61 protein-coding genes and 1 tRNA gene (1 of these 62 running past the window's edge) are annotated in these 56,587 nt (G+C 38.6%); 30 read left to right on the top strand and 32 right to left on the bottom strand.

Annotated features, from left to right (window positions below; translation table 11 throughout):
* Positions 1-536: the beginning of an ammonia-forming cytochrome c nitrite reductase subunit c552 gene (locus ACZ430_RS03285; protein ID WP_297212989.1), read on the bottom strand. It extends 931 nt beyond the left edge of the window; the window shows 536 of its 1,467 coding nt (coding positions 1-536); it begins with the start codon at positions 534-536; the stop codon falls past the left edge of the window.
* A gap of 11 nt (positions 537-547) precedes the next feature.
* The gene (gene nrfH, locus ACZ430_RS03290; RefSeq protein ID WP_297212991.1) at positions 548-982 is read right to left on the bottom strand and encodes a cytochrome c nitrite reductase small subunit; all 435 of its coding nucleotides are present in this window, start codon (positions 980-982) and stop codon (positions 548-550) included.
* A 145-nt stretch (positions 983-1,127) separates the two neighbouring features.
* On the opposite strand from nrfH, the gene rplI reads away from it, so the two are divergent.
* From rplI to ACZ430_RS03345, 11 genes are all read left to right on the top strand, one after another.
* Positions 1,128-1,571: a 50S ribosomal protein L9 gene (gene rplI, locus ACZ430_RS03295; RefSeq protein WP_297212993.1), complete on the top strand. Its 444-nt coding sequence runs from the start codon at positions 1,128-1,130 to the stop codon at positions 1,569-1,571.
* On the top strand, positions 1,571-2,953 hold the full coding sequence (dnaB, locus tag ACZ430_RS03300) for a replicative DNA helicase (RefSeq protein ID WP_297212994.1): 1,383 nt from the start codon (positions 1,571-1,573) through the stop codon (positions 2,951-2,953). Before rplI ends, dnaB begins: the two co-directional genes overlap by 1 nt.
* 1 nt (position 2,954) lies before the next feature.
* On the top strand, positions 2,955-3,761 hold the full coding sequence (gene amrB / locus ACZ430_RS03305; protein WP_297212996.1) for an AmmeMemoRadiSam system protein B: 807 nt from the start codon (positions 2,955-2,957) through the stop codon (positions 3,759-3,761).
* Positions 3,745-4,353 carry a molybdenum cofactor guanylyltransferase gene (gene mobA, locus ACZ430_RS03310; RefSeq protein WP_297212998.1) on the top strand — a complete coding sequence of 203 codons (609 nt, stop codon included), beginning with the start codon at positions 3,745-3,747 and terminating at the stop codon, positions 4,351-4,353. The genes amrB and mobA overlap by 17 nt, the downstream gene beginning before the upstream one ends.
* Positions 4,341-4,529, top strand: a complete 189-nt coding sequence (locus ACZ430_RS03315) for a twin-arginine translocase TatA/TatE family subunit (RefSeq protein WP_297212999.1) — start codon at positions 4,341-4,343, stop codon at positions 4,527-4,529. The genes mobA and ACZ430_RS03315 overlap by 13 nt, the downstream gene beginning before the upstream one ends.
* 2 nt (positions 4,530-4,531) lie before the next feature.
* Positions 4,532-5,620 (top strand): alanine racemase, encoded by a 1,089-nt coding sequence (alr, locus tag ACZ430_RS03320; RefSeq protein WP_339944819.1) that lies wholly within the window; start codon positions 4,532-4,534, stop codon positions 5,618-5,620.
* Positions 5,620-6,810, top strand: coding sequence for a pyridoxal phosphate-dependent aminotransferase (locus ACZ430_RS03325; RefSeq protein ID WP_464910693.1), 1,191 nt, complete (start codon positions 5,620-5,622; stop codon positions 6,808-6,810). The genes alr and ACZ430_RS03325 overlap by 1 nt, the downstream gene beginning before the upstream one ends.
* The gene (gene era / locus ACZ430_RS03330) at positions 6,807-7,685 is read left to right on the top strand and encodes a GTPase Era (RefSeq protein WP_297213006.1); all 879 of its coding nucleotides are present in this window, start codon (positions 6,807-6,809) and stop codon (positions 7,683-7,685) included. Before ACZ430_RS03325 ends, era begins: the two co-directional genes overlap by 4 nt.
* A 1-nt stretch (position 7,686) precedes the next feature.
* The gene (locus tag ACZ430_RS03335; protein WP_297213007.1) at positions 7,687-8,139 is read left to right on the top strand and encodes a bifunctional nuclease family protein; all 453 of its coding nucleotides are present in this window, start codon (positions 7,687-7,689) and stop codon (positions 8,137-8,139) included.
* A gap of 3 nt (positions 8,140-8,142) precedes the next feature.
* The gene (gene recO, locus ACZ430_RS03340; protein WP_297213009.1) at positions 8,143-8,853 is read left to right on the top strand and encodes a DNA repair protein RecO; all 711 of its coding nucleotides are present in this window, start codon (positions 8,143-8,145) and stop codon (positions 8,851-8,853) included.
* 94 nt (positions 8,854-8,947) lie between these two features.
* Positions 8,948-9,109: a hypothetical protein gene (locus ACZ430_RS03345; RefSeq protein WP_297213012.1), complete on the top strand. Its 162-nt coding sequence runs from the start codon at positions 8,948-8,950 to the stop codon at positions 9,107-9,109.
* A gap of 3 nt (positions 9,110-9,112) precedes the next feature.
* Here ACZ430_RS03345 and ACZ430_RS03350 read toward each other — a convergent pair.
* From ACZ430_RS03350 to mnmG, 13 genes are all read right to left on the bottom strand, one after another.
* Positions 9,113-9,200, bottom strand: a tRNA-Ser gene (locus ACZ430_RS03350).
* 87 nt (positions 9,201-9,287) lie between these two features.
* A complete protein-coding gene (locus ACZ430_RS03355) occupies positions 9,288-9,572 on the bottom strand; it encodes a hypothetical protein (protein ID WP_297213014.1) in 285 nt (94 codons plus the stop codon).
* Positions 9,563-10,279 carry an SIMPL domain-containing protein gene (locus tag ACZ430_RS03360; protein WP_297213016.1) on the bottom strand — a complete coding sequence of 239 codons (717 nt, stop codon included), beginning with the start codon at positions 10,277-10,279 and terminating at the stop codon, positions 9,563-9,565. The genes ACZ430_RS03355 and ACZ430_RS03360 overlap by 10 nt, the downstream gene beginning before the upstream one ends.
* A 95-nt stretch (positions 10,280-10,374) precedes the next feature.
* Positions 10,375-11,049, bottom strand: a complete 675-nt coding sequence (locus ACZ430_RS03365) for a Crp/Fnr family transcriptional regulator (protein ID WP_297213018.1) — start codon at positions 11,047-11,049, stop codon at positions 10,375-10,377.
* 35 nt (positions 11,050-11,084) lie between these two features.
* Positions 11,085-12,263, bottom strand: a complete 1,179-nt coding sequence (locus ACZ430_RS03370; protein ID WP_297213020.1) for a geranylgeranyl reductase family protein — start codon at positions 12,261-12,263, stop codon at positions 11,085-11,087.
* A gap of 5 nt (positions 12,264-12,268) precedes the next feature.
* Positions 12,269-12,709 carry a universal stress protein gene (locus ACZ430_RS03375; protein WP_297213022.1) on the bottom strand — a complete coding sequence of 147 codons (441 nt, stop codon included), beginning with the start codon at positions 12,707-12,709 and terminating at the stop codon, positions 12,269-12,271.
* Positions 12,706-13,461 (bottom strand): type III pantothenate kinase, encoded by a 756-nt coding sequence (locus tag ACZ430_RS03380; RefSeq protein ID WP_297213023.1) that lies wholly within the window; start codon positions 13,459-13,461, stop codon positions 12,706-12,708. Before ACZ430_RS03380 ends, ACZ430_RS03375 begins: the two co-directional genes overlap by 4 nt.
* Entirely contained in the window at positions 13,461-14,261 is an 801-nt protein-coding gene (locus ACZ430_RS03385; protein ID WP_297213025.1) for a biotin--[acetyl-CoA-carboxylase] ligase, read from the bottom strand. The genes ACZ430_RS03380 and ACZ430_RS03385 overlap by 1 nt, the downstream gene beginning before the upstream one ends.
* Positions 14,262-14,265: 4 nt before the next feature.
* Positions 14,266-14,886, bottom strand: coding sequence for an MBL fold metallo-hydrolase (locus ACZ430_RS03390; protein WP_297213028.1), 621 nt, complete (start codon positions 14,884-14,886; stop codon positions 14,266-14,268).
* Positions 14,887-14,940: 54 nt separating this feature from the next.
* The gene (gene rimI, locus ACZ430_RS03395; RefSeq protein WP_297213030.1) at positions 14,941-15,402 is read right to left on the bottom strand and encodes a ribosomal protein S18-alanine N-acetyltransferase; all 462 of its coding nucleotides are present in this window, start codon (positions 15,400-15,402) and stop codon (positions 14,941-14,943) included.
* The gene (gene tsaB / locus ACZ430_RS03400) at positions 15,399-16,079 is read right to left on the bottom strand and encodes a tRNA (adenosine(37)-N6)-threonylcarbamoyltransferase complex dimerization subunit type 1 TsaB (protein WP_297213032.1); all 681 of its coding nucleotides are present in this window, start codon (positions 16,077-16,079) and stop codon (positions 15,399-15,401) included. Before tsaB ends, rimI begins: the two co-directional genes overlap by 4 nt.
* On the bottom strand, positions 16,076-16,738 hold the full coding sequence (rsmG, locus tag ACZ430_RS03405; RefSeq protein ID WP_297213034.1) for a 16S rRNA (guanine(527)-N(7))-methyltransferase RsmG: 663 nt from the start codon (positions 16,736-16,738) through the stop codon (positions 16,076-16,078). Before rsmG ends, tsaB begins: the two co-directional genes overlap by 4 nt.
* Positions 16,726-18,600 carry a tRNA uridine-5-carboxymethylaminomethyl(34) synthesis enzyme MnmG gene (mnmG, locus tag ACZ430_RS03410; RefSeq protein ID WP_297213036.1) on the bottom strand — a complete coding sequence of 625 codons (1,875 nt, stop codon included), beginning with the start codon at positions 18,598-18,600 and terminating at the stop codon, positions 16,726-16,728. The genes rsmG and mnmG overlap by 13 nt, the downstream gene beginning before the upstream one ends.
* 143 nt (positions 18,601-18,743) lie before the next feature.
* Between mnmG and ACZ430_RS03415 the strand changes: the two genes are divergently transcribed.
* Positions 18,744-20,306 carry a sigma 54-interacting transcriptional regulator gene (locus tag ACZ430_RS03415; RefSeq protein ID WP_297213038.1) on the top strand — a complete coding sequence of 521 codons (1,563 nt, stop codon included), beginning with the start codon at positions 18,744-18,746 and terminating at the stop codon, positions 20,304-20,306.
* Here the strand turns inward: ACZ430_RS03415 and ACZ430_RS03420 are convergent.
* The 4 genes from ACZ430_RS03420 to ACZ430_RS03435 are packed head-to-tail and all read right to left on the bottom strand — an operon-like array spanning position 20,268 to position 24,143.
* Positions 20,268-21,158, bottom strand: a complete 891-nt coding sequence (locus tag ACZ430_RS03420; RefSeq protein ID WP_297213040.1) for a lysylphosphatidylglycerol synthase transmembrane domain-containing protein — start codon at positions 21,156-21,158, stop codon at positions 20,268-20,270. The two genes, ACZ430_RS03415 and ACZ430_RS03420, sit on opposite strands and share 39 nt — an antisense overlap.
* Entirely contained in the window at positions 21,155-22,099 is a 945-nt protein-coding gene (locus tag ACZ430_RS03425; RefSeq protein WP_297213042.1) for a glycosyltransferase family 2 protein, read from the bottom strand. The genes ACZ430_RS03420 and ACZ430_RS03425 overlap by 4 nt, the downstream gene beginning before the upstream one ends.
* A 10-nt stretch (positions 22,100-22,109) precedes the next feature.
* Positions 22,110-23,579, bottom strand: coding sequence for an ArnT family glycosyltransferase (locus tag ACZ430_RS03430; RefSeq protein ID WP_464910766.1), 1,470 nt, complete (start codon positions 23,577-23,579; stop codon positions 22,110-22,112).
* Positions 23,580-24,143, bottom strand: a complete 564-nt coding sequence (locus tag ACZ430_RS03435) for a phosphatase PAP2 family protein (protein WP_464910694.1) — start codon at positions 24,141-24,143, stop codon at positions 23,580-23,582.
* Between the two features lie 36 nt (positions 24,144-24,179).
* On the opposite strand from ACZ430_RS03435, the gene ACZ430_RS03440 reads away from it, so the two are divergent.
* From ACZ430_RS03440 to ACZ430_RS03475, 8 genes are read left to right on the top strand one after another with little or no spacing between them, the layout of a single operon-like run.
* A complete protein-coding gene (locus ACZ430_RS03440) occupies positions 24,180-24,575 on the top strand; it encodes a 4Fe-4S binding protein (RefSeq protein WP_297213046.1) in 396 nt (131 codons plus the stop codon).
* The gene (locus tag ACZ430_RS03445) at positions 24,572-26,332 is read left to right on the top strand and encodes an aldehyde ferredoxin oxidoreductase N-terminal domain-containing protein (RefSeq protein ID WP_297213047.1); all 1,761 of its coding nucleotides are present in this window, start codon (positions 24,572-24,574) and stop codon (positions 26,330-26,332) included. Before ACZ430_RS03440 ends, ACZ430_RS03445 begins: the two co-directional genes overlap by 4 nt.
* Before the next feature lie 6 nt (positions 26,333-26,338).
* Positions 26,339-27,619, top strand: coding sequence for an NfeD family protein (locus ACZ430_RS03450; RefSeq protein ID WP_297213049.1), 1,281 nt, complete (start codon positions 26,339-26,341; stop codon positions 27,617-27,619).
* Positions 27,616-28,578 carry an NAD-dependent epimerase/dehydratase family protein gene (locus tag ACZ430_RS03455; protein ID WP_297213052.1) on the top strand — a complete coding sequence of 321 codons (963 nt, stop codon included), beginning with the start codon at positions 27,616-27,618 and terminating at the stop codon, positions 28,576-28,578. Before ACZ430_RS03450 ends, ACZ430_RS03455 begins: the two co-directional genes overlap by 4 nt.
* Positions 28,539-29,759: an aminotransferase class I/II-fold pyridoxal phosphate-dependent enzyme gene (locus ACZ430_RS03460; RefSeq protein WP_297213053.1), complete on the top strand. Its 1,221-nt coding sequence runs from the start codon at positions 28,539-28,541 to the stop codon at positions 29,757-29,759. Before ACZ430_RS03455 ends, ACZ430_RS03460 begins: the two co-directional genes overlap by 40 nt.
* Positions 29,760-29,765: 6 nt before the next feature.
* Positions 29,766-30,017, top strand: coding sequence for a DUF4258 domain-containing protein (locus tag ACZ430_RS03465; protein WP_297213055.1), 252 nt, complete (start codon positions 29,766-29,768; stop codon positions 30,015-30,017).
* Entirely contained in the window at positions 30,010-30,216 is a 207-nt protein-coding gene (locus ACZ430_RS03470) for a DUF2283 domain-containing protein (RefSeq protein ID WP_297213057.1), read from the top strand. The genes ACZ430_RS03465 and ACZ430_RS03470 overlap by 8 nt, the downstream gene beginning before the upstream one ends.
* Before the next feature lie 11 nt (positions 30,217-30,227).
* The gene (locus ACZ430_RS03475; RefSeq protein WP_297213059.1) at positions 30,228-31,337 is read left to right on the top strand and encodes a hypothetical protein; all 1,110 of its coding nucleotides are present in this window, start codon (positions 30,228-30,230) and stop codon (positions 31,335-31,337) included.
* Between the two features lie 7 nt (positions 31,338-31,344).
* On the opposite strand, the gene ACZ430_RS03480 is transcribed toward ACZ430_RS03475, so the two are convergent.
* From ACZ430_RS03480 to ACZ430_RS03500, 5 genes are all read right to left on the bottom strand, one after another.
* Complete coding sequence (locus ACZ430_RS03480) at positions 31,345-31,557, bottom strand: amphi-Trp domain-containing protein (RefSeq protein WP_297213060.1); 213 nt, start codon at positions 31,555-31,557, stop codon at positions 31,345-31,347.
* A gap of 17 nt (positions 31,558-31,574) precedes the next feature.
* Positions 31,575-32,219, bottom strand: a complete 645-nt coding sequence (locus tag ACZ430_RS03485; RefSeq protein ID WP_464910695.1) for a hypothetical protein — start codon at positions 32,217-32,219, stop codon at positions 31,575-31,577.
* Between the two features lie 338 nt (positions 32,220-32,557).
* Complete coding sequence (locus ACZ430_RS03490) at positions 32,558-33,151, bottom strand: glycine zipper domain-containing protein (RefSeq protein ID WP_297213064.1); 594 nt, start codon at positions 33,149-33,151, stop codon at positions 32,558-32,560.
* A 19-nt stretch (positions 33,152-33,170) separates the two neighbouring features.
* Positions 33,171-33,926, bottom strand: coding sequence for a zinc ribbon domain-containing protein (locus ACZ430_RS03495; protein WP_464910696.1), 756 nt, complete (start codon positions 33,924-33,926; stop codon positions 33,171-33,173).
* Positions 33,927-33,946: 20 nt separating this feature from the next.
* Complete coding sequence (locus tag ACZ430_RS03500; RefSeq protein WP_297213066.1) at positions 33,947-34,339, bottom strand: DUF4282 domain-containing protein; 393 nt, start codon at positions 34,337-34,339, stop codon at positions 33,947-33,949.
* Positions 34,340-34,998: 659 nt separating this feature from the next.
* Between ACZ430_RS03500 and ACZ430_RS03505 the strand changes: the two genes are divergently transcribed.
* Together ACZ430_RS03505 and ACZ430_RS03510 are read left to right on the top strand one after the other, a co-directional pair.
* Entirely contained in the window at positions 34,999-35,244 is a 246-nt protein-coding gene (locus tag ACZ430_RS03505) for a hypothetical protein (protein ID WP_464910697.1), read from the top strand.
* Positions 35,241-35,462 (top strand): DUF2283 domain-containing protein, encoded by a 222-nt coding sequence (locus ACZ430_RS03510; RefSeq protein WP_464910698.1) that lies wholly within the window; start codon positions 35,241-35,243, stop codon positions 35,460-35,462. Before ACZ430_RS03505 ends, ACZ430_RS03510 begins: the two co-directional genes overlap by 4 nt.
* Positions 35,463-36,122: 660 nt before the next feature.
* Here the strand turns inward: ACZ430_RS03510 and ACZ430_RS03515 are convergent.
* Positions 36,123-37,628: an alginate export family protein gene (locus tag ACZ430_RS03515; protein ID WP_464910699.1), complete on the bottom strand. Its 1,506-nt coding sequence runs from the start codon at positions 37,626-37,628 to the stop codon at positions 36,123-36,125.
* Between the two features lie 951 nt (positions 37,629-38,579).
* Between ACZ430_RS03515 and ACZ430_RS03520 the strand changes: the two genes are divergently transcribed.
* The 5 genes from ACZ430_RS03520 to ACZ430_RS03540 all read left to right on the top strand — a co-directional run bounded on the left by ACZ430_RS03520 (position 38,580) and on the right by ACZ430_RS03540 (position 43,952).
* Positions 38,580-38,876, top strand: a complete 297-nt coding sequence (locus ACZ430_RS03520) for a GIY-YIG nuclease family protein (RefSeq protein ID WP_464910700.1) — start codon at positions 38,580-38,582, stop codon at positions 38,874-38,876.
* Between the two features lie 317 nt (positions 38,877-39,193).
* A complete protein-coding gene (locus tag ACZ430_RS03525) occupies positions 39,194-39,691 on the top strand; it encodes a phosphate-starvation-inducible PsiE family protein (RefSeq protein WP_464910701.1) in 498 nt (165 codons plus the stop codon).
* Positions 39,692-40,007: 316 nt separating this feature from the next.
* Positions 40,008-40,142: a hypothetical protein gene (locus tag ACZ430_RS03530; protein ID WP_297212017.1), complete on the top strand. Its 135-nt coding sequence runs from the start codon at positions 40,008-40,010 to the stop codon at positions 40,140-40,142.
* Between the two features lies 1 nt (position 40,143).
* Positions 40,144-42,819, top strand: coding sequence for a cation-translocating P-type ATPase (locus tag ACZ430_RS03535; protein ID WP_464910702.1), 2,676 nt, complete (start codon positions 40,144-40,146; stop codon positions 42,817-42,819).
* On the top strand, positions 42,816-43,952 hold the full coding sequence (locus tag ACZ430_RS03540) for a site-2 protease family protein (RefSeq protein WP_297212012.1): 1,137 nt from the start codon (positions 42,816-42,818) through the stop codon (positions 43,950-43,952). Before ACZ430_RS03535 ends, ACZ430_RS03540 begins: the two co-directional genes overlap by 4 nt.
* 40 nt (positions 43,953-43,992) lie before the next feature.
* On the opposite strand, the gene ACZ430_RS03545 is transcribed toward ACZ430_RS03540, so the two are convergent.
* The 7 genes from ACZ430_RS03545 to ACZ430_RS03575 all read right to left on the bottom strand — a co-directional run bounded on the left by ACZ430_RS03545 (position 43,993) and on the right by ACZ430_RS03575 (position 52,552).
* Positions 43,993-45,234, bottom strand: a complete 1,242-nt coding sequence (locus tag ACZ430_RS03545; protein ID WP_297212009.1) for an AmpG family muropeptide MFS transporter — start codon at positions 45,232-45,234, stop codon at positions 43,993-43,995.
* Entirely contained in the window at positions 45,222-46,664 is a 1,443-nt protein-coding gene (locus tag ACZ430_RS03550) for a glycoside hydrolase family 3 N-terminal domain-containing protein (protein WP_464910703.1), read from the bottom strand. The genes ACZ430_RS03545 and ACZ430_RS03550 overlap by 13 nt, the downstream gene beginning before the upstream one ends.
* 98 nt (positions 46,665-46,762) lie before the next feature.
* The gene (locus ACZ430_RS03555; protein WP_464910704.1) at positions 46,763-49,117 is read right to left on the bottom strand and encodes a DNA-directed DNA polymerase; all 2,355 of its coding nucleotides are present in this window, start codon (positions 49,115-49,117) and stop codon (positions 46,763-46,765) included.
* Complete coding sequence (locus ACZ430_RS03560; protein ID WP_464910705.1) at positions 49,117-50,274, bottom strand: sensor histidine kinase; 1,158 nt, start codon at positions 50,272-50,274, stop codon at positions 49,117-49,119. Before ACZ430_RS03560 ends, ACZ430_RS03555 begins: the two co-directional genes overlap by 1 nt.
* A gap of 1 nt (position 50,275) precedes the next feature.
* Positions 50,276-50,962, bottom strand: coding sequence for a winged helix-turn-helix domain-containing protein (locus ACZ430_RS03565; protein ID WP_297211999.1), 687 nt, complete (start codon positions 50,960-50,962; stop codon positions 50,276-50,278).
* Positions 50,959-52,035 (bottom strand): 3-dehydroquinate synthase, encoded by a 1,077-nt coding sequence (gene aroB, locus ACZ430_RS03570; protein WP_297211997.1) that lies wholly within the window; start codon positions 52,033-52,035, stop codon positions 50,959-50,961. The genes ACZ430_RS03565 and aroB overlap by 4 nt, the downstream gene beginning before the upstream one ends.
* On the bottom strand, positions 52,022-52,552 hold the full coding sequence (locus ACZ430_RS03575; RefSeq protein ID WP_297211994.1) for a shikimate kinase: 531 nt from the start codon (positions 52,550-52,552) through the stop codon (positions 52,022-52,024). The genes aroB and ACZ430_RS03575 overlap by 14 nt, the downstream gene beginning before the upstream one ends.
* Before the next feature lie 155 nt (positions 52,553-52,707).
* Between ACZ430_RS03575 and ACZ430_RS03580 the strand changes: the two genes are divergently transcribed.
* Genes ACZ430_RS03580 through ACZ430_RS03590 form a run of 3 tightly spaced genes read left to right on the top strand, consistent with a single transcriptional unit; the run spans position 52,708 to position 56,451 of the window.
* Complete coding sequence (locus ACZ430_RS03580; RefSeq protein WP_464910706.1) at positions 52,708-53,925, top strand: aspartate kinase; 1,218 nt, start codon at positions 52,708-52,710, stop codon at positions 53,923-53,925.
* Positions 53,925-55,109: a bifunctional glutamate N-acetyltransferase/amino-acid acetyltransferase ArgJ gene (gene argJ, locus ACZ430_RS03585; RefSeq protein ID WP_297211989.1), complete on the top strand. Its 1,185-nt coding sequence runs from the start codon at positions 53,925-53,927 to the stop codon at positions 55,107-55,109. Before ACZ430_RS03580 ends, argJ begins: the two co-directional genes overlap by 1 nt.
* A gap of 49 nt (positions 55,110-55,158) precedes the next feature.
* Positions 55,159-56,451, top strand: a complete 1,293-nt coding sequence (locus ACZ430_RS03590; RefSeq protein ID WP_297211987.1) for a sigma-54 dependent transcriptional regulator — start codon at positions 55,159-55,161, stop codon at positions 56,449-56,451.
* Positions 56,452-56,587 lie beyond the last annotated feature (136 nt).

A 56,587-nucleotide genomic window follows, 5' to 3' on the forward strand; every position in this document is an offset into this window, starting at 1 on the left:
GCATCTTTTGGATTATGACAATCAATACATGAGTCTCCAAGCTTTCTGTGTTTTTCCGGTATCCAACTCCAGACTTCTTTATATGGTCTATTATAGTAGGCCATACCGTATTTTGCTTCCAGTTCAGGTGCATAAGAAGTTTTACAGGTAAGACACACTCCACCGGGTTTGAGTCTTGAGGGGTCAATTTCAAGCTGGTCGATTACTCTGTAAAAATGCGACCTCGGCTCATTATATTCAATTCCAAAACCCCAGCCGTTGTATAGTAATGCCATAAAAGGATATTCTGAGAGTTTATCGTAAATAATCTTGTCTGTATCCCATCCTCTTTTATATTTACTCTTTCCAGCAGGGGTTGGTTCTTGAGATTGTTTATACATTTCATAATGAATTGGATAAGCTTTACCCCAAACTGCTGGGTCAACTTCTCCTTCTGGAATTGCTACTGCCTTAAACTCCTTAGGCTTTTCAGGGGCGCAAGAAAATAAAAGAAAGGTCATAAAAAATAAAACAAATGTAAAACTGAATCTTCTCATTAAAGCCCTCCTTACATAGTTTCTCTGAAACCTGCCAATTTGTGAGATATTCTCTTATGGCAGTCCCAGCATTTTCTATCGGATACATTAATTCTTGAGACCATTCCATCATGACATCTTACGCAGTTTTCCTGAATTGTTTGTTTACCATGGGCAGATATAACAATTCTTTCAGGCACGCTTCCAGAGTAAAAATGCACAACGTCCTTTGTTCCATCAATGCCTTTCCAAAGGTAAAACTTTACCTTTGAATCATTTGGTAGATGACAATCTACGCATTTTAAAGAGTTGTGAACGCCTCCTTTCATTAAAGTTACATACTGCTCTTCCATAACATGGCATTTAGCGCAAAATTCTGGAGAGTTGGTTTTAGCAATTAGCTTAGTAGATAGGATGGCAACAATAAACAGAGAAATCAATAAAAAAACTAATAAGCCCCTTCTCATTAATCACCCCCTCGCTCCTTTTCCCAAATATACCAAAAAAATACTTATCTTTCAACTATAAGACAGCCTTAGCAAAACAACTCTGTCACCTTGAGTGAGGAGATTGTGGTATTATAAAAATAAAAAATTATGTAGAGGGGGTATGATGAAGGTTATTCTCAAAGATGACATTCAAGGACTTGGAAAAGCTGGACAGATAATCAATGTAAAAGATGGCTATGCAAGAAATTTTCTATTGCCAAGAGGACTTGCATTAGTTGCTGACGAAAAAAACATGAAGCTCCTTGAATACCAGAAAAAAAAGATTGAGGAAGAGGCAAAAAAGAAAAGACAGGATGCCGAATCAATTGCCCAGAGACTCAGTGAGATTCAGATAACCCTTTCAGCTAAAGCAGGCGAAGACCAAAAACTATTTGGTTCAATCACTGCAAAGGATATTGCCGAAGCTCTCCAAACAAATGGCTTCTCCGTGGACAAAAAGCAGATAGTTATCAACGAGCCAATAAAAAGAGTTGGCGAATACGAGGTCGAAATTAAGCTTCTTGGAAATGTAACAGCTAAACTTAAACTAAGTGTAGTAGCCGAGTAATGGCTTATGTGAGAGAAATAAGTGCATCTGTAGACAGGCTTCCGCCTCAGAGTCTGGAGGCAGAGCAGGCTGTTCTTGGTGCATTGATACTCGAGGGAGAGGCTATAACAAAAGCCATAGAAATTCTCTCTCCTGAGGATTTCTACAGAGAAGCCCACAAAAAAATATACCAATCAATGCTTGAACTTTTTGACAAAAATGAACCCATAGATTTGATAACAATCACAGAACATTTAAGAGACAAAGGAGAACTCGACAACATAGGAGGGTTAAGCTATCTAAGCCATTTAGCAACCATAGTCCCCACTGCAGCCAACATCCGATATCATGCAAAACTTGTAAGAGAAAAGGCTTTGCTGAGAGCTGTCATTAGAGCCTGCACAGAGATTGTTACAAAGGTTTATGAAGAACCCGAAGATGCTGAGGAGATGGTCGATTACGCAGAAAGGCTCATTTTTGAAATTTCAGAAAAGAGAACTAAAACTAACTTCTTCCATATGAAGGATGTGGTAAAACACACCTTCAAGATAATAGAAAGTATGTATGAGAAAAAAGCTGTGATTACCGGTGTTCCCTCTGGTTTTAAAGACCTCGATGAACTAACCAGTGGATTTCAGCCAGGAGACCTTATAATAATCGGTGGCAGACCTGGAATGGGTAAAACAGCCTTTTCCTTGAATATTGCCCAGCACGTAGGAGTTGAACTTGGTGAGCCTGTTGCATACTTCAGCCTTGAAATGTCAAAAGAACAGATTGCCATGCGACTTCTGAGCAGTATTGCCATGGTAAACTCTTCCGCTTTAAGAAAAGGATTTATAAGTAAACGTGACTGGGAACGCATAACAGATGCAGCTGTTAAGCTCAGTGAAGCGCCAATCTACATAGATGACTCCTCCCAGATGAGTGTTTTAGAGATAAGGGCTAAGGCAAGAAGACTTAAGATGGAACAGGGAAGGCTTGCCCTGATAATTATAGACTACCTCCAGCTAATGCGGGGAAAATCAAACTATGAAGTAAGAGAGCAAGAGATAGCTGAAATATCGCGATCTCTTAAGGCAATGGCAAAGGAGCTTAAAGTACCAGTCATTGCACTAAGCCAGCTTAACAGGTCTGTAGAAAGAACATCTGACAGAAAGCCAACACTTGCAAACTTAAGAGAATCAGGTGCTATTGAACAGGATGCAGATTTAATAATATTTCTCTACAGAGACGAAGTTTACAACAAGAAAAATCCTGCCAATAAAGGAAAGGCTGAGGTAATTGTAGCAAAGCAGAGAAATGGCCCTACCGATGAAATAACTCTAACATTCCTCAGTGATTACACCAGATTTTTAGACTACACAGAGCAATACACAGGCACGGAAATAGAAGAGGAAGTTTAGAATGATAAGAAAACCGGCTGTAGCAGGATATTTTTATCCTTCCAATCCCAGAGAACTACTGAGCGAAATTAGAGATTACATGCCTTCAGCAGGTAGTCAAGATGCCATCGGTGCCATATGTCCTCATGCAGGATACGTTTATTCAGGCTCTGTAGCAGGAGAAGTCTACTCTAAAATAAAGCCAAAAGAAATATACATAATACTAAGTCCAAATCATACTGGCTATGGAAGCAACATTTCTGTTATGACCGAAGGAGAATGGGAGATACCATTGGGTAAGCTTTCAATTCATTCGGAACTTGCAAAAAAAATAGTTGAAAAAGCTTCTGTTGCCTCGGAGGACATTAAAGCACACATTTATGAGCATTCAGTCGAGGTTCAACTACCCTTTATTTTTGCCCTCAATAAAGAGGCCAAAATTGTTCCGATAACTATAAAAATGCTTTCTATTGAAGAGTGCCTAATTCTTGCGCAGGGCATAGCAGAAGCAATTGATAATTTGCAAGTAAAAGATAGAGTAATTATAATTTCAAGCACAGACATGAGTCATTATCTCTCTGATGAAGAAGCAAGAAAAATTGATGCTCTTGCGATAGATAGGATTAAAAGTTTTGACCCTTCAGGACTTTACAGAACTGTGGTTGAGCATAAAATATCCATGTGTGGAGTAATACCTACTGTAACAATGCTATATACTTCGAAAATACTTGGTGCATCGGAAGTTAGAGTAATAAAATATACTACTTCAGCAGAAGTAAGTAGGGACTACAGTAAAGTTGTAGGTTACTTAGGTGCAATTGTCCTGTAAAATTCCTCTCACCGGAGCCATTTTAGCGGGTGGCAAATCATCACGAATGAAAAGACAAAAATGTTTAATGTCTTTTGAAAGTAAGAGAATAATTGACCAGATTGTGTCTAACTTAGAAAAAAATTTCGAAGAACTCTTCATTGTTACAAACTTTCCAGAGCTCTACTTTTACACAGGTCTTCCCCTATTAGGTGATATTTATCCTTTCAGGGGACCCATGGCAGGGATACATGTGGCAATCAAAAATTCGAGCTATGATGTATTCGCCTTTGCTTGCGATATGCCATTTGTGAGAAAAGAGCTTATCTGTAACCTTGCAGAGACTCACTTAAAAAATGCAAACATTGCCACTGTTCCTTTATTTAACGGCAAGATTTATCCGCTTCCTGGAATATACTCTAAAAAACTTCATGACGAGCTTCTTAGATTAATTTTGGAAGACAAACTGAGCATGACCAGATTTCTTGATGATATAGGTGCTTATGTATTGGATGTTGCAAATTTAGACAGAGAAGGATTATCTTTTATTAATATAAACACAGAGGAAGAATTAGAAAATCTTAAAAAGGGAGGCATAAAATGTTTGGATTAGGCACGCAGGAGCTATTGATTATTCTCGTTATAGTGGTAATCCTTTTCGGAGCAACAAGACTACCTCAGATTGGCAAGGGAATTGGCGAAGCAATAAAGAATTTTAAAAAGGCAACAAGCGAGAAAGATGAGATTGATGTAACTCCTAAAAAGGATAATCCTGAAGAGAAAAAATAAATGTGAGCAGATTTCTACAGGCTGAAATTAATTTAAAGAATATCATTCATAACTACTCTACTGTTAAAGCTTATCTTAATCAAAAAAAGGCTGGCTGTAAAATTATAGCCATTGTTAAAGCCGATGCTTATGGGCACGGTGCTATTGAAATCTCTAAGGTTTATGAATCCTTAGGAGTAGACTATCTTGGCGTTGCCTTTTTTGAGGAAGCTCTCATACTAAGAGAAGCTGGAATAAATAGTAAGATTATCGTATTGTTCGATAGGGAAATTGAAGGCATCTTCAAATACAATCTAATTCCCGTCGTATTTGACAAAAAGCAAGCAGAAGCCCTATCAAAGGAAGCCTATCGCAGAGGAGTTTTTCTGCCCGTTCATGTAAAAGTTGAAACGGGAATGGGAAGATTGGGCATTTACGAATCTCCCTGTGAAACAATAAAAAAAATTGCCATGCTCGATAACATAAAAGTTGAAGGAGTGATGAGCCACCTGTCTAAAACAGAAGACGTTGAATGGACAAAGGAACAGATAGAAAAATTTAACCAAATAAGAGAGTGCTTAAAAGTTGTAGGAATTACTCCTATTTTTCACATAGCTAACTCACAAGGACTTCTATATGAAGAGGCTATTTTTGACGCCATAAGGCCAGGGCTTATGCTTTATGGTTACGGTTCTTCTCAATTAAAACCATCCATGACAGTTAAAACAAGACTACTTGATATAAGAAGTCTTCCAGAGGCAACTCCCATTAGCTACGGAGGCACTTACGTAACAAAAAGAAAGAGCATAATAGGTGTTATACCCGTTGGATATGCAGACGGCTACTTTAGAACACTAAGCAACAAAGCAGAGGTAATTATAAAAGGGCGAAAAGTTCCTGTTTTAGGGACAATTTGTATGGACTTGACAATGATTGACCTGACAGAGGTTGAAAATCCGAAAATAAATGATGAAGTAGTTCTTCTCGGCGAAATGGGAGATACAGAGATTTCTGCCTCTCATATCGCCCAGTGGGCAGGAACAATACCCTATGAAGTGCTCACTTCTCTTGGTAGTAGAGCACGAAAAAAATACATTACGGAGGAAAACTGATGATAGCTGAAAGAGCAAAAAAAATTAAACCTTCACCAACTCTGGCTGTTGACTCAAAGGCTAAAGAGCTTAAGGCAAAAGGATTTGATGTTGTAAATTTTGGAGTAGGTGAGCCAGATTTCGACACACCTGAGCACATCAAAGAAGCGGCAATAAAGGCTATTAAAGATGGCTTTACAAAGTATACCCCTGTAGGTGGAATAGATGAACTAAAAGAAGCAATTGTTGAGAAGCTTGAAAAAGAAAATGGTCTCAAATATGGCAAAGAAAACATCCTTGTCTCATGTGGAGCAAAGCATTCCCTCTATAATATTGCTCAAGCCTTATTTGGACCTGGTGATGAAGTAATTATACCTGCACCTTACTGGGTTTCCTATCCTGACCAGGTTTTAATAAATGATGCCCAACCGGTAATTGTTGAGACCTATGAAGAAGACAACTTCACCATTAGACCTGAATTACTAAAGGAAAAGATTACAAAAAAAACAAAAGCCCTTATTTTGAACTCGCCTTCAAATCCCACAGGCTTTATTTATGATAGAAAAACTCTTGAGAGAATTGCAGAAATTGCATTGCAGCATAATATTTACATAATCTCTGATGAAATCTACGAAAAACTCATATATGACGGAGAAAGTCATATAAGCATAGCCTCTCTTGGAGATGAGATAAAGGAAAAAACAATTGTTGTAAATGGTTTGAGTAAATCCCATGCCATGACAGGCTGGAGAATTGGTTATGCCGCAGGACCAGTGGAGATAATAAAAACTATGACAAAAATCCAAAGCCAGTCTACATCCAATCCTACGTCAATTGCTCAAAAAGCTGCTGTGGCAGCTTTAAAGGGACCTCAGGACAGTGTAGAGGGCATGAGACAGGAATTTGAAAAAAGAAGGAATTATCTTGTAAATGAGTTAAACAATATTAACGGAATATCATGCCGAATGCCAAAAGGTGCTTTCTATGCATTTCCAAATATAAGCAAAGTTTTAGGAAAGAAAAACGACGGCAAAAACATAGAAAACTCTATGGAATTAAGCATATATCTACTTGAAAAGGCTCTTGTTGCCTTGGTGCCCGGTTCAGCTTTTGGAGCAGAGGGATTTATAAGGATATCTTATGCCACATCAATGGAAAATCTTAAAAAAGGTATTGAGCGAATTAAAGAAGCCGTGGATGACTTAAAATGAGTAATTTTAAGTGTGGATATGTAGCTTTAATTGGCAAACCTAATGTTGGGAAATCTACTCTTCTTAATACTATTTTAGGCGAGAAGATTTCTATCGTATCGGAAAAGCCCCAGACTACCAGAAACAGAATAATAGGAATTAAAAATCTACCGGAATCTCAAATTATATTCGTAGACACTCCAGGTATTCATAAACCAAAAAACAAACTCGGTGAGTTCATGGTCAAGCAGTCCTATGATGCTATGGAGATGGTTGACCTTATTGTTTTAATGGTTGAACCAGAGAAGCCTGCTGAGGCAGAACTTGTTATAATCAATAAGCTAAAAAAATTTAAAAAACCTGTAGTTCTTGTAATAAATAAAATTGATAGTGTCTCGAAGCAGAGCCTTCTTCCATTAATAGACCAATACAAAGACCTATTTAACTTCAAGGAGATAATACCTATTTCTGCTTTAAAAAAAGACGGAATTGATAGATTGATTGAGAGTGTCAACCTCTATTTACCCCAATCTCCCAAACTCTATCCCGATGACATGGTAACAGACCAGGCTGAGAGATTTATGGTTGCCGAACTTATTAGAGAAAAAATAATGAAAAATACCCAACAAGAAATTCCATATGCCGTTGCCGTTGATATAGAAAGATGGGAAGAAACGGAAAAATTAATCAGTATTGGAGCGAACATATATGTTGAAAGAGAAGGTCAAAAAATTATTATAATAGGTAAAAAGGGCGAGCGACTCAAGAAGATTGCAACAGAAGCAAGGCTTGATATTGAGAGATTTCTTGGAATTAAAGTGTTCCTTGAGGTATGGGTAAAGGTAAGAAAAAAGTGGAGACAAAGGGATATGCTATTAAAATCACTGGGGTATTAGTATGTTAATAGAGATGAAAGTAGAGGGATTACTCTTTGACCCAAGAAGTGGAATGTATATACTGCTCCTTCAGCAGATTGACGGAGAGGAGACCCTTCCTATATGGATTGGCAAACCCGAAGCTGACTCTATAGCCCTTGCACTTGGTAAAGTTATTACTCCAAGGCCTCTAACACATGATTTAATAAAGAACATACTCGATGAGCTTGAAGTCAGAATTACAAAGATAGTAATAACCGATTTAATTGACAACACTTATTATGCCCTCATCTATGCCCATGATGGTGTAAGAGAGAAAACCATTGACTCAAGGCCTTCCGATGCTGTTGCTATAGCCTTACGTGTTCAGGCGCCAATTTTTGTCGATGAGGGTATTTTTGAGTTAAGAAAAGGCGACGAACTCGAGGAATGGCTTAAAAATCTAAAACCTGAAGACTTCGGCAACATAATGTAGTTAATGCAATACAGCACAGAGGCCATTGTCATTAAAAGCACACCTTACGGTGAAGCGGACTTAATTGTAACCTATCTGACCAAAGATTTTGGACTTATAAATCTCTTCGCTAAAAGCCCCAGGAAAATAAAAAGCAGATTTGGCAGTTCTCTTGAACCGCTTACATACTCACGAATATCCTTTATTGGCAGGGAAGAAAATCTTCAAAGAATTATTCAGTCAGATATAATAAGGTCATTTCAAACTCTTAGAGAAAATTTTAGCTTATTTCTTAAAATTTGCGATATATTAAGGCTTTTGATAAATATTGTTCCACATAGAGAACCTCATCCTGAACTCTTTTCACTTATTCTTGCCACTTCCCATTGTCTTGAAAATAAGAGTAAAACAGCAAATTATTTACTATATCTAAAGGTTCAGACATTAAACATGCTCGGCTACTTTCCAGATTTCCGTAATTGCGGAATATGCAGAAGAACTCTGTTTGAAAAATTTTTCTATTCTCAAGGTTTTATAGTATGTGAACGATGTTTAAGAGAAAAGGAATTAGTGCCGAAACCTTTGACAAAAGGAGTTATAAAAATCCTGAAAGAACTTTCATCATGGAAGATTGAATTTCTTGAGAGGGTAAGAATTTCAAGCAGTCTTATTGATGAGGCAGAGAGTTTTCTTCAAATTCACACTCAAACTGTCTTGGGTTATAATAAATCATGACATATGGAGAGAAATATCACAACCTTATAGATAAATTCTCTAAAAAGTGAAAATATGGGGTTTGTAATCGAAAAAAGAGGATGGGAGGAAGAAAATGAAAGACCAACAAAAACCAATGTGCTTAGTATGTGCATGGAGGTCAACCTGTCAGAAACAGTTTTCTCTTAAAGCAGGGCAGAAATGTCCTGATTTTGTGAAAGATGTTACAGTTAAAACCGAAGATAACGAAGAAGAAAGGGAAGAGAAAAACAAATAGAAACGGAGAGGGAGGGATTTGAACCCTCGGTGAGGATAAACCCCACAGCGGTTTTCGAGACCGCCCCAATCGGCCACTCTGGCACCTCTCCGTGTATTAATATTATAACATCCTTAGAATTTCTTGATAATGCCCTCTATTTCAGTTAAAAACCCTATATAAAGCTTATTCTTAGTTTTCATAAGCTCCTCGGGAAGTGACTTATAAAGTTCTTTTGCTTTTTTATCTTTTCAGTCTTTCCATAAAAAAGTGGTTTTGTGAGCATATTAAGCCTGCTATTATAATCCTTATCTATTCTTTCTAAAAGTTCTATTGCTCCTTCTGAGTTTCCTGTATCTGCCCTTAAAGGAAATCTCCCATCCCCGCATATATAAAAGAAAGATAGATTAAATGGAGTTTTTATTTTTTCTCCAGCCATATAGCAGAAAAAATCGTGAGAAGCTAAGTAATAGTTTACCTGCATATATAGCCTACCGATGCTTTTATGTTAACAGCTTTATCTTCCTTTTTAGGCTCTGGAGCCTCAATGGAAGCTTTCTCCATAACAGGTGCTGCTCTGTATAAGAAAGGAGGTTCCCAGGTAGGTCTTCGCACATCGTAATTAATGCTTGAAATAGAACATTTTTTGCCAAGTCTTTCACCTGCTCTCTTTGCGAAATTAATTGCCGTATCAATCATATCAAGTTTAAGCTCATTTTCTGTTTCTTTTGTCTTTTTCTCTGAGATAATCCATTGAGGATGGGATACTGTGTAATTAAGTCTTTCTCCATACTTTTCTTTAAACTCGTCAATCACTTCAAGAACCTTATTTTGCTCTTTTGAATCCTTTAACTCAAAGGAATAACCAATCTCACCTTTATATCCCGAGCATTTTCTTTTATCTTTTTCCCACCAGCAGTTTTTATAGACTGAATAACTTCCGCCTTTGTAGTTCAAATTAAGAGTCCTAATTGCTTTATCAACGCTACCAAGCATATTTATAACATCTGCCTCCTTAACTGCATTGGCGTTAACTCCTAAAGTCATACTTAGAATATCAGGGGTAAGCTCCTTTCTTTCCTCAAGAGTTACGGAAATACGAGTAAATTCATACTCTTTCTCCTCTGCATACAGGGATGTAAAAGCTGTTAATAATAAAAGAAAACCAATTGAAAATATCATGCCTTTCATCTTCTCCTCCTTTTTGATAAAAAGCTATCTTTGCGCAAGCAAAGAATTTAGCATTCTGATTAAAGGTAAATTTAACTATCTTGACCAAAGAGACATTACCACTCAATCTTCGGTGAAACAATAAAAAATTCATCGTCTTCCTTCAAAATTCCTCTAAATTTCAATATCTTAAAAGCCTTTGTTACAGCCTCTCTTGAAGCACCAGTGCATGAGGCAAGCTGTCGGTGAGTCATCTTTTTTATCTTAATTCTTCCATCATCAGTTTTTATTCCTTCCCTTTCTGCAAGTTTTAATAGATATTTTATTATTCTTTTACTTACATCTAAAAAAGCCATTGCCCCAAGCATCTCATCGGTCATTCTAAGTCTTTCCACAATAGCAGAAAGCATAGAAACCGCAATTGACGGAGTTTTCTCAAGAAGTTTTATAAACTTTTCCCTCTTTAAAATTCCAACAGTAGAGTCTTCAACTGCTATGAGAGTGGCAGAACGAGGTCTTCCATCAAGAAGACTTAACTCGCCAAAGAAATCTCCCCTTTTAAAAATATGCAGTATTAACTCCTTGCCTTCAAGGTCTAAAAGACAGGCCTTGACAGAACCTCTTAGAATTACATATAGTTCGGTGCTTTTTTCGTATTGATAAAAAATAATTTTATCCTTTTCGAATTTTTTCGTTATAAAACCATCAGAAATCATAGAGAGATGTTCTTCAGAAAGAGCTTGAAAAAGCGGAATTTCTTTAAGAATTTTTAAAATTTCTAAATTAGACATATTAAAATTTATCAAAAAAGCTTTACTCCGTCAAGTTACACTTCGCCTCTAACCGATTTTAATTTGCTTAAAGAAAGCCTTAATAAAAATTTTTGAAAAGCCTTTAGATATAACGGTAGCAACTGTCTGCCATGTTCTTTCCTTAACCACAAAGCCATAGCTAATTGCTGAATTTCTCTATCTCTATGCAGATTTAACCATTCGTCAATTTTTCTGTCATCTCCAAACATTCTATCCTGAAAATTCTTCATAATGTTGAATTCTCTTAGAAAACGCTTATTCCATAACTTTGCATATATCTCGGGATTGTCTTTTCCAATAGCTTCAGCAGCAAACTGGCCAGACTTCATAGCATAGTATATTCCTTCAAAAGACACAGGCATGGTAAATCCCATTGCATCTCCGCAAAAAAGAATTCTATCTTTAAAGAATTCTCTTTTTTTCCACCTCGGGATTCTATATGCCCTCAGTCTTACGGAACAGTTATTTTTTATTTCCTGAAAGCTAACAGAAAATCTCTTCTGAATAAAGTTTTCTATGAGAAGACTAACTTTACGAATGTTTTCCGAGCCAGTTCCTACTGATAAATATCCCCTTCCTGGAAACACCCACGAATAAAAATAGGAAGCATGGGAACTTCCAAACCAAAACTCTACGGTATCTCTTTGACTGATTAAAATTTCTGGTAGTTGAAGACTGACTGTCCAATAAAAATCAGGCTTTTCCATAGCCAGAAGCGAACACACTCTCGAATTAACACCGTCAGCTGCAATTATGTATTTTGAGATAATCTTAAAGTTCTCGCCATTCTTATTTTTTACAGTGGAAGCAAAACTGTCTTTTAATTGTCTTATATCTAAGAGCTCAGCCTCTATTACCTCTGCACCACTGTCTTTTGCTTTTTGTCTCAAAAAATTATCAAAATCTGCACGATTAAAGATTAATATTTCTCCTCCTACAAAGTCGACCTCTATTGGTGAAGAAAATGGTGGAACTATTTTGATTTTTTTAATTCTGTTGAAGGAAATTGATTTTTCAATATCCTCAAGTAAACCGAGTTCTTTTAACCCTGCAGAGGGTATTCCTCCTCCACAGGGTTTATGGAAAGAAAAATTTTTCTCAACTAAAGCAGTCCTTATTCCCTTTACTGAGAGAAATCTTGCCGCAGAGGCTCCTGCAGGCCCTCCGCCAACAACTAAAACATCAACATTCATTACATCTATTTTTTAGTAACCACAAGCACAGGACATGGAGCATTTCTTATTACTCTTTGAGTTGTGCTGCCCACGAAAAATCTCTCCACTCCGCTTCTTGGAAGTGTTCCAATTATTATTAAATCGACATTGTTAGCTGTGGCAAATTGAATTATCTCCTCATAGGGAATACCTCTCTTTACAACAGTCTCTACGTTTTTCAGGTCCTCACGCATGTCGATACCAAAGGAATCCAGATTTCTCTTTGCATGGGTTTCAAGGTCTTTGTAAAGCTCTGTTATTGATGGATGTGGAATGTGAAGATTTGATGCCTTCTCAATATCGTAGATGATATGGAGAAGATAGAGCTTTGCATTGAACATTTTCGCAAGGTCTACGGCATAGGAAAGAGCATACAAAGACTCGTCAGAAAAATCGGTAGGCAGAAGAATTCTTTGAAACTTCATAACACCCTCCTAAATTTATTAATGTTTTTTAAGTATATCAATCTCATACCCTCAAATACAAGAGAGGGTTGTAAAATATGAGGGATTGTTAGATAGTGTGTAATAAGATTAAAATTACCGCCAGTTACAACAACTTTCAGATTTTTATTTAAAGAATTTTCAATTTCTTCTATCAAACCTTCAACAGCCCGAGCAGTTCCTAATATTATTCCTCCTTTAATGGCTGACTCGGTATTCCTGCCAGGAACTTCAAATTTATCATCTAAAGTCACCATAGGCAAAAGAGCTGTATTTTCCCTTAATGCTCTGGTCATTGTCTGAAGACCAGGCATAATTGTTCCACCTAATATTTCCCCTCTGTCCGATACAATGGTTATGGTAGTTGCTGTGCCTAAATCTACAACAGCTGTTGAATCTTTAAATAATTCATAAGCAGCCACACAACAGGCAATTCGGTCTGCTCCAAGTTTTTCAGGATTGTCAACCAGTAAAATCAGACCTGTAGTTACTTTATGACTGACAATCAAAATTTCTGTGAAATAATTGCTAACCTTATCTAAAAACTTTTCTGTTACGCTGGGCACAACAGAACATATGACACATGGCTTTTTAAGCTCAATTTTACTCTTTAAATTATGCCAGTCAAAAGTAGCGATAGGTTCATTAATAAGGAGAATAGAGTTTCTCTCAAGGGGATTTTGAAAAAGGGAGATTGCTATATTTGAATTTCCTATTTTTACAGCATAGAGCATTACTTAGCTCTAAGAAGAGTCACATCACCAGCACTTATTTTTTCATAAGTTCCATCGGATAGTTTCACTATTAGCCTGCCTTCTTCATCTATTGCCTCAGCAGTTGCTATTATTTCTCTTTCAGTCAAAACAATTTTTACCTGTCTTCCAATGGTGCCACTCAATTGCATCCATCTGTCTATAATGGTCTTTCTGTTTTTCTTTTCAAGAAGTTGATACCATTTGTCAAACTCTTTTATAATTTCTACTGCTAAAAGCGCCCGAGAAAATTCTTCTCCCTTGCAAATTCTGAGCGATGTGGCTATGTCTTTTATCTCTTCGGGAATGTCCTCTTCGGTCATGTTGACGTTTATACCAATACCTACAACAGCGGCCTTTATTTTTTCACCTTCGATTTTAATCTCCGAAAGGATACCGCCTACTTTTTTGTGGTCAACAAGCATATCATTTGGCCACTTAATTAGCACCGCAATATCTGTGTGTCTTCTTAAAGCTGTGGTGCAGGCCACTACGCTTGTGAGAGTTATCATGGTAGCATATTTAGGAGTAATGTTTGGCTTGACAGCTATGCTCATATACAGATTTTTTCCAGCTGGAGATATCCATTTCCTTCCAAGCCTGCCTTTTCCTTTGGTCTGCCTATCTGCAATTACAACTGTTCCAGAAGGATATCCTTTCTTTAAAAGCTCATAGGCAACGCTATTCGTTGACTCCACTTCGTCGTATATGAAAATCTCTTTTCCCACTTCAGAAATTTTTGAATTAAGCTCTTTCTTTAAATTCTCTGCTGTGAATTCCATAAAATTACCTCTCTGGTGTTAGAATTATTACTTCTACTTTACCTTTTAACTTATCAGCGAAATATTGGGCATCTTTTTCAGAACCCACTATACTACCATAATGCATAGGAATAGCAATCTTAGGTTTAATATCAAGGGCAGCTTGCACAGCTTCTTCAGCATCCATTACGTACGTCCCAGACACTGGCAGTAAGGCTATGTCTATATCCTTAAAATCTTTCATTTCAGGAATATAATCGGTATCTCCAGCGATATATACTCTTTTACCTCCGACTTTAAAAATATACCCCACCCAACCTTTTTCCTTAGGATGAAACTTTTTGTTTGTGTTGTAAGAAGGTACTACTTCTATTTCAACTCCCTTTACCGTTAATCTGTCTCCTGGTTTTACGACAGCTTCCTTAGCATCAATCTTGCCCGAACAGTCCTCAGGAATAACAACAACCGTTTCAGGTCCTATCAATTTTTTTATATCCTCAGGGCTGAAATGGTCATAATGTTCGTGGGTAATTAAAATTATATCAGCCCTGTCATTATGTTTAATTTTAAACGGGTCTGTATATATCACTATCTCGCCAGTAATTTTAAAGGTGTCATGTCCCAACCATTTAATGTTTTCTATCATTACACACCTCCTGAGAATGCTTTTGCATATATGATACAAAATTTTTAAGTGAGGTCACAACAAATTTTCTGTTCTTTTACTCGGCTTGCATGGATATTCCATTACAAAGGCATCTTCTTCAGGAAATAGATAGTATTTTTTTCTTAACCCCGCTATTTTAAATCCTACTTTTGCATAAAGCCCTATTGCCTCTTTATTTGAAACCCTTACTTCAAGAAAACACACATTTGCAGTTTTTTCTATGTCCCTTAATGCCTCTTTAAGTAAAGCTGTGGCAATTCCTTTTTTTCTCTTTTCTGGTTTAACTGCTATAGAGAGAATTTCTGCCTCATCAGTAACAGTCCTGTATAAAACATATCCTACGACTTCACCGCTCAGCTCAGCTACTTTTAATTGAGAAATTCTACTTGCAATCTCTTCTTGAAAAGACTTAAGAGACCATGGTAAAGAGAAACTTTCTTCGGCGATTTTTAAAATAGCCGGGAGGTCTGTTTCTTGAAAAGCTCTTATTTTCATCCAAACTTAATTTCCGCTTCTGACTTTCTTAGATAAAGGGGAGCAAGAGTTTTTGCCGATAATAATTCACCTCTCTTAGCTTTTTCTTCTCCCATAAGCGCCACTATTGCTGGCAAGGGAACATTGTAGATAGAATCAGTAAAAAAGACTTTGTCGGACAAAGTATTAAGAAGTTTGTCTCTGTACAGAGAAGCACCATCTCCTATAAAGACCGTTTTTTCGCTTATCCATTCAGCAAGTCTTTCAGGCTTAAGGACTGAATCTTCCCTTAATCTAATTAAAACACCATCTTTCCATTTAAAAAGCGCCGCATATACCTCATTTTTTCTGGCATCAAGCATAGGACAAATACAGAAATCAGTAAGTGGTAAACCTCTTGCCATAACCTCAAGAGTAGAAAGAGGCGCAATTTTTTTTCCGGTAACAAAGGATAGCCCCTTTACAGTGCTTATGGCAACCCTAAGCCCTGTGAAAGAACCCGGGCCTATGGTAACGGCATAAATGTCAATGCTTTCCAGTGGTATTTTCATGATTTCAAGGGTATGAGCTATCTCAGGAATAAGCTTCTCCGAGTGCGATGCCATAAACTGAAGGGAAGCTTGAGCTAATAATTTACCCTCCTCAACCACTGCAACTCCAGCATATTTTGTAGATGTATCTAAACCTAAAACTCTCATTTTCCTATCTTGATTATAAATCTTTTATGTTCTCTACATGAAACTTCTGTAGCTGGAAGAATAAACTCCTTTATTTCAAACCTATATTCTTCAGATAGCTCTTTTATTTCCTCCTCATATCTCCATGACTTACTCACGATAAAATATCCTTCCTCTTTGAGCAAGGCATTACATCTCTTAACGAAATCCTTTATGCTCCACAATGCTCTGGTAGTTATGATATCGTAAGTTTTATCAACCTCTTCTGCCTTTCCCTGAAGGACGTCAACATTTTTTATACCTATTTTTCTTTTGATGTTTTTTAGAAAGGCACATTTTTTCCATGATGGTTCAATAAGTGTAACATGAAGATAAGGTCTTGCAATAGCTATTGGCATCCCTGGAAATCCTGCACCTGAGCCTATATCAGCAATATAAGCAAATTTCTGAGGAATATAACACAGATAAAGCAAAGAATCCAAGAAATGCTTGATAATTATTTCTCTTTCATTATCTATTGATGTAAGATTGTATGACTTATTCCATTTTTTCAACTCTTTCAGATAAATCATGAATTTATCAATTAAAGTATTCATCTCTTCTTGATTGACCGGCAGCTTTAACTCTAAAAAATTCTCGCTATTAATATGCTCTCTAAAAAATTCTTCTATCTTCTGCATGCCATGCCTTTTTGTAGGGCTACCATGAGAATTGAAATTGCCGCAGGCGTTACGCCGGGTATTCTCATTGCTTGACCAATAGTTCGGGGAGATACTTCATTAAGCTTTTGAATAACCTCCCTTGAAAGGCCGGGGATATTAAAATCAAAACCTTCAGGTATGAGTTTCTCCTCAAACTGTTTCATTCTCTCAACAAGTTCCATCTGCTTTGCAATATAGCCCTCATACTTTATGTGAATTTCTACAAGCTCTTCTATTTCTCTTTCTATCTCTATTTCGGGTGGAGTAAATTTTTTTATGAAGCCATAATCTATCTCGGGTCTTTTAAGAATTTTGTCAATAAAAACAGCCTCTTCAATAGGAGTTGTTCCTGCTTCAATTAGAGCTCTGTTAAGCTCCTCCGAAGGTTTTATCGTCGTTGTCTTGAGTCTTTTTATCTCTGTCTCAAGAGTTTCCTTTTTTCTTCTAAAGCAGTCGTATGTTTCTTCATCTAAAAGGCCTAATCTGTATCCGTAGTCTCTTAATCTTAAGTCTGCATTGTCGTGTCTGAGAAGCAACCTGTATTCTGCCCTTGACGTAAACATTCTGTAAGGTTCTTGCGTTCCTTTTGTCACAAGGTCATCAATGAGAACACCAATGTATGCTTCATCTCGTCTTAGTATAAAAGGTGGCTGTCCTTTTATTTTGAGGGCAGCATTTATACCTGCCATAAGCCCCTGTGCAGCGGCCTCCTCATAACCACTCGTTCCGTTTATCTGTCCTGCCAGATAAAGGCCTTCTATCCCTTTCACTTCAAGCGTATGCCTTATCTGCGTAGGATAGACAAAGTCATACTCAATTGCATATCCGGGTCTCATTATATCGGCCTCTTCAAGCCCCGGAATACTCCTCACAAGCGAGACCTGCACATCGTAGGGCAAAGAGGTTGATATGCCGTTTGCATAATACTCTTTTCTGCTTAAACCTTCCGGCTCTAAAAAAACTTGGTGTCTCGGTTTTTCTCTGAATTTAACTACTTTATCCTCTATTGAAGGGCAATATCTCGGTCCTATACCCTTTATCTTTCCTCCATAAAGGGGCGAACGGTCAAGGTTATTAATTATTATCTCATGTGTTCTTTCGTTGGTATATGTTATGTAGCAGGGAACCTGCGGATTGGTAATCTCCTTTGTGGAGTAGGAAAATGGTATAGGTGGAAGGTCTCCCCACTGCTGTTCTGTTTTAGAAAAATCTATTGTTTTTGCATCTATCCTTGGTGGCGTGCCTGTCTTAAGGCGTCCCATTTTTAGCCCGATTTTTCTTATTGACTCGGATAATCTTTTGGAAGCGAACTCTCCTGCTCTGCCAGCTTCGAAAGATTCAGAACCTATATGAATGAGACCATTTAAAAAAGTGCCCGGCGTTATTATTACTGCCTTAGCTCCATAAAATACTCCAAGAGAAGTGGTAACTCCCTTTACTCTTCCTCCCTCCACTAAAATCTCCTCAACCATTGCTTGCTTTATCGCAAGATTTTCTGTCTCCTCCAAAAGCTTTCGCATATAGACATTGTAAAGTATTCGGTCTGCCTGCGCCCTTAGAGACCATACGGCAGGACCTTTTGAGCGGTTGAGCATTCTGAACTGTATTCCAGCCATGTCTGTAACCTTTGCCATTATCCCACCAAGAGCGTCAATCTCTCTTACCAGATGTCCCTTTGCAAGTCCGCCTATAGCCGGATTACAGCTTAGTTGGGCAATTGTCTCAAGATAAATCGTAAAGAGAGCTGTCTGAAGCCCCATTTTAGCAGATGCAACTGCTGCTTCACAGCCTGCATGCCCTGCTCCTACAACTATTACATCGAAATCTTTCTCTTTATACATCGTTCCTCCGTTAAAATTCTGAAACCTTCTTATTTAAAAGCCTACCATTCTTGTTAGACTTTATTTTGATAAGCACTTATAAAATGGCGAAAATTTCAACTCTTTACCTTTATTTTTGTATCTTATTTTATTATAATATATGCATGAGTTTACCAGTTTTTAGGCATACTATTGCCAGATTTAGAGAGCTTCTTGAAGAAAATCCTGAGAAGTTTTCTTCTCTTATCAAATATGACCCTATGATTGCCTACCGTATTTTTCATACAGTCAATTCTCCCTGCGGTAAGACAGAGATAACGAATTTTTCTCAGATGATAAATTATCTTGGAACAAAGAAAATAGAGCAGATAATTCTTGAAAGTGACCTTTTTTTAGATGAGGAAGAGCTAAATATATGGATATATGGAATTCTCAGCGCAGAGACAGCAACTCTCATAGTTCAAAAACTTCCCCATATTCACAAAGACGAAGCCTTCTTCGCAGGTCTTCTTCCCTGCCTTGGAATGCTTTTTATGATAAATGAATTCCCCGCATACAGAAGCATAATTCCTTTTCTCATTAAACTTCCCCTTGAAGACAGGGTATTTCTCGAACAATCTGTTTTTGGTACAAATAATATCGAAGCGCTTAAGAGAAACATATTATGTCCACCTTTCAGAGAGGTTGTGAATATTTTAAATAGAATTTTCCCCGAAGATGGAGGAAAAGACTTAAAAAGCTCAGTGCCTCCGAGAGGTTCGTCACTTCAGAGTTGTTTTGATTTGGCCTTAATCTCAGACCTGGCAACCTATGGCTGTCAGGCATTGATGTTTCCCTCAGTAGTTGACAACCGAGAGCTTTTTCTTGAACTTTCAAAAAGATACTTTCGCATAAAAGAAACAGATTCGCTCGAATTTTTACAAAGCGCCATGGATAGATTTTTAGCCGTTGCAAAAGAGTTGAATGTTATTGAAGACATACAATTCTCAACAGAAAGCGTATATGTATTTAGACAATTCAAATTCGAAAGCAAAAACTCTATTTTTGCCTCAATGCTCAAAAATCTATTTGAAGAAAACGCAAAAGACAGAAATATCTATATCTACGGAGAAAGGGCTGTCGGAAAAAGGCTACTTGCAGCAGCCCTTCACTCAGCTCCTGACAATCCCCGAAAGGACAAGCCGTTTGTAATGATTTTCTCTGACATAGAACAGGAAACATTAGAGGAGGAATTCTTCGGAATTAAAGAAGGATATATGGGAAGAAAAGGCAAGAAAGGGGCACTTAAAAACGCTGAAGGCGGAACTCTTGTTATTAAAAACTTTGACATAATGCCCCGAGAATTTCAGGACAAGTTCTTACGGGCACTTAAGACTAAAAAATTCTATCGAGTGGGAGATATTACACCTGTTGAGTTTGAGGACATTAAATTTATCCTTGTAGGAAAGGAAGACTTGAGAGTCAAAGTCGCTCAGGAAGCTTTTTCAGGAGAACTAATCAAGCTTCTCAATCCTGTTTTCTTCAGAATTCCTCCTTTAAGGGAAAGAAGAGAGGATGTCTTTTACATAGCAAACGAGATTGTGAAGAAGTATAATTTAAGCATAGAAGAAGACCTTGGAAAAGCGGAAATAGCAGAAAAGTTGAAAAAAGACCTGTTTCCTAACAATCTCCGCGATTTGAAGCGCTTTTTATTTCTTAGGCATATCAAAAAAATTCTTAAATCTTAGATACTCTATCCCACCTAAAAGAGAGGCAAAAGCTACAGAGAGAAACCATAAGAAAGCTACAGCTACTGCCTTTTCATTGCCTAAAGCTCCTCCAAAAAACAGAACAAAGCTCCACTCTCTTACTCCAAGTCCCGATATTGATATGGGCAGTGTTGTAAGAACAATGATAACGGGAAGATAAATAACAACTTCGTAAAATCTGACAGAAGCATCTATGCTCAAAAAGATTAGGTAAACTGAAAACATTACTATCAACTGAATAATAAAGGAGTATAAGAAAGCCTTCGAAAAAGCTTTGCTGTTAAATTTGTAGAAATAATCAATTAGCAAACGAAAAAAAGAGAATTTTCTTAGAGCAAAAATGAAGATTGATAAAGAAGAAAAAATTAAAAATAACAGAGGAACAAGAAATATCAACTCGTTTTTAGGCATATAACTGTAAAACAACAGAAAAAAGATAAAACCTAAAAATAATAAGGCAAAAAAGCCAATATATCTCTCAAGAAAAACAGAAGCTACCGCATCTCCTATGCCAGTTATTTTTCTCAATATAATTATCCTCATTAAGTCGCCGCCCATAATTCCAGGTAAAAATATATTAAAAAAAGTTCCTACCATGTAAATAGAGAAAAGTTTTCTTATTGCTAAAGAACAATCAGTGCAAACAAATAGCTTCCATCTAAGGGTAGACAGATAAGATGAAAACAGATATAGCAATGATGCAATAAATAAAAATAGAATATTTGCTTCAACTATAATATCTGATAATTTCTTGATGTCCGTCTTAAATATAAGATAGGAAACGAGAATTAGAGTTACAGAAAGCCTAAGGATGAATTTAAACTTTTTCAATCCCCCGGTCCTAGGATTTTCTTGAGGATGTAAATCGGCTTTTTCTGCGTTTCATGATATACTCTGACTATCATCTCTCCGAGAAGACCCATGCCAATAAAATTAAGCCCGATTAGTACAGAGAAAAATCCTCCCAGTAACAACGGTCTTCCACCTATCGAAACACCATGAAAGAATTTAAGAAAGAGTAAGTAAGAGACTATGGCAACTCCGGCAAGCATGAAAAGAACTCCAATTGGTCCGAAAAACTGAATGGGCTTCGTTGAGAAACTATGGAGAAATTTAACAGTCACAAGGTCAAGAAGGACTTTTATTGTTCTGCCTATTCCGTATTTTGACTTACCTCTGTATCTCGGTTGGTGGGTAACCTCAACTTCTTTTATCTTTACTCCATACCAGCTTGCAAGGGCAGGAATAAATCTGTGCATCTCTCCGTAAAGTCTCAAATTCTTAACAACTTCTCTTCTGTAAGCTTTCAAAGAACAACCATAGTCATGAATTCTTACTCCCGTTACTTTGCCAATTAACCAGTTTGCTATTATTGAGGGCAGTCTTCTCGAGAGAAATGGGTCTTTTCTCCTCTTTCTCCAACCACTTACCAAATCAGCATCTTTTATTGCCTCGAGAAGCTTGGGTATATCAACAGGGTCATTTTGCAGGTCTCCATCCATCGTAATAACTACATCACCTCTTGCAAAATCAAAGCCTGCAGCAAAGGCAGCGGTTTGTCCGAAATTTCTCCTAAAGCTAAGAACTACTACGTGAGCGTCATTTTTTTGAATTTCTTCAAGAAGTTTTAACGTGTTATCCATACTTCCGTCGTCGACATAGATAATTTCATAGGAGATTGAAAGACTAATGAGAGCATCCGATAGTTTTTTGTGAAGCTCCTCAATGTTTTCTTCTTCGTTGTAAAGAGGTATGACTACTGATAATTCCACGATTACTCCCTCAATAACTCTCTGGTCTTTTCAAATTCATGCCTTTGAAGTCAAAACATTTAAAAATCGTATAATCTCTAATTTTAACATTTTTCCGAAAGACCGTAAAATTTTCATGCTCGCATCTTGCAAAAGCAGATAGAACTTCTGGTTCAGGTTCCTTTTTTATCCCGTAAACAACGTAAATGCCATGGACTTTTTTGCTTCCTTCCAGTTCCCCGTTGATTGAATTCCATAGGTCGTATTGGTTCATTCTTCTTCCAAGATTGATACAGTAAACAAAAGGATGTCCCTTGACATAAAAAGCCAGTTCACTTGAGATTTGATATCTATCAGAAAATATTATCACTTTTTCATTTCCTTTAATCTCCTCTTTTATTGAATATACCTTTTGCCCAAGTTCCCTCCAGCCTTTTAGTCTTGAAGAAGGGTCAAGCTTAGCGGGAAGATTGATGTATGGGATTGCATAACTGAGAATTGTAAGAAGAGAAGCAATCACAAATGAGGCAGTTATTATTTTTTTAAAAACTCCTTTGTTAAAAGCGTAAGCAACAATAAAAATAAACGGCACATATGCAGTCATTGCCCAGTTTGCCTGAACTTTGCCCTGAATGCTTTTGAGTAGAAAAAAAGCTAAAATAGGCATAGAAAAGGAGAACATAAACCAATATTTTTTCTTCTCAAGCTTTAAAAGTGAAGGCTTGACAAGCAAATAAAGGCCAATGATAAATAACAGTGGAGATATAACTATTAACTGACTGCCGATGAACTCAAGCAAATATCTTATAGAAATCGTCAATCCATCTTGGATATGAGCCTGACCGGCAGTATGTTTAAGTGTTACCCAGTCATGCTGGAAGTTCCATATTATCACCGGCAAAAAAACTACTACAGAAATAACTACTGAGAGATATAAAGACAAATTCTTAAAAACGCTTATTCTATGAGCTTGATTTAATTTGGAAGGGTCATCCTTTGCCTTAATCAAGTATAAAATCATCGATAAATAAAAAAAGGCCATCGTATACTTGGTAAGAAGCCCAACTCCTATGAACAAGCCAAGAAATACCCAATATCTTCCTCCTCTTTCAAGGGCGAGTAAAAATACATACATTGATACTGTCCAGAGTAAAATAAAGGGGCTGTCAATAGTAAATATAACTCCTAAAGCAGAAAATAATGGGATTATCTGAAAAAGAATCCCACTAAGAAATCCAACCCTTTCATTGAATAATCTTTTACCCGTCTTGTAAACAAACATACTACTCAAAAAGGAGAATAAAACGGCAAAAATCCTTACTCCAAAAGGAGTAGCACCAAACAACCAAGTAGACAGAGCAATAAGATAGGCAATAACAGGTCCTTTTGAATAGTAACTAAGGTCAAGCCTTCTGCTCCACTCCCAATAATGAGCTTCATCAGGAGAAAGGTCAATTGGTCCGTGAAGAATGAAATAAATCCTAAACAGGCTTATGACAATTTAAAACAAATCTTTCAATGAATTAACCCTTAAGATTACCTTGTAAGATATTGTTCCTACAGCTATTCCAATTAAAGCAGCACCAATAACATCAGATGGATAATGAACACCCAGATAGACCCTGGAAATAGATACTGAGATAACTACTACAGAGATATAGATATAAAAAATTTTTCTAAGAAAACTATTAGATACATATCTTCTCAGAAAAAAAAGGAAAATAGTTGCAATTGTAAATCCATTGGAGACATGATTTGAAGGAAAACTATATGAACCTGTGCATCCCACTATGTGTCTAAAATCTATTTCCCAGCAAGGTCTTGTTCTGTGAAATATAAACTTTATCTCATCAGAAAGCCAGTCGGAGATAAAAATACCGACTGTCATAGAAGAGATTAGATATAAAGCAACAAGATAATTTTTCTGTCTCAAAAGAAAGACCATTAAGAATAAAAAAACAGGGATGCTAAGCATCCAACCCTTGTCAGTAAAGAAATACATTATAGAGTCCAGAAGGGGATTAGCGATTGTTTTATGAAAAAAAAGTAGAACTTCCCTTTCCATTATCAATCTGAAATTATAACATGTTATAATTTCACTATGCCTGTCTTCGTAAAGGATGCTAACAAGTGCGTGGGCTGTCTCATCTGCATGTTTGCCTGTGGAAGGGCACATCTTGCCGTAGGTGTTGAAAGTTCCTGCATAAAAGTTCGGTCTCAAGGTGGAATTTCAAGGGGCTTTTCGGTATTTGTATGCAGAGGGTGCGAAGACCCACCCTGTGGACGTGCTTGTCCCGAAGACGCTTTAATAACGAGAAAAGGCGGTGGTGTCTTACTCAAAGAGGACAAATGCACAGGATGCGGCAGTTGCGTTAAAGCTTGCATTCTTGATGCTATTGGCTGGAATAAAGAAAAAAACAAACCTGTAATATGTATTCAATGCGGCGAGTGTGCCAGAAGTTGTCATTACAAGGTTTTGGAGTATAAAAGAACATGATAAAAGAGGACAGCTTAAAGAAAGTCTTATATATCGACCTCTCAAAAAGGAAGTTCTGGACGGAAAACCGAGAGGACTTATTTGAGAAATACATTGGCGGCACAGCAGTAGCAATTAAACTTTTACATGAAAACTGTAAATACGACATTGACCCTCTTTCTCCAGATAACGCCATAGTTTTTGCTGTTGGTCCCCTAAATGGCCTTTTTCCTATTGCATCTAAGACAGTTGCTCTTTTCAAGTCTCCCCACACAGGAAATCTCGGTGAATCTCATGCAGGAGGTAGAAGCGCAATTGCCATAAGAATGGCTGGATATGGTGCAATAGTTATTAAGGGAAGAAGTATCCGACCCTGCTATATTGCAATTCACGGTGATAGAGTTTCCTTCAAAGATGCAACAACGCTTTGGGGATTAGATGAGGGCATGTCTTCTGGAAGCCTCATCAGAAGACAAGAGCCCGGTGCAGGGCTTAGAACAATAATGAGGATAGGACCTGCTGGAGAAAGACAGGTTACCTATTCATGCGTTACTCTTGAAACCTATAGACATTTTGGCAGATTAGGTTTAGGCGCTGTTTTTGGAAGCAAAAACCTAAAAGCCCTTGTTATATCTGGCAAAAGAGACTTAAAGGTCACAGATTTCAAGGAATACAAAGATTTCTATCTAAGCCTTCTTGAACAACTTGCTAAATCTGACAAAATGAAAAAATACCACGAACTTGGCACTCCTGCCAATGTTCTTCCTCTGAGTTTTTCAAAGGGCATACCTGTAAAAAATCTTACAGAACTTCAACTTGAAGGCATTGAGTGTATCTCGGGAGAGAGCTTTGCAGAAAAACATCTTGGAAGAAGAGTTGCCTGCTCCCACTGTCCTGTTGCCTGTATTCATTTAGCTTCTCTGAGAAAGCCTTACGAAGACGAACCCTACTTTTACAGAACAGTGTATCTATCCTATGATTATGAGTTAATTTATGCACTCGGCACAATGCTTGGTATATCTTCAGCAGAGGGAGTTTTAGCCCTAATTGAGACAGTTGAAGACATGGGGCTTGATGCTATATCAACAGGAGTTGTTCTTGCCTGGATAACGGAAGCCTTTGAGAAAGGCATAATTAATGAAAAATTAACAGAAGGAGTAATTCCCCAATGGGGAAATGTAGCCAATTACATTGAGCTTATAAGAAAAATCGTCTTCAGTGAGGGCGAATTTTATAAAGCTGTACAAAAAGGTGCTCATTATGCCTCTTCAATATACGGAGGAGAAGACTTTGCCCTTACCTTCGGAAAAAACGAAATGCCTGGTTATCATACAGGTTACGGTGCTCATGTTGGCTATCTTCTTGGGGCAAGACACAGCCATCTTGACTCTGCTGGCTATGCTATTGACAGAGAAGCTATGGTTAAATCTTATAGCGAAGAAGATTTTGCCGAAAAGATATTCAATGAAGAGGTATGGAGACAGATTCTATCAAGCCTTGTTATCTGTTTCTTTGGAAGAGAAATTTATACGCCCGAGGTTGTTATAAAGAGTCTAAAGCTTGCTGGTTATGAATTTAATCAAGAGAAATTAATTGAAGTTGGAAAAGAGGTTTATGTAGAAAAATATCGATTTAAAATAAAATGCGGCTTTGACCTTGAAAAACTGAAACTGCCAGAGAGAGTATTTGAGATTAACTCATCGACAGGTAAATTAAGCCCCGAAGTAGCACAAAAAATTATTGACCTTCTAAAAGAAAAAATCAAAAGTTTGTTATAATTTCACATGAAGAAAAGTCTATTGATATTATCCTTACTTATTTTGCTGATATCTCCAGTGGGAGTTTCGGCAAAGGAGATTTTAGTCCTTACTGTAGATGGTGTCATAAATCCCCCCCACTCAGCCTATGTGGTAAAGGGAATTAAAAAGGCACATGAAATAAAAGCAGAAGCTGTGATAATTCAGCTTGATACTCCAGGCGGTCTCGATACTTCCATGAGGGATATGGTAAAAGAGATTCTTAACTCCCAGATTCCCATAGTTGTCTATGTAGCACCAAAAGGTGCTCGTGCAGCCAGTGCAGGTGCTTTTATAACGCTTTCTGCCCATATTGCAGCAATGGCTCCAGGAACGAATATCGGTGCGGCAAGTCCTGTGGCAATGGGAGGCGAAAAAATGGATAAAACAATGGCTGAAAAAGTAAAAAATGACGCTGTCGCTTACATAAAATCTATTGCTCAGCAAAGAGGAAGAAATACAGAATGGGCAGAACAGGCAGTCAGAAAAAGTATCTCCTCTACAGAAACAGAAGCTCTGAAAAAGGGAGTTATAGACCTTATAGCCGATGACTTACAGACACTTTTAAAGGAAATTCACGGCAAGAAGGTAAAGACAGTCATTGGAGAAAAAATTTTAACTACAAAAGATGCCAAAATAAATGAAGTTAAAATGAATTTTAGGGAAAGGCTTCTGAACTTTCTCAGCAATCCAAACATTGCATACATTCTGCTTATGATAGGAATTTACGGAATTATTTTTGAATTGAGCAATCCGGGAGCAATATTTCCGGGAGTAATAGGAGCTGTTTCCCTTATCCTTGCCTTTTACAGCCTTCAGACGCTTCCAATTAACTATGCTGCAGCAGGGCTTATTCTGCTGGGTATTGTTCTGTTTATACTCGAACTCAAATTTACCTCTTATGGACTTCTCACCTTAGGTGGGATAATATGCTTTGTGCTGGGGTCCCTTATGTTAATAGATACGGATAATCCTTTATTTAAGCTATCCTTTTCTGTTGTAATACCAGTCGCAGTAGTTACGGCTTTGTTTTTTGCGTTCCTCTTAAGGCTTGCTTACAAAGCTCACAAAAGAAAGCCTGTCACAGGAGTAGAAGAGCTTGTAGGGCTAAGAGGCATAGCTAAGACAGACATTGACAGTCGAAGTGGTATGGTAATGATTCATGGTGAGTTATGGCAGGCCATATCTGAAGAGAAAATAAACAAGGATGAAGAAATAGTAGTCCAAGAAGTGAGAGGACTAACCTTAAAGGTGAGGAAAGCTGAGTGAAGGCTCTGGTTACAGGTGGCACAGGATTTATCGGTAGCCATCTCGTAGAGTCTCTAATCAGAAAAAATTATGAAGTATATTGCATAGTCAGAAACCCCTCGAAGCTCCGATTTCTTGAGGGTTTAAAAGTAAAAATCATTCAGGCAGACCTTTCAAACAATGAGACATTGAGAGAAATAAAATGGGAGCATGATTTAGTATTTAATCTTTCGGGTATCACCAAGACAGCTAATTACGAAGAGTTTTTTAAAGCAAACTATATGGGAACTAAAAATCTGATAGAAGCGATTATAGAAGCTGGATATGTTCCCAAAAGATTTGTCCATGTAAGCAGTCTCGCCGCTACAGGTCCATGCAGGGACAACAAACCGGTCGATGAAGATACAGAGCCAAATCCAGTTTCAGAATACGGCAAAAGCAAGCTAATGGGAGAGAGGGCTGTTATTTTTTATAAAGATAGATTGCCCATTACAATAATAAGACCTCCTGCTGTTTATGGTCCCAGAGACAGTGATTTTCTGACTTTCTTTAAAATGATTAAAACCGGTTTTGTGTTTTATCTAACAGAGGGGGTATACTCTACCATATATGTAGATGACCTCATTGAAGGAATGTTGCTGGCATCGGAAAATGAAAAGGCTATTGGAGAAATTTTCTTCTTATCAGAGCCTGAACCTTACAGCACTCAACAGATTATAGCAGCCATATCAGAGGCTATCGGAAAAAATCCTCTCAAGTTAAAAATTCCTAAGTCAATAGGAGAGTTTTTCATGAAAGTATTTCAAAAATTTGACAAAAACAGTATAATAAATAGCGATAAACTTAAAGAGCTTACCGAGCCCTGCTGGGTATGCTCCTCTGACAAAGCCGAGCAAATGCTCGGTTTTAAAGCTAAAACTAATTTGAAGGAAGGGATGGAATGGACAGCAAATTGGTACAGACAGAACAAGTGGCTATAAGAAAAGACATATTTGAAAAATGCTTTAAATTTACAGCAGCCTACGAGCTTCAAAAAGTAGGAATGTATCCATACTTCAGGGTAATTGAGTCTGCCCAGGGACCAGAAGTCATAATGAACGGCAAGAAAATGATAATGATTGGCTCAAACAACTATCTTGGCCTTACCAATCACCCGAAAGTAAAAGAAGCAGCCATAAATGCCATAAAAAAATACGGAACAGGCTGCGCAGGCTCAAGATTTCTTAATGGCACTCTTGACATCCATGTGGAGCTTGAAGAAAAACTTGCCTGGTTCATGCGTAAAGAGGCAGCCCTTGTATTCTCCACAGGTTTTCAAGTAAACCTCGGTGTTATCGCCTCACTTGTTGGAAAAGACGATGTGGTAATAATAGATAAAATGGACCACGCAAGCATTGTAGATGGTTGCAGACTATCTTTTGGTGAGGTCAAAAGATACAAACACAATGACACAGAAGACCTTGAGAGAGTGCTTAGGGAGTGTGAGGAAAAGACAAAGCTTGTTGTAGTTGACGGTGTTTTCAGCATGGAGGGAGATATTGTAAAACTTCCTGAAGTTTATGAACTATGCAAAAAATACGATGCTCGCTTGATGGTTGATGATGCCCATGGAATTGGTGTCCTTGGCGAGACAGGAAGGGGAACAGCAGAGCATTTTGGACTTGAAAAGGAAGTTGATTTAATTATGGGAACATACAGTAAATCCCTTGCTTCAATCGGCGGTTTTATTGCTGGAGAGAGAGATGTAATAAACTACATAAAACACTTTGGCAGAGCCTTCATATTCAGTGCAAGCCCTCCACCAGCCTCAGTTGCCTCTGTATCTGCAGCAATAGACATAATCGTAAGCGAACCAGAAAGAAGAGAACAGCTCTGGAAGAATACAAACAAAATGCTCAAGGGCTTCAAAGAGCTTGGATTTAACATAGGAGTAGCAGAGACTCCGATTATCCCTGTTATTGTTGGTGATGACGAGCTTGCATTCAAGTTTGTCATGATGCTTCAGGAAGAAGGAATTTTTGCTAATGTAGCTGTATCTCCTGCTGTACCACCTGGTAAGGCATTAATAAGAACAAGCTATATGGCAACTCACACAGACGAACACCTCGACAGAGTTCTTGAAGCATTCCAAAAGGTAGGCAAGACATTAGGTGTAATTTGAAAATCAGTGAAAATAAAATTTACAGAACATGCACTCTTTAAAATTGATATTTTACATAGACACGGTTTCAACGTTGAAATCTCAATGATTGAAAATGCCATTTTATCTCCGGATAAAATTGAAAAAGGCTACAAAGACAGATTTATAGCTCAGAAGATTTATGATTCAGAGCATGTTTTAAGAGTAGTATATGAAATTAAAGCTCAAGAAATACATGTTGTAACAGTTTATCCAGGAAGGATAAAAAGATATGGCTAAAATTAGATATAGTAAAGACGTTGACATTCTCCTCATAGAAATATCAGAAAAACCAATTGACTATGCTCAAGAGGAAGGACCTATAATTATCCATTTCTCTAAGCAAGGAGAGCCTGTTCTTATTGAAATACTTGAGGCTAAAGAATTTATTCTTAAAACTCTCTCGGGCATGTTAGAAGAAAAAGAATTAGTATACTAAGTATAGACGTAATGCCCATAATTATCAAAGAAGTAATCGACAAAGAAGACCTTAAAAAATTCATTACTCTGCCTCTTTCTCTTTACAAAAACGACCCCTTCTATGCTTCACATCTCACAAGAGACATGCTCGAACATTTAAGCGATAAAAATCCTTTTTTCAAGAGAGCAAAGGCAAAATTTTTTATTGCCTACAGAGATGGAAAAGCTGTTGGCAGAATAGCTGGAATTGTTAATTATGGTCATTTAGAGTTCCACAGGGACAAAACAGGATTTTTCGGTCTCTTTGAATGCATTGAAGACAAAGAAATTGCCAATGCTCTTTTCGATAGGGTGAAGGATTTTCTTAAAGAAAATAATCTCAAAGGCATGCGAGGTCCGATGAATATGTCAACCAATGAAGAATGTGGTTTTCTCTATGAAGGATTTGATACTCCTTCGATGATAATGATTCCCTATAACCCTCCATATTACAACAAACTTGCTGAAGGATATGGTATGGAAAAGGCAAAAGACCTTTACTGTTACATTGTAGATGTGCCAGCCGAGCTTCCTGCAAAAATTGAAAGAGTTGCTCGTTTTGCTGAAAAGCAAGGGATAAGAGCGAGAAAAGTGAACTTAAAAAACTTCAAAGAGGAGCTCTATGCCTTTATGGAAGTATACAATGAAGCATGGAGAGAAAACTGGGGCTTTATTCCGATAACTAAAGAAGAAATTGACTACATGGCTGATAAACTGAAGCCTGTGGCAATATCAGACTTGGTAATAGTGGCTGAGAAGGACTCCCAACCAATAGGTTTCTTTGGTGCCATCCCCGATTTCAATGAAGTTTTACGGAAGCTTAACGGAAAACTTACACCACTGAATATCCTCAAAGCACTATATTACCGCCGAAGAATCAAGTCTATACGTCTACTTCTTTTTGGCGTAAAAAAGGAGTTCAGACACAGAGGAGTTGAATCAATAATGATTCGCGAAGCCTTCAAAGGAGCAAGAAAATACGGCTTTGAAAAATGCGAATTTTCGTGGATACTCGAAGACAACTACGACACAATAAATCTAACTCAAATTATGGGTGCAAAAAAATATAAAACTCTGAGAATCTACGAAAAAGAAATATAAAAAATCTCTACTTACTCCACTCAATCTCAATTTCAACTTTGCACTTTGTTTTTTCATCTTTTTGTTCTTCCTCATATTCAAGCTCAACTTCAAAGTTATCGGGAAGTTTGACTTTAATGTCATCAATTTCTATGTAGCCGTTACGTAACTCTGCCAGTTTCTTCTCAAGCAGTTCAACTAAGGATGCTTTGTCAGAAGTCCTCTTTACTTCTCTTTTCATAGCACACCTCCTATTATTTACGGAAGCTTTACTTTGTCCTTGTTTATAAACTCTAAATACTCCCCACCAAGCTGTAACACTAACCACTTCTTCTTATTGGCAAGCTTTATTATTTCTTCATCAAAATAAAATGACGCTATCACTACTACTTCCTTAAACCCTCTATACTCAGGAAAATACTCAAAAAAATCTGCCTTTATCTCTTCAAACTCTTCTATATACAATCTTCTATACTTCGACTTCACATCCGTTAAAAATACATACTTACCTGCAACCACTATTACATCATACTCCCTGCTTCTGCCCTTTATGCTTCTTTTCCTCCTCACTGAAAGCTCACTCACTTCCAGACCAAAGGCTCTCTTTATTGCATAGGGTATGCCAGGAGCAACTATGTCTTCTGAGATAGTCCCAAGCTTGTTTGCAAGCTCTCCCATCTTTTTGTTCATCTCTACTTTAAATGCTCGCATCTCTTCTCTAAAAGCCTGCATCTCTTGCTCAGAACGCTCTCTATATGCTCGCATCTCTTCTTTGAAAGCTCGCATTTCCGCCTCAGTGCGCATCTGAGAATTGTAAAGCTTGTTAAACTCTATGCCTACGCTTCTTATGAATTCCTCTAATACTTCCTCAAGTCTTGATACTTTCTCTGCTACTTCTGGCATAACTTACCTCTGTGGATTGCTTTTTTTAATTATACCAAAAATAAATTTCTCTGTTATAGGTATTCCATAGGGTCAGAGATTCCTCGGAGCGTCGCGCCCCTCGGAATAACAAAAAAGACCACTGATGGTGTTCGGAATGACAATTAGTAGTGTCATGCAATGCTTCCTTCTCTGTCATTCCGAACCGAGCAAAGCGAGCCATGAGCCGTAGGCGAAAGGTCTGCGAGGAATTCCCTCCTCTCCCTACTCTGTCATTCCGAGGAGCGTAAGCGACGAGGAATCTCCTCCTTTTATGAGACCCCTCGCTACCGCTCGGGGGGACAGAATTGTTAAAAACTTTAAATTACTTTCAGCGAATTTTTGGCCGTTCTTATCTGTCTACCTTCTTTATCACTTATTGTGGTTATTAGAGTGTAGTCACCTTTCTCAATATCCTTAGGCATTGTAAATCTCATAGTAGAAAGATGAGTTCCCTGAGCTCTTGTGACTTCTCTTTTTGCCAGTTCAATCCTTTCGCTACCCTTTACGAGTGTTCTTGTCTCAATTACGGTAATCTGAGATACATCTGATGGTGCGAGAATAGTATACTGAACCTGCGCATCCACGGTAGAATTCGCTTTTACAGACTGAGGATTTACAGAGGAACTATCTATGTCTATATTAAGCGTATTTAGCTTGCTTACCTTGTGTTTGCTCAAAGCTTCCTCTCTCGTAGCGACCTGATTGTCATAGTAATTTCCCACTACAGCACCTATCACTGCACCAGCGAGAGCTCCTATGATTGCTCCCTTCGTATCACCTACCAGAGCTCCAACTCCTGCACCAACACCAGCACCGATTAGAGCTCCCTTCTCAGTGCCAGACATGCTTGCACAACCTGAAAATTGTGCAAACAAAAGAACAATTAGTAATAAAGCGACTATTTTCTTCATGCTATCCTCCTCGTATTGTTCATTCAACTATAAAAACTGAATCCTTAATCCTATGCACTTTGAATTTTCTTACAAGCTCAAAAGCTCGCTCCTTCTCCTTACTGCTACTCACTGTTCCTTTTAAAGTAACCTCAAGGTCTTTGTTTACCAAAGCTGTTACATTTTGAATATTTGCGTGTCTTAATGCTTTGTTTATATCATCTTCAAGCTTTAAGGGGTCTATTTTAGGAGGTGGAGGAACGACTTCCTGCTTTCTTTCTTGCTTTTCTTTTTCCTTTGGTATCTCAATCTTAGCTGTCTGGATGTTTTCCTCTCCTGCTTTTTCCTTACCTCTTTGTTCTTCCTTTGTTTCTGACGAACTGGCTGGTAACCTTACATTCTCTTCTTTCGCAGTTGTTTCCTGCTTTTTAGCAAAAATTTTTGGATAAAGCAAATATCCACCTACCCCAGCTATTATCAGTAAAACTCCAACAATTAGAATAACCAGAAGATTTTTTGAGGACTTCTTTGGCCTTACAGATTCATATGCTGAGGTGGGTATTGTTGTCTTATCCTGAGTAGAGAATTTACTTATGCTCTTAATCTCAAGAGGAGTGCCATCTTTTGTGCAGAATTTTATATTATTATCCTCGAAAGTCTGCCCGCATTTAGGGCAAACCTTAATGGAAATTTCTTCAACTGAACTCTCGGGCTGCTTTAGTTCAACAGGGCTACCACATTTCACACAGAACTTAGCATTATGGGGAATCTCTTCTCCACAGATGCTACATTTCATTAATTCCTCCCGAGAAATTGTTACTGGAGCTTATTTTTAATCTCCCGCAGATAGTCGGCAACTTTAAAGATAACAATAAGAATTTCGCAGTAAATCCTGTGAATCAGAACCATAAAAAAGAAAAAAACAGGGGATAAAATCAGCATTAAAAGTCCGCTTGTGGTACCTCCCTGAAAGCTACTGAAAACTATGGCAATTGTTGCAAGTCCTATAATCACGAGGCCGATTATAAAAATGAACTTAACTATCTTTAGCGTTATGAAATCTGTGAATGACCAATCAAAGAGAGTAGAGAAAAAGCCTTTTGCCTGCGATTTAATTTCAGAGGGAGAAACGCCTTTTACTCTGTAGCCACACTCAGGGCAAAACTCTACATTGTTGTCAACCTGTTTTCCACAACTTGGACAAAACATATTTGACCTCCGTTAAAAGTTTTGCATGAATATTAATATCATAAGCGAGCCTTTGTCAATAGTTTTTTTCATTAACGTTATTTAAATACCTCCGAAGCTTATGGCTCGCATTCACCTAAATTATTCGAGGCAATTACATATATGGAAGAGACCCCTCGCTATTGCTCGGGGTGACAGAGTGGGTTGTCATTCCGAGCCCCTTTTTTCTGTCATTCCGATTTTTTGTGATTCCGATGCTTCCTTCTCTGTCATTCCGAGCCGAAGGCGAGGAGTCTCCTCTTTTTTGGAGACCCTTCGGCTTACGCCTCGGGATGACTTCCTAAGCTGTCATTCCGAGGCACGAAGTGCCGAGGAATCTCCTCAGGATGCAGGAGAGTCAGAGATTCCTCGGGGCATTGAGCCCCTCGGAATGACAAAATGAGGGCATTGAAGGTGCTCGGAATGACAAAAAAAGCATTGCGGGTGTCGGAATGACGCTCCCTACTTTGTCATTCCGAACGCTTCTGCTCTGTCATTCCGAACGGAGTGAGGAATCTCTTTTTTTTATGAGACCCCTTCGGGTCAGATTCCTCGGGGCATCGAGCCCCTCGGAATGACAAAAAGGAAAATATTCATACTCTATTATTCATTTTGTATTTTTATGTTGTATAATGTTACAAATGACCCAAAGTGAATATAAGTTTTCAAAACATGCATTAACAATGCTTCATATAAGAAAAGAGATAAAAGAAGAGTGGATAAGGAAAACAATAGAACAACCCCATATGGAAATCAGAGTTAGCGAAAATGAATTACACCTATTTAAAAAAATTGAAGAATTCGGAGGAAAGGTATTGAAAGTAGTTGTAAATCCTAAGAATAGATTAATAATTACAGCTTTTTTTGACAGGAGGATAAAGATATGAAAGTTGAATACGATAGAGATGCTGACGCAATATATCTTCAGATATTAAGCGAACCTGTAGTAGAAAGCGAGGAGGTTGCTCCAGATATTATTATTGATTTCACTTCTGATAACAAAGTAGCTGGTATAGAAATCCTCAACGCTTCAAAACGAATTGAAATTATGGAAAGTATCAAAAGTCTCTTAGAATTAAATACTCCGTCATCTCTTTCAGTATGACATAAAATCAGAGACCCCTCGCTATCGCTCGGGGTGACATAAGAGGCTGTCATTCCGAACGGAGTGAGGAATCTCTTTTGCACATGACTGTCATTCCGAATCGCCTCTTCTTTGTCATTCCGAGGCACGCAGTGCCGAGGAATCTACTCCGCAGTGGAAATGTCATTCCGAGCCGAAGCGAAGCGTAGGGAGAGGAATCTACTCTGTTTAGGAGACACTCTGTTTAGGAGACCCTTCGGCTACGCCTCTGGGTGACAGGTAAAGTGTCATTCCGAGGAGCGTAAGCGACGAGGAATCTCCTCTTTTATGAGACCCCTCGCTAACGCTCGGGGTGACCCCTTCGGGTCAGATTCCTCGGGACATTTAGTCCCTCGGAATGACAAACTGATGACATTGAGGGTGCTCAGAATGACAAAATGAAGCCGTAAAGACTCTCGAAATGACATAAAATGCATTTAAGGTATCCAGAAAGATAAAGGAAAAATACTAATAAAAAAAGGCGGGGGTGAGTCCCCCCGCCTTTATGGTTGGCAAACACGGTGCAGTGTTATGAGACCCCTCGCTACCGCTCGGGGTGACCCCTTCAGGTCAGATTCCTCGGGACATTGAGCCCCTCGGAATGACAAATAAAAGAGGGGGTAACCCCCTCTTTAAGTTAATTTAGAATTTAAGCTGAATGCCGTGTCTTACTGCCCAGGCATCATCAGCATCTTTTCCACCTCTGAGTTTGTAAGCATCACCAGGCCAGAAGTAGCCACCTTCTACAAAGTAAGTAAGACCTTTGTCAATCTTATAAGTTACTACAGCATCAACTTCCCAGCCAAGGTCTTTGTCTGGAGAAGGTGCAGTTCCTGTTCCAATGTTACTATTAATTGCAACTGCTTTTTGAGCTCTTAACCAGTAGCCATAAAGCTTGGCATTGATGTCCTTTGTGATGTCATAGGAACCACCAAATTTTACATACTGGGTGTTGCAGAGTCCTGTTCTTGCATTTGGTCCAAAGTTACATGCAGATGGAGCAAAATATTCATATATGAATGTGTAATGCTGTTCCTGTCCAAGTGCTGTGATAAATGCTTTAATATTGTCCTTTGTAATATTAAAGTCTTTATCATTACCACTTCCGATTGCATACTCTGCTGTAAGTGTTAATGGAATGCTCTTGAATTTGTAGTCAAGTCCTGCTAATGCAGCCCAGCCTTTGAATTTTGGCTCATGTAAACCAGGTTTAACATTTACAATCTTACCAGTCTGAAACTCTACATCTGCTCTGAAGTTAAGCCCTGTTCCTGCAATGTCATCAACATTTCCTCTTAAACCAAAGTTCCAGAGATGTGTGTCTGCATTAGATCCGTATCCAAGAGAATTTGCAAAACCAGCACTATTATTGTTACCTTGATCATCTACATAAGTTATATCAGCACTTAATCCAAAGCCTTTTCCTGCATATGCAGCAAGAATTCCATATGCTGTTGAGTCATCGTTAAGAGTTTCATTACCCTCTCTGAATTTGATTGTGTGAGCTGCAATGGTAAGCTCTTTCATTGGCTGAACAAATACAAGGATTGCATCATCACCAAAGTATGTGTGGTCAAAGAAGAGACCATACCCGAGCTTAATGAGCTGGCGGCCTACTTTAAATCCTGCTGGAACACCGAGAAGTCCTGAACCCTGATACTGAATCCATGCTTGACGAATTGTTACATTGGACTCTTTTGTGTTACCAAAAGGATAATTACCTCTTGCACCACCTGTCTGAGAACCCCAAGTAACATTGTCTGTAGTAAATGTTCCACTTTGTAGTTCAACATATCCAGTTGTATTAGGAGATACCTTAGCTTCCATATTGAGTATTACACGATAGTCATAGTATGCTTTATTTCTGCTTCCATCTCCATCAAGAACTGTTCTGTTCTTTACAACTCCCTCTTTAGGATCTAAATAATATTCAGTTTTAGTTTTTCCGTAAGAATCCTTATCCCTCACGCCTAAGTTACTTCCATACATTCCTCTGAATCTCAGCTCACCGCCGAGGGTTATCTGGGTTCTTCCTTTTGCAATTACTGCTGAGGTGTCTGCTGGAATCTCTGCTGGTGCAGAGTAGCCAATTGAGGCGATACCTAAAAGAAGGACAAATACGGCTAAAAGACTTGCATATTTTTTCACTTCCTAACCTCCATCGGTTAGTTCAGTTACACCGTCAAAGACGGTGGTAAGACAAAGGATTCTTCGGGCTAAAGCCCTCGGAATGACAAACTGCATAGCGTCTCACAAGGACGCTTAGGAGTTCCCTCGCTATCGCTCGGGATGACTCCTGCAGGAGATTCCTCGTTGCTATCGCTCCTCGGAATGACAGGATAGGCAAATATGGAATAACAGTATAAACAACCTTCTTCAGAATTGCTCTACTTACTGTCACTCTGAGGGACACAGTCCCGAAGAGTCTCCCTACTGCTTGCACCGTGTTTGCCTATCACCTCCTTTTTGAGTTAGTTTTCAAACATTTTAACACACTTCTCCTCCCCTGTCAAGAGGGAGGGGGATTCCTCGTCGCTTACGCTCCTCGGAATGACAGTTAACAAAAGCATCGAAGTGACACCTCTTCCTGTTATACCGCATCTCCTTTCTGTCACGCTGCACATCCTTTCTGTCACCCCGAGCGGTAGCGAGGGGTCTCATTAAAAGAATGAGATTCCTCACTTCGTTCGGAATGACAGTTAAAAAAGCGGCCCGGAATAACAGATAAAAGAAGCCTCTGAATGACAGAAAGAGAAAAGCTCAGAATGAAAGATAAAACTGTCAAAGAACAACATTAATGTGTTGTGCAATTTTTCTGCCAGAAGAATGGAGTTGATTTTTAGGAAATTTTTCGATAGCTAAATGTATCTTTACGGATACAGTGTGTTGAATTATAGACACAGACGAAGGAGATTCCTCGTCGCTAACACTCCTCGGAATGACAGTTAAAAAGAGCATCGGAATGACGGAAAAGATGCAATTCGGGATAACAGTCATATACCAAGGGGATTCCTCACTTCGCTCGGAATGACTTCCCTTTTGTCACCCCGAGCGGTAGCGAGGGGTCTACTCCTTTATGCCATATGCTAAAATACTCCTATGTCTAAGCAATACTACGTCTACATAATGACAAACAAATACAATACAGTTCTGTATACAGGAGTCACAAATGACCTTGTAAGGAGAGTTTACGAACATAAGAATAAGTTGATAGATGGCTTTACAGCGAAGTATAACATAACCAAGCTTATTTACTATGAAATTGCGCAGGATGTTAACGAAGCAATAAGAAGAGAGAAACAGATAAAAGGATGGAGCAGGGACAAAAAGAAGGCATTGATAGAGAGTTTAAATTCTCAATGGAGAGACTTGTATGAGGAAATTTTAGAAGGCTGAAGGAGGGGATTCCTCGGCACTACGTGCCTCGGAATGACAAAAGAAAAAAAGCAGCGGAATGACAGAAAAAAAGCAACGGAATGACGAAAGAAGAAAGCGACGGAATTACAAAAGGCTCGGAATGACAGAAAAAGAAACTCTTAATGACATTCCTTTTTGTCACCCAGAGGTGTAAGCCGATGGGGCTACAAAACAAAGGGGATTCCTCGCCTTCGGCTTGGAATGACACCACCTCTGTCACCCCGAGCGGTAGCGAGGGGTCTCAGTAAAGGTTAAATCATGGACAGTTTCAGATTAATTCAATTAAAATATCTGAAATGTTTGACTACCTGATGAAATTCAAAAGACTCCTAATTGTAGTAATAATCTTCCTTCTTGCCTTTGTTCTGATGCTCTCAACAGTCGAATTAGTATACGTAATAATAAAGGATATAGTCTCTCCACCAATTTTGCTTCTTGAGCTCGATGAGCTTCTTGAGATATTCGGCGTTTTCATGCTTGTGATAATCGGAATAGAACTCTTTGAATCAATCATAAAGACCTATCTCAGAGAGGATGTTGACCATGTGAAAGTAGTATTGGCAGTTGCAATGATAGCTATTGCAAGAAAGGTAATAATACTTGATATAAAGGAAGTTTCAAGTCTTACGATGCTTGGAATTGCAGCAATAATTTTAGCTCTCTCAATTGGTTATTATTTGGCTAAAAAGAGAGCTTCCAATTACTATAGTCCGAGCACCCTCAAAGGATGTGAGGAATCTGACCCGAAAGGGTTATCCCAAGACATAAGCCGAGGGAGCTCAGTAAAAGAATGAGATTCCTCGCCTTCGGCTCGGAATGACAAAAAAAAGGGGGCTCGGAATGACAAAAGAGAGTCGGAAGGACAGAAAAGCCGAGGAATTACAGCCCCTCTGTCACCCCGAGCGATAGCGAGGGGTCTCAGGGGAAGGAGGGGATTCCTCGCTTCACTCGGAAGGACAGAAAAGAACTCGGAAGGACATAAAAAAGCTCGGAAGGACATAAAAAAGTTCGGAAGGACAGAGTGGGGAGAGGAGGGGAGATTCCTCGGCACTGCGTGCCTCGGAATGACAAAAAAGAAAAGCTCGGAGTGATAGAGAAGAAGACTTCGGAATGATAGAGAAGAAGAGTTCGGCAGGACAGAGAAAAACTCGGAAAGGACAAAGAAAAGCTTGGAAGGACGGAGAGAATAAAGCCTCGGTAGGACAGAGAAAAAGAGCTCGAAATGACAAAAAGAGAAAGGAGTAATATGAGCTGGTATCAAGTTGGAATTAAAGAAGTTTTACATAAGTTGAACACCTCTGAAAAGGGGCTTAGTTCAGAAGAAGCAAAAAGAAGAATTGAAAAATATGGAGTAAACAGGCTTGCCGAAGAGGAGAAGATAAACAGGCTAAAGATATTCATCCATCAGTTCGCCAGTCCCCTAATATATATCCTAATAATCGCAGGAGTGATAACCTTAGCTTTCAAAGAGTTCATCGATGCAGGCGTAATATTTGCCGTTGTTATTCTCAATTCGATAATCGGCTATCTTCAGGAATATAAGGCTGAACAAAGTGTCAGGGCACTGAAAAAAATGCTCGTTCCAAGGGCAAAGGTGCTAAGGGATGGCATTGAAAGGGAGATAAATAGCGAAGAACTTGTTCCTGGGGACATAGTGCTTCTTTATTCGGGGATACGTGTTCCTGCAGATATAAGGCTTATTCATGCCGTTGAACTAAAGATTGACGAGTCCATTCTTACAGGAGAATCCCTGCCTGTTGAGAAACACAGCCATGCCATAAAGGAGGAAAACCTCACTTACGGAGACCAGAAGAACATGGCATTCATGGGAACTATTGTTGTAAGCGGAAGGGCAAAGGGAGTAGTTGTTGAGACAGGAATGAATACAGTATTTGGTAGAATTGCAAGGGGTATTAAGGAAGCAGAGACCGTAAAAGCACCCCTTCAAGATAAAATTCAGAAGTTTGCCAATTTAGTGGGAATTTTTGTGGTAATTGCCTCGGTAGCTCTTTTTGTCATGGGATTAATTATTGGTGAGCCAATTAAAGAGATGTTTATGACTGCTGTTGCCACAGCCGTAGCTGCCATTCCTGAGGGACTACCTATGGTTGTAACAGTTACCCTTGCAGTAGGTGTTATGCGGATGGCAAGAAGGCATGCAATTGTGAGGAAACTCCATGCTGTTGAGACTTTGGGAAGCACAACAGTAATATGCACAGATAAAACCGGAACACTTACTAAGAATGAGATGACTGTGAAACTCATCTACGATGGGAAAAACATCTATGAGGTTGAAGGAAGCGGGTATGAGCCAAAGGGCAGGATTCTTCACAATGGTTTGGAAGTAGACCTGAAAAAAGACAGAGAAGCATTAATTGAAACCCTAAGAATAGGACTTCTCTGCAACGAATCTACCATTTTTCAGGAAAATGGTGAATACAAACTTGAAGGAGACCCCACAGAAGGTGCATTGATTGTATCAGCCATGAAAGCAGGCTTAAATCGAGTAGAAGAAGAAAAGAAATACGAACTTCTTGAGACCATTCCCTTTGAATCTGAACGAGGCTATATGGCAACACTGCACAGGCACAAAGGAGAGAAAGTTTTATTCATAAAGGGTGCACCTGAGAAAATAATTGACCTATGCCGCAGAAATATATGGGGAGAGGAAATAAACAGAAAGGAGATTCACTCAATCATTAATCGATTTGCCAAGGAGGGAATGCGTGTTCTTGCCTTTGCCCTTGTAAAAGTTCCAAAAGAGATAGAGGAGATTACCTGTAAGGAGATAGAACAGTGCTATGCTGTTGATGGTCTTACCTTTGTGGGACTTCAGGCAATGATTGACCCACCAAGACCAGAGGCAATCGAAGCTATAAAGGGATGTAAAAGAGCAGGCATAAGGGTTGTGATGATTACGGGAGACCATGCAATAACAGCAAAGGCAATCGGAGCAATGCTTGGAATTGGCGATGAAAAGAGTGAAGTTCTTACAGGAAAAGATTTAGAGAAAATTACTGATGAGGAATTATATGAAAAGGTAAAGACTGTTTCAATCTTTGCGAGGGTATCTCCAGAGCATAAGCTTAAGATTGTTCAGAAACTTATGGCACAGGGACAGATTGTAGCTGTTACAGGTGATGGTGTAAACGATGCACCAGCACTGAAAGCTGCCCACATTGGAATTGCCATGGGAAAAGGTGGCACAGATGTAGCAAGGGAAGCCTCAGATATGGTTCTTACTGACGATAACTTTGCAAGTATCTTTAACGCAGTAAAAGAAGGTAGAATCGTCTTTGACAACATCAGAAAGGTCACTTTCTTTCTAATTCCTACTGGATTGGCATCAATTCTATCGATAATTGGTGCAGTTGTCTCAGGACTACCTATTCCCTATCTTCCTGCCCAGATTCTCTGGATAAACCTTGTTACGAATGGGCTTCAAGTTATTGCCCTTGCCTTTGAGCCTGGAGAAAAGGGAGTTATTGAAAGACCTCCAAGGCCTCCAGAGGAGGGAATTATGTCAAGAGTAATGATTGAGAGAACAATTATCGTGGGATTACTCATCTCCTTAGGAGTTGCCTATACATTCAATCATGCCTTAGCTCAAGGAGAATCCCTTGAGACAGCAAGGACAGTGGCAGTAACAACGATGGTTTTCTTTCAGTTCTTTCAGGCATGGAACAGTCGGTCAGAGTTTGAGTCAATTTTTAGAATAAATCCTTTCAGCAATACCTTTCTTTTTGCAGGGCTTTTAATCGCTACTGCTGCCCAGATTGCTTTTATATATTTTCCACCTCTTCAATGGGTTTTTCGAACTGAGCCAATTTCAACTGAACAGTGGTATACAATTATGCTGATTGCTCTATCGGTCGTAGTTGTTGTAGAGATAGATAAATGGCTCAGAAGGAGGAAAAAATGAGCGGACTTAGTCATGGCTCATGGCAGATAGGAAAAGTGTTTGGCATTCCAATAAGAGTGCACTATACGTGGCTTATCATTTTCGGCCTTCTTACGTGGTCTCTCTCAACACTTTATTTCCCCTCTGTAGCACCTCAAATGTCCCAAAGCTCCTACTGGATAAAGGGCGCTTTAGCGGCTCTGCTACTTTTTGTGAGTGTGGCAATTCACGAACTTTCACACTCATTAGTAGCTCTGAAATACAGACTTGAGATTGAAAGTATTACTCTTTTTATCTTCGGTGGAGTTGCTCAAATGAAAGGAGAGCCACCCTCGCCTCAGGCAGAATTTAGAATTGCCATAGCAGGACCACTTGCAAGCTTTGCCCTCGCTGGAATTTTCTATGCCTTAGAAGCAAACACTTTAGATATAGGAGCAAAATCACTCTTTGCCTATGTTTCAAATATAAATCTAATACTTGGCATTTTTAATCTAATCCCTGGCTTTCCAATGGATGGTGGAAGAGTTTTCAGGGCAATGCTTTGGAGTAGAAAAAAAGACTATGTCTATGCAACGCAGAAGGCATCAAAACTCGGACAGGGAATTGCCGTGTTTTTTATTATATTTGGCTTATTTTTACTGCTTTTTGGAGCACCAACAGGACTCTGGCTGATACTTATTGGCTGGTTTCTATACTCTGCTGCCTACGGAAGCTATCAACAGACAACTCTTCAGGCTTTGCTCGAAGGTGTTAAGGTAAAGGACATCATGGCAAGAGAGCTAATTACAGTAGAGCCTCAGATGAACATTCAAGAACTGGTCAACAAATACTTTCTAAAGTATGGTTACACGGGCTTTCCAGTTACAGAGGGAGGGAAGTATTTAGGCATTATTACATTGCGAGATATTAAAAACATACCCGAGGCAGATAGAGCTCAGAGAGAGGTATCAGAGTTTTATCAGAGACACAGAAATGAGTGGGAGATTTCAGAGGAGGAGTTTGTGGTTAATGCTTTAGAGAGAATGTTAAAGAACGAAATGGGAAGATTGGTCGTAGTTGATGGCGACAAAATAGTCGGAATGATTACAAGAAACGGAATTGCAAAATATTTAGAAGTAAAGGGAGCAATTGTTAGCAAAGAAGAGACACGGTGATTCTAAATTTAAAGTCGTGTTAAAAAACTTTTACCCGTGTTCAGAATTTTGCTCCGTCTGGTTTGGTATGGCAGGAAAGAGGAAGAATAATTGTTTTCAATCTGAAAATCAACAACAATCCCGGCAATGCCACGAAGAATGTTAGAAGATAAAAGATACTCCAACCAAAGGCATCTACGACAAACCCGGAAGTGGGTGTTATGATTACCCTGCCTACAGAAGCAAGAGAAGAAAGTAAAGCATACTGAGTAGCAGCATAGCTGCGGTTACATATTGCCATTAGCAAAGCAAGAAAAGCTGTTGTTCCCATACCACCGGTAAAGTTTTCAATCACTACAGTAGCCATGAATAGAGGCATACTCTTGCCAATTATTGCTAAAACCATAAACATGAGATTTGAAATAGCCTGAAGTGCTCCAAAGTAAATTAATGCTTTGAAAAGACTCATCTTTTTAAGAAGAAAACCGGCAAAAACTGCACCAACAATTGATGATACAAGGCCTCCTATTTTGTTCACTGTGCCCACTTCAGAAAGAGAAAAGCCAACTCCTCTGATAAAAAAAGCAGTGCTGAGTGAGCCAGCATAGGCATCGCCGAGCTTGTAGAGAATAATGAACAAGAGAAGAATAAAGCTTTTTTCTCTGTGAAGCAGGTCTCTGAAAGGCTCTATAAAAGATTCTTTAAGATTTCGTGGATGCTGCACTCCTTTTGGTTCATCTGCCCATAGAGAAGCCAAAAGACCTAAAACGAGCAAGGATGCGGTGGCAGTTATCGCATACTTCCAACCAATGTAATCGGCAAGAAGAAGACACAGTCCTCCAGCCACAATCAGAGCAACTCTATAAGCAGTGACCGCAAAGGACGCCCCAATTCCTCTATCCTTTGGAGAGAGAATCTCTGTTCGATAAGCATCAATGGCAATATCTTGAGAAGCTGAAAAAAAAGCCACTGTTAGTGCAACGATACTAAGCAGCAATAGATTTTCCGGAGTAATCATAACCATAGAAACTATACCAGCAAAAATTAAGACCTGGCTTAACAAAATCCATCCTCTCCGTCTTCCAAAAGGAGATATTACATATCTATCCAGAAATGGTGACCACAAAAACTTGACACTATAAGGCAAAGTGAGGGCTGTTAAAATTCCAATGGTTTTAATATCAACTCCCTCTGCAGTAAGCCATGCCTGAAAAGTTCCGCTTACAAAGGGAAGAGGAAGGCCAGAGGCAAAGCCAAAGATGGTAACTACCGTTAAGGTCTTGAGATTTTTTAATCGTTCCATGGAATTTTAACGGGAAGACTTCCCTTTACCTTTAAACCTTCATTGAATAGCTCTAAAAAGGCTGATACGGCTATTTGGTGAAAGTCATAGGTAAGTATTATGGTCTTCGCTTCTTTGAAAAATCTTACCACATAAGGATTGCCAAAAGATACAACAATTGCATCCTTCGTAGATACCATCTTTTTTATCAGAGACCTCTCCTGCTCGCCTATATCGAACTCCTTACCCCCACCTCTGATATTCGTAAAAATTGCAATCAAAGGAATCTGTTCTGAATCTTTGAACTGTAGCAAATCGTATACTCCACCGAAGTTATTGAAGAACAAATCTTTTACTGAAGAGTCATAAAAGCCTGCAAGATAAGGGGTTACCCTATGCCTTCTAATATCTCCCAATTCATTTTTTACCATCGTAAAAGTTTTTTTAAATACTTCAAGGGTAGAAATTTCATTAAAATCAGTCACAAAAAACCTATCAGATTTTCGGTCTAAGCAGATAAGATTTTTTCTAAGCAAACTAACTCTCTCAAGGGCTTGTTTAATTCTTTCATGAGAAATTAAACCTTTTTTGCAGGCAAAACTGATATTTTCCAAACTTTTGTAAGGGTCTTCAGGATGAAGAATTACGTCAGCTCCTGCCTTTAATGCAAGAGTCTCAGCATGTTCATATCTATCAAGGGCTTTCATATTCATTGCATCTGTAAAAACAACACCTTTAAAAGACATCTTATCCCTGAGCAGATTGTTCAAAACTGACTCTGAGATTGACGCTGGCTTATCATCAAGTTTGCTAACCAACAGATGACCTGCCATAATAGACGAAACACCCGTTTGAATTGCCTTTCTAAAGGGAGTAATATGTTCATCAATGTCTCCGCTTAAAATGGGAAGCGCCGTATGAGAGTCTAATCTTGTGCTTCCGTGACCGGGAAAGTGTTTTCCGCAAGTTTTTAGTCCTCTTGCTTCAAGGGTTTTTATGACGAAACTTCCATATTCTGCAACAACCTCTGGTTCATCAGAAAAAGCTCTCGTGCATATTATGGGATTGTCAGGTTCTGTGTTCACATCCAAGACAGGCACAAAAGTCAAGTTTATCCCTAAATTTAAAGCCTCCGATGAAACAACAGAGTAAAGACTTTCAAGCTCTGCTCTTTCATTCTTAATATCAAAACCTGCTCTTATTGCCATCTGAGAAGGTATTAAAGTAGCACCTTTTATCTGCTGTCCCACACCTCTTTCAATGTCAGAGGCAATAATTAAAGGAGTTTCAGACAAGCTTTGAAGAAAGGCAAGGTACTCCTTTACATCCTCGTAACTTCCGCCAAAGATTACAAATCCTCCTATGCCGTCTAAGACTAATTTTTCAATGTATTTTCGATATTCTCGATTACAGACCTCCTCACCGTCAAGTCTTGCGACAATAAGACTCATTATGTCCCTAAAAAATTTGTCCATGAAAGAATATTATGAAGAAGAGAACTTTAAAGATTCAAGGAGAAACAAATTCTGAGAGACTTGAAAAAACGCTCTTAAAAAAGATTTTCCTCTGACTTGAAAGCCTTTAGAATTCGAATTGACACAGGAATTAACTGATTTTCTATGTAGTAGTCCATGTCAATTTTTGATATGTCTGCCAATTCTACAGGGTATGCCCTTTCACTTATTGAACCATGACCTTTCTGAATTATATATCCCACCACACTACCCTCACCTACGGGAATGCCCTTTTCAGCAAGCTTTTTAGCTGCCATTACATGCGGAGCTATTAGTTTATACTCTGAAATTGGTTTTGATAGTTGCTCATATACAACAAAGTCTCTCAATTCATACTTTCCTTCTCTCAAAGCTTTTACTCTATCATCAAGATAACGAAAAGCTCTTTTTATGTCCTCATCAATGAGGCATATCTTAAGTATTTCCTGCTGGGTTTCTCTTGCATATCTTGAAATGTCTCTTCTCACTACTTCAAGTCCTCTTACTTTTAGCCTACCCTTTGAATCTAAAAGGGCATATCTCTTCTTGGCCATACCGCCTTTTTCTCTTGGAACAAAAAGCCCCTTAACATAGAAGTCTTCTATGTCAAGCCTCATTACTCCTGGCAGTTTTTCATTGATTTCAGTTATGAATTGCTCAATTGGCTCTCTTTTACCGTCAAATTTTAGAAATGCCGAGTCCGTATCACCGTAAATTGCATGAAACCCTCTTTTCTCAGCTTCCTTAAGAACTTCCTTTATCCAGTATCTTCCCAAAGAAGCAGTAGCCTCAGCGCATTCCTTCGAATACCATCTACTTGCAGGATAGGCAAAATATCCATAGGAGGCGTTCAAAACTGTCTTAAGAGCTCTCTGTCTGGTATTGAAAACTACATATTCATGAGAGTCTGGGTCAAAGCTTTTGAGTTTTTCTTTCAGCACAAGCCTCTCCTTGAAAAGCTCCTCTATTGCCTCTGCCTCAAAGCCTCTCTTGTTTTTACAAAACCAGTAAGGAGAGTCTGGAATTTTGTATCCGTTTTCCTTGCAACAGGAACAGTTAAGAGTATCTATAGATATATTGTAGGATGCTATTATGGAAGGATAGAGAGATGCAAAGTCTACTACTGCTATATTTCTATGGATTCCTGCTTCAGGCTCTTTTACAAAACCGCCCTCATAAGTTTGTTGTTGGCGCTCTTTTATCTGGTCAAACTTTGGCTGATTTGGGATAACTCTGTTTTCTGCTTTCGCCCTTTTGATGTAATACCACTCTACGAGCTGACTGTAGGGCATTCTTGAAGTATCGAAAAGAGACTGTCCTGTTATCCGTGTCAGTTCTTCAATCTCCGGAAGTAAAATCTCAGTGAGCCTGTATACAAGCTCGCTGTCTTTAAGACAGTATCTTGCAAGTCTATTGAGTTCATGCTTCTGACCTACGGCTTGGAGTATGTCTTCATACTCCATATCAAGTTTTGTATCTCCGAGAAGTTCATGGGCTACGTTTTTAAGAGTAAGTTGCTCACTCTGAAGAATGGAGGAAAGAATGTTAAATACGAAATTAAATATGTCTATGTGCACTCTACCCTTTATGCGAGCTGTTGTAAATCTTGCTCTCTTTGAGAGACTAATCCCCGAGCCATCTCTTGAAATTGGGCTTATATTTACTTTTAGCTGTTTTGCTCTCTCTCTTAGAATGGGCATATCATAAAGGTCTGTATTGTAACCGACCAATATGTCCGGGTCATACTCAGCTATTGTCTTTATAAATTCATTTATCGCATCCCTCTCTGTCTCAACTACTAAAACATCCTCCCTATAGTTAGCTTTCTGATAAGTTATTACCTTTGATAATCCTTCGCCGTAAAGAGAAATCATCACGATAGACGGCAATCCCCTCTGGACTTCAACTACTTCAAAATCAAAGGCAAGGATTTTTAATTTCTTTGGTTTTCTTTCAATCTTTGCAATCTTTCCTACTCTGTTATTCTCAATCTCCAAATCCAACCATTGAAGGCACGAAAAATCTCTTTCAGCAAGGTATATCCTTGAAGCACCAATTTGATATTCAAATTCATCTATAACCGAACCCGAACCTCCCCTACTGGCTTCCATTGATTTTATTTCATCCCTTACTTTTTGTAAGTCCGTATGTTTTTGAGTGTAAATTTTCAGAAATTTTCTCTCTGTTCCGTAAAAGACTTTTTCTACTTCTTTTATCTCAATGACAGGAAGTTTTTTTGTTCTGGCAAGGTTCTCTATTTCACTTTTCGCTTTCTGTATATCCGAGGGAAGAACAAGAAAAGATGGCCTGTAGGATGAGTCAATTATTCTTTTTGCTTGTCCCTCCTCAGATAAGCCAAATAATACTATCCCCGCATCGGAGTCATCAATATCGAGAAGATATATAATCATTACTGCCCTTGAGGTATGATTATTTTTACCGCCGTCCCTTTTCCTGGCTCACTCTCTATGTTCAGATGCCAGCCATGCGCTCTTGTGAGATGTTTTACAATAGCAAGACCAAGACCTGTTCCACCAAATTGTCTCGACCTTGCCTTATCTGCCCTGTAAAACCTCTCACCTATTCTTGGTAAATGCTCTCTTGGAATGCCAATCCCCGTATCTTCAACGGCGAGAATAAACTTTCCATTGCTTTTGTTGAACTTCACTTTTACATATCCTTCATCTGTAAACTTAATGGCGTTGTCGATAAGATTTATCAGTATTTGCATTAATTTATCCCTGTCTGCTTCAATTACACTTCCTTGAGGAATTTCTTGCTGCAGAACAACTCCTTTCTTTTGAGATTTTTCAGCAAAAATCTGAAATACAGAGGCAACTAACTCTTTAATATCAATCCTTTCCTTCTCAATTTTTATCTCTCCTGCTTCTATTCTTGAAAGAGTGAGAAGGTCTTCTATTAGAGCTGAAAGCCTGTCCGTCTGAGTTTTGATTACTTCTATGAATTTCCTTGCATTTTCCCTGTCATCTATAGCACCGTCAAGAAGGGTTTCGGCATAGCCTTTTATTGCTGTTACTGGAGTTTTTAATTCGTGAGAAACATTGGCAACAAAGTCTCTTCTTATATTTTCGAGCTTTCTTATTTTTGTTACATCGTGAAGCAAGACAATCAAAAACTTAACCTGTCCTTCTTGGCCGATAACAGGCATTGCTCTTGCAAGAATAAATATTTCTTCGCCACTTTTCTTAAGCGTAAGTTCTTCCTCAACTTCTTTTTTCTCCTTAAGGGCCTTCCTGAGAAGATTTAAAAGGTCAATATTTCGGATTACTTCCATAAAATGCTTGCCCTCGGGAGATTCCTCTGGTCTTATGAGTTCTCTAAGACTTTTATTTGCAAAGAGTATATTGCCCTTGAGGTCAATTATTAAAATCCCATCTGAGATTGACCTCAGAATTGCCTCAAAATTCTCCGCTGAGATTATCTGAGGATACTCTACATTGGAGTCACTCTTCTGGAATTCGTTCTTTTGTGAAAGGCTTCTTATCTTAGAGGCCATTATGAAAATGACCAACATCATCAGAAGAATTATTATTATGCAGAATTCCATTTTATGCCTCTATGTAGTATCCAATGCCTCTCATGGTTTTTAAATACTCTGGATTGTCAGGGTCTTTTTCTATCTTCATTCTCAGCCTTCTTATATGAACATCCACTGTCCTTGAGTCAACGTATATATCCTGTCCCCAGACTGCGTCCAGTAGATGGTCTCTGCTAAATATTTTATTAGGTCTTTCCGCAAGATAAAGAAGAAGTTTAAACTCCGTAGCTGAAAGCCTTATGGGAGTGCCCTTAACGGTAACTAAATATTTTTCCTTGTCAATTATGATATCGCCAATTTTTATTACCTGTGCTACTGTCTCTGACTTTGTCCTCCTAAGCACTGCTTTTATTCTTGCCGTTAACTCTCTTGGACTGAAAGGTTTTGTAACGTAGTCATCAGCTCCCATCTCAAGTCCCATAATTCTGTCAAGCTCTTCTCCTTTAGCAGTGACAATTATTATGCCCGTATTCTGCATATTCGGATTATTTCTTATGAACTTGCATATTTCAAGCCCCTGCACATAGGGCAACATTAAGTCAAGGACAACTAAATCATAAACTTCTTCTTTAAGTTTGCTCAAAGCTTCCTTTCCATCAAGGGCAATATCAACTTGAAAGCTATCCTTTTGGAGTGCATAGGCTATTAATTCAGCTATCTCCCTTTCATCTTCTATGACAAGAATCTTTTTATTCATACTAAAGCCTTGCGAAGTTGTTCTGGTGTTATCTCAAAATTTATCTTCATTTTTCCTATTTCCTCTGGAATTACCATTCTAATTTTACCATGAAGATTTTTCTTGTCAAGAAGAACTGTCTTTATTAAGGCTGCCGGTTCAATTAAAGCAGGCATCTCAACGGGCAAGCCAAAATTTTTTAAAACTGCCCTTATTCTCTCAAAGTGATTTTTATTCAGAAAACCGAGTATGTTTGCCAGCTTTGCCTCATAGACCATGCCGATTGATATGGCCTCTCCGTGAAGATAGGAACTGTAACCAGTAAGCGTCTCTATGGCATGACCTAATGAATGTCCGTAGTTTAAAACTGCCCTAAGCGAGCTTTCCCTTTCATCCATAGCTACAACCTCAGATTTAATCTCGCAGGAGCGTTTTATAAGCGAAATCAGAAGAGATTTGTCCCTCTTTAAAATTTTATCCCTGTTGCTTTCTATTAATTCAAAAAATTCTTTGTCCCATATTATGCCGTATTTTATTACCTCTGCAAGACCAGATAAAAACTCTCTTTCAGGAAGGCTGTCCAGCGTATTAACATCAATCCATACAAGAACAGGCTGCCAGAATGTGCCTATCATGTTCTTACCAAGGCTATGATTAACCGCTGTTTTTCCTCCAACAGAGCTATCAACTTGGGCAAGAAGTGTAGTCGGTATTTGAACATAAGGAATTCCCCGCATATAAAGGGAGGCTACAAAACCTGTTATATCTCCTATCACTCCTCCTCCAAGGGCAATGAGACAAGATTTTCTGTCAAAACCGCTTTCAAGCAGTTTTGTAAGGATGTGATAAGCCCAGAAAAAATCCTTGTAAGTCTCACCATCGGGAATGACAATAAGAGAAACTTCAAAATTCTCCTTTCTGAGAGAGGATATGACTTGTTCTCCGTAGAGTTCAAAGACTGTTGGATTGCTCACTAATGCTATTTTCTTGCCTAAAGGAAATCTTAACAATCGCTCGCCTATGTTAGATAGATTTTCTTTATCAATTAAAATCTCATAACTCCGTTCACCCAACTCAACTCTAATTTTTTCCATCAGTTATCTCCCTGTATATATTGATTATCTCTTCTGCTATCTCCTCTGGAGTAAGGTTTTCAGTGTCAATCATATAGTCGGCCTTTTCGTAGAAAACTCTTCTTTTATCCATTAACTCCTTTATTTTAGCCCTTACATCAGGAGACTTAAGAAGAGGTCTATCATCGTTGTGTTTCACCCTTTCAAAAACTGTATCTGCAGAGGCATTAAGACAAAACACAACGCCTTTTTTTCTCATGTTTACCAGATTTTCCTCCTTTAAAATCGCTCCTCCACCTGTGGAAATAACCTGACCTGTTTTTTCGGTCACATGGCTTATCATGGCAGACTCTATGTCTCTGAAACGAGCCTCTCCGAATTTCTCGAAAATCTCCGATATTCTCATGCCCATAGCTTTTTCGATAAGTTCATCTATATCAACAAAGGGGTAGCCTAATTTTTTAGAAACAATCTTACCTACCGTTGTTTTCCCCGTTCCCATAAAACCAGTAAGCACGATGTTGTGCCTTTTTCCCATAAGACAATTATAAAATATTCCGGCTCTTGCTGGCTAAAATAATCCCTTTCAGAGCTTTTCTTCTTGCGATTTACTTACCTTTTCGATGTTGTAAATTTTTCAACAAATTATACATAATAATATCACTCAATTTATCCATAATCTGGAGGAGAGAAATGTTAATCGTTCAAAAGTATGGAGGCACTTCTGTTGCAAATATTGAAAGAATAAAGGCTGTTGCTGAAAGAGTCTCGAAAACTGCTAAGGAGGGGCACAAAGTTGTAGTAGTTGTCTCTGCAATGGCAGGAGAGACAGATAAATTAATAGGACTTGCAAATCAGGTATGCGAAAATCCACCTGAAAGAGAAATGGACTTGCTTCTTTCATCAGGAGAAAGGGTTACCTCTGCCCTTACTGCAATGGCACTTCACGGATTAGGACACCGGGCAATTGCTCTTACAGGACGACAGATGGGAATAATAACAGATGCAGTTCACACAAAAGCAAAAATTGAAAAGATAATAGCCACAAGAGCTGTCAAAGCCCTGGAAGAAGGATATATCGTAGTAGTGGCAGGTTTTCAGGGTATTACGGAAGATGAAGATGTAACAACTCTTGGCAGAGGAGGCTCAGACCTTACAGCTGTAGCAATTGCCGCTGCCTTGAATGCCGATTTATGCGAAATATACACCGATGTAGACGGAGTTTACACAGCAGACCCAAACATCGTTCCCAAAGCAAAAAAGCTTGATAAGATATCCTATGAAGAAATGCTTGAACTCGCATCCCTTGGTGCAAAGGTTCTTCAGACAAGGTCTGTGGAATTTGCCATGAAATACAATGTGCCTGTAGTGGTTCGTTCAAGCTTTAATTACAATCCCGGAACCTTAGTAACAAAGGAGGATAAAGATATGGAAAAAGTGGTAGTATCAGGTATTGCCCACGATAAAAATCAGGCAAAAATAACCATAGTAAAAGTTCCCGACAAACCTGGAATTGCCGGAAAACTTTTCAGAACCATTGCCGATGCCAATATTGTTGTGGACATGATAGTTCAGAACATAAGCAGTGATGGAAAGGCGACGGATATATCATTTACCGTTCCCAAAACCGATGCAAAAAAAGCTCTTGATATAACCGAAAAACTATGCAAAGAGCTTGGCGCTGAAAAAGTATTGCTTAATGAAGGCATTGCCAAGGTTTCAATAGTCGGAGTTGGAATGAGAACCCACTCTGGAGTGGCTGCTCAGATGTTTGAGGCTTTAGCAAAGCATGGTATCAACATAATGGCAATCAGCACCTCAGAGATAAAAATATCCTGCCTAATCGACGCAAAATACACTGAGCTTGCCGTGCGAGTTCTGCATGATACATTCAAGCTTGGCGGTGAGTAATGGAGTTTCCATCGCCTAAGGGATTTGAATACGCCGTAACAGAGGCAGGTATAAAATATCATAACAGAAACGACCTTGCCCTTATTTTCTCAAAAAAACCTGCTCAAGTTGCGGGAGTGTTCACAACTAACCAGATTAAAGCAGCACCGATAAAATTATGCATGAAGAGAATAAAGTCTGGCGTTGCCCAAGCAGTTATAATTAACAGCGGCAATGCAAACGCATGCACCGGTAAAAAGGGAATAGAAGATGCTGAGGAGATTACAAAAAAAGTTGCCGAAAAACTGGGCATAAATCAAAGTCTGGTCTATCCTCTTTCTACTGGCGTGATTGGTAATCCTATGCCTATGGAGAGAATTATTCCAGCGGTGGACAAACTCATAGAAAATATCGGTAAAGCAGAACCCATTCAAATAGCCCAAGCCATGATGACTACCGATACATTCCCCAAAATGTTCTCAAAACAGATTGAAGCGGAAAATGGTATAATCACCGTTCTTGGAATATGCAAAGGAGCAGGAATGATTGCTCCAAATATGGCAACTATGCTTTGTGTTATTCTTACGGATGCCAAGATTGACTCTGAAATTCTTAAAGACACTCTAAAATTCGCCGTATCTGACAGTTTTAACTCTATTACGATTGATGGTGACATGTCAACAAATGACACTGTGCTTTTACTTGCTAATGGAGAATCGGAAACAGCAAAAATAGACAGAAAAAGTAAGTTGTTTAAAGTTTTCAGGGAAGCAATTCATGAAACCTGTCTCGAGCTCTCAAAAATGATTGTGAAAGATGGAGAAGGTGCGACTAAGTTTATCACTATAAATGTGAAAGGAGCTAAAACATCATCAGATGCAAGGAGAATAGCCAAAACAGTTGCAAACTCTCCTCTTGTGAAAACAGCCTTCTACGGTGGAGACCCAAACTGGGGAAGAATCATTGCTGCCATAGGTTACTCTGGAGCATCTGTAAAGGAAGATAAAATTGAAATTTACATGGGTGGTGTATGTCTTTTTTATAGGGGGTTGCCGACCATGAAGGAAACTGAAATAGAAGAATTATTAAAAGAAAGGGAGATTGAAGTCTTAATAAATCTAAATGAGGGGCATGGAAAGGCAAGAGTTTTTACTACTGACCTTTCAGAAGAGTATGTGCGGGTAAACTCTGCCTATAGAACATGAGATTTGTTTTATTGACAATATCTGCTGAAATATTCTATTTTTAACTGCAATGGGCTTTTTAAGATCCTTTAGCGTGCTTGTTGTCTCTGACGAGGCAGAAAAGCTTTACAAAATATTCGACTCCATAGGCATTACTCTCAGAAAAACGAGTAAATCTAAGACTTCTTCATCAACAACACTATACCTATACGACATTGCCTTTCTGGACATAGACTCTGAAGGATGGGAAAAAAGACTTTTAGAGTTAAAACAATACATGCCTGTAATAGCCTTCGGTAAGCCTCAGATTGAAAAAGCTGTTAAGTCCATGAAGCTTGGAGCATTAGACTTTCTTAAAAAACCTTTAAAAGACGAATCGGTAAGAGAGATTTTCCAGAATTTTAAGGATAAACCAAAAGTTGAAATAGATGGACTTATTGGAATTAGCAGAATAATGGAAGATGTATACTGTGGAATAAGAAAAGCTGCCCTTACTGATAGCAATGTTCTCATAACAGGCGAGTCTGGAACAGGAAAAGAACTCGTTGCCAGAGCAATTCATAATCTAAGCGAAAGGCAGACTAATCCCTTTATAGTCATAAACTGTTCAGCCATACCAGATACACTTCTTGAGTCAGAACTTTTCGGTTTCGAAAAAGGTGCTTTCACAGGCGCAAACTACACTAAAAAGGGGCTTGTAGAGTGGGCAGATGGAGGAACTCTCTTTTTTGACGAAATAGGCGATGTATCTCCTCTATTTCAGACTAAAATATTGAGAGTTATTCAAGAGGGAGAATTCATAAAAATAGGAGGAAGTCATCCCATAAAGGTAGACGTAAGATTTATCGCTGCTACCAACAGGGACTTACCAAAAGCATGCCGAGAAGGTTCTTTCAGAGAAGACCTGTTTTACCGATTAAATGTAATTCATATTGAAATTCCTCCACTGAGAAACAGAAAAGAGGATATTCCCTCTTTAACCGAATTTTTTATTAAAAAGCATTCAGCTAAAAGAAAAGACTTATCTATTAAAGGAATTACTGAAGAAGCTCTTGATACTTTAATGAATTACTCATTTCCAGGAAACGTAAGAGAGCTGGAAAACATAATTGAACGGGCTATAGCCTTTACAAACTCCTCTGAGATAACCGTAAAAGACCTTCCGGCCTATTTAATTAAAACTTCTGCCACAAAGAAAACCCAGCAAGGCAGCTTACGGGAAGCATTAGACCTTTTCGAAAAAGAGCTAATATGGTCTGCCCTGCAGAAAAGCAGAGGAAACATCTCTAAGGCAGCAGACCTACTGGGAATACACAGACAGCAGCTTCAAAGAAAGCTAAAACAATTTAAAATCGCCACATAATTTTTATCTGAAACAAATAGTTGCATCTCCAACAAGCTAAATAAGGTTTTCTAATGCCATTAATATAAAAAATGAAACAATCTGTTGCACTATATCTTTTTCTTTTAGGAAAAAGCATTGACATTGTTGAATTTAA

It is taken from the genome of Thermodesulfovibrio sp. TK500a, from assembly GCF_055381765.1.

What these genes read in the sequence shown, in the direction of transcription:
- ACZ430_RS03535 (WP_464910702.1), top strand. Translation starts at nt 40,144, where the DNA reads ATGAGCTGGTATCAAGTTGGAATTAAAGAAGTTTTACATAAGTTGAAC.
- ACZ430_RS03505 (WP_464910697.1), top strand. Translation starts at nt 34,999, where the DNA reads ATGACCCAAAGTGAATATAAGTTTTCAAAACATGCATTAACAATGCTT.
- ACZ430_RS03550 (WP_464910703.1), bottom strand. Translation starts at nt 46,664, where the DNA reads ATGAGTCTTATTGTCGCAAGACTTGACGGTGAGGAGGTCTGTAATCGA.
- aroB (WP_297211997.1), bottom strand. Translation starts at nt 52,035, where the DNA reads ATGGAAAAAATTAGAGTTGAGTTGGGTGAACGGAGTTATGAGATTTTA.
- ACZ430_RS03415 (WP_297213038.1), top strand. Translation starts at nt 18,744, where the DNA reads ATGAGTTTACCAGTTTTTAGGCATACTATTGCCAGATTTAGAGAGCTT.
- era (WP_297213006.1), top strand. Translation starts at nt 6,807, where the DNA reads ATGAGTAATTTTAAGTGTGGATATGTAGCTTTAATTGGCAAACCTAAT.
- ACZ430_RS03495 (WP_464910696.1), bottom strand. Translation starts at nt 33,926, where the DNA reads ATGAAATGTAGCATCTGTGGAGAAGAGATTCCCCATAATGCTAAGTTC.
- ACZ430_RS03335 (WP_297213007.1), top strand. Translation starts at nt 7,687, where the DNA reads ATGTTAATAGAGATGAAAGTAGAGGGATTACTCTTTGACCCAAGAAGT.
- ACZ430_RS03325 (WP_464910693.1), top strand. Translation starts at nt 5,620, where the DNA reads ATGATAGCTGAAAGAGCAAAAAAAATTAAACCTTCACCAACTCTGGCT.
- ACZ430_RS03540 (WP_297212012.1), top strand. Translation starts at nt 42,816, where the DNA reads ATGAGCGGACTTAGTCATGGCTCATGGCAGATAGGAAAAGTGTTTGGC.
- ACZ430_RS03355 (WP_297213014.1), bottom strand. Translation starts at nt 9,572, where the DNA reads ATGCAGGTAAACTATTACTTAGCTTCTCACGATTTTTTCTGCTATATG.
- ACZ430_RS03575 (WP_297211994.1), bottom strand. Translation starts at nt 52,552, where the DNA reads ATGGGAAAAAGGCACAACATCGTGCTTACTGGTTTTATGGGAACGGGG.
- amrB (WP_297212996.1), top strand. Translation starts at nt 2,955, where the DNA reads ATGATAAGAAAACCGGCTGTAGCAGGATATTTTTATCCTTCCAATCCC.
- ACZ430_RS03590 (WP_297211987.1), top strand. Translation starts at nt 55,159, where the DNA reads ATGGGCTTTTTAAGATCCTTTAGCGTGCTTGTTGTCTCTGACGAGGCA.
- ACZ430_RS03480 (WP_297213060.1), bottom strand. Translation starts at nt 31,557, where the DNA reads ATGAAAAGAGAAGTAAAGAGGACTTCTGACAAAGCATCCTTAGTTGAA.
- ACZ430_RS03375 (WP_297213022.1), bottom strand. Translation starts at nt 12,709, where the DNA reads ATGAAGTTTCAAAGAATTCTTCTGCCTACCGATTTTTCTGACGAGTCT.
- nrfH (WP_297212991.1), bottom strand. Translation starts at nt 982, where the DNA reads ATGAGAAGGGGCTTATTAGTTTTTTTATTGATTTCTCTGTTTATTGTT.
- ACZ430_RS03460 (WP_297213053.1), top strand. Translation starts at nt 28,539, where the DNA reads ATGGACAGCAAATTGGTACAGACAGAACAAGTGGCTATAAGAAAAGAC.
- dnaB (WP_297212994.1), top strand. Translation starts at nt 1,571, where the DNA reads ATGGCTTATGTGAGAGAAATAAGTGCATCTGTAGACAGGCTTCCGCCT.
- recO (WP_297213009.1), top strand. Translation starts at nt 8,143, where the DNA reads ATGCAATACAGCACAGAGGCCATTGTCATTAAAAGCACACCTTACGGT.
- ACZ430_RS03475 (WP_297213059.1), top strand. Translation starts at nt 30,228, where the DNA reads ATGCCCATAATTATCAAAGAAGTAATCGACAAAGAAGACCTTAAAAAA.
- ACZ430_RS03530 (WP_297212017.1), top strand. Translation starts at nt 40,008, where the DNA reads ATGATAGAGAAGAAGAGTTCGGCAGGACAGAGAAAAACTCGGAAAGGA.
- ACZ430_RS03365 (WP_297213018.1), bottom strand. Translation starts at nt 11,049, where the DNA reads ATGTCTAATTTAGAAATTTTAAAAATTCTTAAAGAAATTCCGCTTTTT.
- argJ (WP_297211989.1), top strand. Translation starts at nt 53,925, where the DNA reads ATGGAGTTTCCATCGCCTAAGGGATTTGAATACGCCGTAACAGAGGCA.
- ACZ430_RS03385 (WP_297213025.1), bottom strand. Translation starts at nt 14,261, where the DNA reads ATGGAATTCACAGCAGAGAATTTAAAGAAAGAGCTTAATTCAAAAATT.
- ACZ430_RS03435 (WP_464910694.1), bottom strand. Translation starts at nt 24,143, where the DNA reads ATGGAAAGGGAAGTTCTACTTTTTTTTCATAAAACAATCGCTAATCCC.
- ACZ430_RS03580 (WP_464910706.1), top strand. Translation starts at nt 52,708, where the DNA reads ATGTTAATCGTTCAAAAGTATGGAGGCACTTCTGTTGCAAATATTGAA.
- tsaB (WP_297213032.1), bottom strand. Translation starts at nt 16,079, where the DNA reads ATGAGAGTTTTAGGTTTAGATACATCTACAAAATATGCTGGAGTTGCA.
- ACZ430_RS03500 (WP_297213066.1), bottom strand. Translation starts at nt 34,339, where the DNA reads ATGTTTTGTCCAAGTTGTGGAAAACAGGTTGACAACAATGTAGAGTTT.
- ACZ430_RS03520 (WP_464910700.1), top strand. Translation starts at nt 38,580, where the DNA reads ATGTCTAAGCAATACTACGTCTACATAATGACAAACAAATACAATACA.
- ACZ430_RS03450 (WP_297213049.1), top strand. Translation starts at nt 26,339, where the DNA reads ATGAAGAAAAGTCTATTGATATTATCCTTACTTATTTTGCTGATATCT.
- ACZ430_RS03525 (WP_464910701.1), top strand. Translation starts at nt 39,194, where the DNA reads ATGTTTGACTACCTGATGAAATTCAAAAGACTCCTAATTGTAGTAATA.
- ACZ430_RS03360 (WP_297213016.1), bottom strand. Translation starts at nt 10,279, where the DNA reads ATGAAAGGCATGATATTTTCAATTGGTTTTCTTTTATTATTAACAGCT.
- ACZ430_RS03545 (WP_297212009.1), bottom strand. Translation starts at nt 45,234, where the DNA reads ATGGAACGATTAAAAAATCTCAAGACCTTAACGGTAGTTACCATCTTT.
- mnmG (WP_297213036.1), bottom strand. Translation starts at nt 18,600, where the DNA reads ATGTATAAAGAGAAAGATTTCGATGTAATAGTTGTAGGAGCAGGGCAT.
- ACZ430_RS03565 (WP_297211999.1), bottom strand. Translation starts at nt 50,962, where the DNA reads ATGAATAAAAAGATTCTTGTCATAGAAGATGAAAGGGAGATAGCTGAA.
- ACZ430_RS03440 (WP_297213046.1), top strand. Translation starts at nt 24,180, where the DNA reads ATGCCTGTCTTCGTAAAGGATGCTAACAAGTGCGTGGGCTGTCTCATC.
- ACZ430_RS03315 (WP_297212999.1), top strand. Translation starts at nt 4,341, where the DNA reads ATGTTTGGATTAGGCACGCAGGAGCTATTGATTATTCTCGTTATAGTG.
- ACZ430_RS03390 (WP_297213028.1), bottom strand. Translation starts at nt 14,886, where the DNA reads ATGATAGAAAACATTAAATGGTTGGGACATGACACCTTTAAAATTACT.
- ACZ430_RS03470 (WP_297213057.1), top strand. Translation starts at nt 30,010, where the DNA reads ATGGCTAAAATTAGATATAGTAAAGACGTTGACATTCTCCTCATAGAA.
- rplI (WP_297212993.1), top strand. Translation starts at nt 1,128, where the DNA reads ATGAAGGTTATTCTCAAAGATGACATTCAAGGACTTGGAAAAGCTGGA.
- ACZ430_RS03490 (WP_297213064.1), bottom strand. Translation starts at nt 33,151, where the DNA reads ATGAAGAAAATAGTCGCTTTATTACTAATTGTTCTTTTGTTTGCACAA.
- ACZ430_RS03560 (WP_464910705.1), bottom strand. Translation starts at nt 50,274, where the DNA reads ATGGAATTCTGCATAATAATAATTCTTCTGATGATGTTGGTCATTTTC.
- ACZ430_RS03445 (WP_297213047.1), top strand. Translation starts at nt 24,572, where the DNA reads ATGATAAAAGAGGACAGCTTAAAGAAAGTCTTATATATCGACCTCTCA.
- ACZ430_RS03485 (WP_464910695.1), bottom strand. Translation starts at nt 32,219, where the DNA reads ATGCCAGAAGTAGCAGAGAAAGTATCAAGACTTGAGGAAGTATTAGAG.
- ACZ430_RS03510 (WP_464910698.1), top strand. Translation starts at nt 35,241, where the DNA reads ATGAAAGTTGAATACGATAGAGATGCTGACGCAATATATCTTCAGATA.
- ACZ430_RS03380 (WP_297213023.1), bottom strand. Translation starts at nt 13,461, where the DNA reads ATGCTCTATGCTGTAAAAATAGGAAATTCAAATATAGCAATCTCCCTT.
- ACZ430_RS03370 (WP_297213020.1), bottom strand. Translation starts at nt 12,263, where the DNA reads ATGAATGTTGATGTTTTAGTTGTTGGCGGAGGGCCTGCAGGAGCCTCT.
- rimI (WP_297213030.1), bottom strand. Translation starts at nt 15,402, where the DNA reads ATGAAAATAAGAGCTTTTCAAGAAACAGACCTCCCGGCTATTTTAAAA.
- ACZ430_RS03345 (WP_297213012.1), top strand. Translation starts at nt 8,948, where the DNA reads ATGAAAGACCAACAAAAACCAATGTGCTTAGTATGTGCATGGAGGTCA.
- ACZ430_RS03555 (WP_464910704.1), bottom strand. Translation starts at nt 49,117, where the DNA reads ATGATTATATATCTTCTCGATATTGATGACTCCGATGCGGGGATAGTA.
- rsmG (WP_297213034.1), bottom strand. Translation starts at nt 16,738, where the DNA reads ATGCAGAAGATAGAAGAATTTTTTAGAGAGCATATTAATAGCGAGAAT.